Annotated in this window: 56 protein-coding genes and 2 rRNA genes (2 of these 58 cut by a window edge); 9 read left to right on the top strand and 49 right to left on the bottom strand. The window is 52.3% G+C overall.

All coding sequences use genetic code 11. The features are described 5' to 3' along the window. The 4 genes from MKZ15_RS11570 to bioB all read right to left on the bottom strand — a co-directional run. On the bottom strand, positions 1-673 hold the 5' portion of the coding sequence (locus MKZ15_RS11570) for an ABC transporter ATP-binding protein (RefSeq protein ID WP_155606022.1). 83 nt of this gene lie to the left of the window's left edge; 673 of the gene's 756 nt are visible here — the first part of the coding sequence; the start codon lies at positions 671-673; the stop codon falls past the left edge of the window. Between the two features lie 97 nt (positions 674-770). Next, on the bottom strand, positions 771-1,778 hold the full coding sequence (locus MKZ15_RS11565; RefSeq protein ID WP_339822178.1) for a sensor histidine kinase: 1,008 nt from the start codon (positions 1,776-1,778) through the stop codon (positions 771-773). Further along, positions 1,775-2,467, bottom strand: a complete 693-nt coding sequence (locus MKZ15_RS11560; protein ID WP_193418503.1) for a response regulator transcription factor — start codon at positions 2,465-2,467, stop codon at positions 1,775-1,777. The genes MKZ15_RS11565 and MKZ15_RS11560 overlap by 4 nt, the downstream gene beginning before the upstream one ends. Before the next feature lie 74 nt (positions 2,468-2,541). Beyond that, a complete protein-coding gene (gene bioB / locus MKZ15_RS11555) occupies positions 2,542-3,543 on the bottom strand; it encodes a biotin synthase BioB (protein WP_339822174.1) in 1,002 nt (333 codons plus the stop codon). A 206-nt stretch (positions 3,544-3,749) separates the two neighbouring features. Here bioB and MKZ15_RS11550 point away from each other — a divergent pair, with 206 nt between their 5' ends. After that, positions 3,750-4,940 (top strand): M14 family metallopeptidase, encoded by a 1,191-nt coding sequence (locus MKZ15_RS11550; RefSeq protein ID WP_339822171.1) that lies wholly within the window; start codon positions 3,750-3,752, stop codon positions 4,938-4,940. A 60-nt stretch (positions 4,941-5,000) separates the two neighbouring features. Here the strand turns inward: MKZ15_RS11550 and MKZ15_RS11545 are convergent, their stop codons facing one another. Continuing rightward, on the bottom strand, positions 5,001-5,267 hold the full coding sequence (locus MKZ15_RS11545; protein ID WP_155606027.1) for an FAD/FMN-containing dehydrogenase: 267 nt from the start codon (positions 5,265-5,267) through the stop codon (positions 5,001-5,003). A gap of 118 nt (positions 5,268-5,385) precedes the next feature. On the opposite strand from MKZ15_RS11545, the gene MKZ15_RS11540 reads away from it, so the two are divergent. Beyond that, the gene (locus tag MKZ15_RS11540; protein WP_339822168.1) at positions 5,386-6,288 is read left to right on the top strand and encodes an aldo/keto reductase; all 903 of its coding nucleotides are present in this window, start codon (positions 5,386-5,388) and stop codon (positions 6,286-6,288) included. Positions 6,289-6,347: 59 nt separating this feature from the next. On the opposite strand, the gene MKZ15_RS11535 is transcribed toward MKZ15_RS11540, so the two are convergent. Further along, positions 6,348-7,502 (bottom strand): hypothetical protein, encoded by a 1,155-nt coding sequence (locus MKZ15_RS11535; RefSeq protein ID WP_339822165.1) that lies wholly within the window; start codon positions 7,500-7,502, stop codon positions 6,348-6,350. A 150-nt stretch (positions 7,503-7,652) separates the two neighbouring features. Here MKZ15_RS11535 and MKZ15_RS11530 point away from each other — a divergent pair, with 150 nt between their 5' ends. Further along, complete coding sequence (locus MKZ15_RS11530; RefSeq protein ID WP_339822162.1) at positions 7,653-8,159, top strand: DUF3231 family protein; 507 nt, start codon at positions 7,653-7,655, stop codon at positions 8,157-8,159. A gap of 35 nt (positions 8,160-8,194) precedes the next feature. Here MKZ15_RS11530 and MKZ15_RS11525 read toward each other — a convergent pair whose 3' ends face one another. After that, positions 8,195-8,890, bottom strand: coding sequence for a 2-phosphosulfolactate phosphatase (locus MKZ15_RS11525; RefSeq protein ID WP_339822159.1), 696 nt, complete (start codon positions 8,888-8,890; stop codon positions 8,195-8,197). Between the two features lie 146 nt (positions 8,891-9,036). Here MKZ15_RS11525 and MKZ15_RS11520 point away from each other — a divergent pair, with 146 nt between their 5' ends. Both MKZ15_RS11520 and MKZ15_RS11515 read left to right on the top strand, forming a co-directional pair. After that, positions 9,037-10,347, top strand: a complete 1,311-nt coding sequence (locus tag MKZ15_RS11520; RefSeq protein ID WP_193418517.1) for an MFS transporter — start codon at positions 9,037-9,039, stop codon at positions 10,345-10,347. Positions 10,348-10,458: 111 nt separating this feature from the next. Then, entirely contained in the window at positions 10,459-11,322 is an 864-nt protein-coding gene (locus MKZ15_RS11515) for a phosphosulfolactate synthase (protein ID WP_193418519.1), read from the top strand. A 93-nt stretch (positions 11,323-11,415) separates the two neighbouring features. Here MKZ15_RS11515 and MKZ15_RS11510 read toward each other — a convergent pair whose 3' ends face one another. From MKZ15_RS11510 to MKZ15_RS11440, 15 genes are all read right to left on the bottom strand, one after another. After that, positions 11,416-11,829, bottom strand: a complete 414-nt coding sequence (locus tag MKZ15_RS11510) for a hemerythrin domain-containing protein (protein ID WP_213623997.1) — start codon at positions 11,827-11,829, stop codon at positions 11,416-11,418. Between the two features lie 38 nt (positions 11,830-11,867). Then, the gene (locus MKZ15_RS11505; RefSeq protein WP_155606035.1) at positions 11,868-13,370 is read right to left on the bottom strand and encodes an MFS transporter; all 1,503 of its coding nucleotides are present in this window, start codon (positions 13,368-13,370) and stop codon (positions 11,868-11,870) included. 192 nt (positions 13,371-13,562) lie between these two features. Next, the gene (locus MKZ15_RS11500; RefSeq protein WP_339822153.1) at positions 13,563-14,081 is read right to left on the bottom strand and encodes a hemerythrin domain-containing protein; all 519 of its coding nucleotides are present in this window, start codon (positions 14,079-14,081) and stop codon (positions 13,563-13,565) included. A gap of 14 nt (positions 14,082-14,095) precedes the next feature. Then, positions 14,096-14,743 carry a response regulator transcription factor gene (locus tag MKZ15_RS11495; RefSeq protein ID WP_193418527.1) on the bottom strand — a complete coding sequence of 216 codons (648 nt, stop codon included), beginning with the start codon at positions 14,741-14,743 and terminating at the stop codon, positions 14,096-14,098. 56 nt (positions 14,744-14,799) lie between these two features. Then, entirely contained in the window at positions 14,800-15,861 is a 1,062-nt protein-coding gene (locus tag MKZ15_RS11490; RefSeq protein WP_339822149.1) for an ATP-binding protein, read from the bottom strand. Next, positions 15,858-16,316, bottom strand: coding sequence for a GAF domain-containing protein (locus MKZ15_RS11485; RefSeq protein ID WP_339822146.1), 459 nt, complete (start codon positions 16,314-16,316; stop codon positions 15,858-15,860). The genes MKZ15_RS11490 and MKZ15_RS11485 overlap by 4 nt, the downstream gene beginning before the upstream one ends. 28 nt (positions 16,317-16,344) lie before the next feature. Continuing rightward, a complete protein-coding gene (gene narI, locus MKZ15_RS11480) occupies positions 16,345-17,043 on the bottom strand; it encodes a respiratory nitrate reductase subunit gamma (RefSeq protein WP_339822144.1) in 699 nt (232 codons plus the stop codon). Further along, positions 17,030-17,605 (bottom strand): nitrate reductase molybdenum cofactor assembly chaperone, encoded by a 576-nt coding sequence (narJ, locus tag MKZ15_RS11475; RefSeq protein WP_339822142.1) that lies wholly within the window; start codon positions 17,603-17,605, stop codon positions 17,030-17,032. Before narJ ends, narI begins: the two co-directional genes overlap by 14 nt. Further along, positions 17,598-19,145 (bottom strand): nitrate reductase subunit beta, encoded by a 1,548-nt coding sequence (gene narH, locus MKZ15_RS11470; RefSeq protein WP_339822138.1) that lies wholly within the window; start codon positions 19,143-19,145, stop codon positions 17,598-17,600. The genes narJ and narH overlap by 8 nt, the downstream gene beginning before the upstream one ends. After that, positions 19,135-22,812, bottom strand: a complete 3,678-nt coding sequence (locus MKZ15_RS11465; protein WP_339822136.1) for a nitrate reductase subunit alpha — start codon at positions 22,810-22,812, stop codon at positions 19,135-19,137. Before MKZ15_RS11465 ends, narH begins: the two co-directional genes overlap by 11 nt. 187 nt (positions 22,813-22,999) lie before the next feature. Further along, on the bottom strand, positions 23,000-23,476 hold the full coding sequence (locus tag MKZ15_RS11460; RefSeq protein ID WP_193418537.1) for a GNAT family N-acetyltransferase: 477 nt from the start codon (positions 23,474-23,476) through the stop codon (positions 23,000-23,002). Between the two features lie 18 nt (positions 23,477-23,494). Next, the gene (locus tag MKZ15_RS11455; RefSeq protein ID WP_155606043.1) at positions 23,495-23,896 is read right to left on the bottom strand and encodes an NUDIX domain-containing protein; all 402 of its coding nucleotides are present in this window, start codon (positions 23,894-23,896) and stop codon (positions 23,495-23,497) included. A gap of 20 nt (positions 23,897-23,916) precedes the next feature. Next, positions 23,917-24,408, bottom strand: a complete 492-nt coding sequence (locus MKZ15_RS11450; RefSeq protein WP_339822133.1) for a DMT family transporter — start codon at positions 24,406-24,408, stop codon at positions 23,917-23,919. Positions 24,409-24,420: 12 nt separating this feature from the next. Next, positions 24,421-25,119 (bottom strand): Crp/Fnr family transcriptional regulator, encoded by a 699-nt coding sequence (locus MKZ15_RS11445; RefSeq protein ID WP_213623992.1) that lies wholly within the window; start codon positions 25,117-25,119, stop codon positions 24,421-24,423. Between the two features lie 29 nt (positions 25,120-25,148). Continuing rightward, complete coding sequence (locus tag MKZ15_RS11440) at positions 25,149-25,574, bottom strand: DMT family transporter (RefSeq protein ID WP_155606045.1); 426 nt, start codon at positions 25,572-25,574, stop codon at positions 25,149-25,151. A 152-nt stretch (positions 25,575-25,726) separates the two neighbouring features. On the opposite strand from MKZ15_RS11440, the gene MKZ15_RS11435 reads away from it, so the two are divergent. Further along, the gene (locus tag MKZ15_RS11435) at positions 25,727-26,287 is read left to right on the top strand and encodes a GNAT family N-acetyltransferase (protein ID WP_339822129.1); all 561 of its coding nucleotides are present in this window, start codon (positions 25,727-25,729) and stop codon (positions 26,285-26,287) included. A gap of 24 nt (positions 26,288-26,311) precedes the next feature. Here MKZ15_RS11435 and MKZ15_RS11430 read toward each other — a convergent pair whose 3' ends face one another. Continuing rightward, a complete protein-coding gene (locus tag MKZ15_RS11430) occupies positions 26,312-26,740 on the bottom strand; it encodes a MarR family transcriptional regulator (RefSeq protein WP_155606047.1) in 429 nt (142 codons plus the stop codon). A gap of 151 nt (positions 26,741-26,891) precedes the next feature. On the opposite strand from MKZ15_RS11430, the gene MKZ15_RS11425 reads away from it, so the two are divergent. Beyond that, a complete protein-coding gene (locus MKZ15_RS11425; RefSeq protein WP_193418545.1) occupies positions 26,892-28,373 on the top strand; it encodes an MFS transporter in 1,482 nt (493 codons plus the stop codon). Positions 28,374-28,423: 50 nt separating this feature from the next. On the opposite strand, the gene MKZ15_RS11420 is transcribed toward MKZ15_RS11425, so the two are convergent. From MKZ15_RS11420 to pxpB, 16 genes are all read right to left on the bottom strand, one after another. Further along, positions 28,424-28,714, bottom strand: a complete 291-nt coding sequence (locus tag MKZ15_RS11420) for a hypothetical protein (protein WP_339822126.1) — start codon at positions 28,712-28,714, stop codon at positions 28,424-28,426. A 27-nt stretch (positions 28,715-28,741) separates the two neighbouring features. Next, positions 28,742-29,395 carry a nucleotidyltransferase family protein gene (locus tag MKZ15_RS11415; protein WP_339822123.1) on the bottom strand — a complete coding sequence of 218 codons (654 nt, stop codon included), beginning with the start codon at positions 29,393-29,395 and terminating at the stop codon, positions 28,742-28,744. Further along, the gene (locus tag MKZ15_RS11410; protein WP_339822121.1) at positions 29,388-30,605 is read right to left on the bottom strand and encodes an XdhC family protein; all 1,218 of its coding nucleotides are present in this window, start codon (positions 30,603-30,605) and stop codon (positions 29,388-29,390) included. The genes MKZ15_RS11415 and MKZ15_RS11410 overlap by 8 nt, the downstream gene beginning before the upstream one ends. Before the next feature lie 202 nt (positions 30,606-30,807). Next, positions 30,808-33,129: a xanthine dehydrogenase family protein molybdopterin-binding subunit gene (locus MKZ15_RS11405; RefSeq protein ID WP_339822118.1), complete on the bottom strand. Its 2,322-nt coding sequence runs from the start codon at positions 33,127-33,129 to the stop codon at positions 30,808-30,810. Next, positions 33,126-33,617: a (2Fe-2S)-binding protein gene (locus tag MKZ15_RS11400; RefSeq protein WP_339822116.1), complete on the bottom strand. Its 492-nt coding sequence runs from the start codon at positions 33,615-33,617 to the stop codon at positions 33,126-33,128. The genes MKZ15_RS11405 and MKZ15_RS11400 overlap by 4 nt, the downstream gene beginning before the upstream one ends. A gap of 29 nt (positions 33,618-33,646) precedes the next feature. Continuing rightward, entirely contained in the window at positions 33,647-34,615 is a 969-nt protein-coding gene (locus MKZ15_RS11395; protein WP_339822113.1) for a 4,5-dihydroxyphthalate decarboxylase, read from the bottom strand. Positions 34,616-34,632: 17 nt separating this feature from the next. Continuing rightward, on the bottom strand, positions 34,633-35,481 hold the full coding sequence (locus MKZ15_RS11390) for an FAD binding domain-containing protein (RefSeq protein WP_213623985.1): 849 nt from the start codon (positions 35,479-35,481) through the stop codon (positions 34,633-34,635). A 33-nt stretch (positions 35,482-35,514) separates the two neighbouring features. Further along, on the bottom strand, positions 35,515-35,826 hold the full coding sequence (locus MKZ15_RS11385; protein WP_193418553.1) for a 2Fe-2S iron-sulfur cluster-binding protein: 312 nt from the start codon (positions 35,824-35,826) through the stop codon (positions 35,515-35,517). An 81-nt stretch (positions 35,827-35,907) separates the two neighbouring features. Further along, complete coding sequence (locus MKZ15_RS11380; protein ID WP_339822107.1) at positions 35,908-37,608, bottom strand: FAD-binding protein; 1,701 nt, start codon at positions 37,606-37,608, stop codon at positions 35,908-35,910. 23 nt (positions 37,609-37,631) lie between these two features. After that, positions 37,632-38,414, bottom strand: coding sequence for a 5-oxoprolinase subunit PxpA (locus tag MKZ15_RS11375; protein WP_339822103.1), 783 nt, complete (start codon positions 38,412-38,414; stop codon positions 37,632-37,634). A gap of 131 nt (positions 38,415-38,545) precedes the next feature. Further along, positions 38,546-39,973 (bottom strand): UbiD family decarboxylase, encoded by a 1,428-nt coding sequence (locus MKZ15_RS11370; protein ID WP_155606059.1) that lies wholly within the window; start codon positions 39,971-39,973, stop codon positions 38,546-38,548. A gap of 93 nt (positions 39,974-40,066) precedes the next feature. Continuing rightward, complete coding sequence (locus MKZ15_RS11365) at positions 40,067-41,077, bottom strand: ABC transporter substrate-binding protein (RefSeq protein WP_339822099.1); 1,011 nt, start codon at positions 41,075-41,077, stop codon at positions 40,067-40,069. A gap of 92 nt (positions 41,078-41,169) precedes the next feature. Continuing rightward, a complete protein-coding gene (locus tag MKZ15_RS11360) occupies positions 41,170-41,976 on the bottom strand; it encodes an ABC transporter permease (RefSeq protein ID WP_155606061.1) in 807 nt (268 codons plus the stop codon). A gap of 18 nt (positions 41,977-41,994) precedes the next feature. Continuing rightward, positions 41,995-42,771, bottom strand: coding sequence for an ABC transporter ATP-binding protein (locus tag MKZ15_RS11355; RefSeq protein WP_155606062.1), 777 nt, complete (start codon positions 42,769-42,771; stop codon positions 41,995-41,997). 43 nt (positions 42,772-42,814) lie between these two features. After that, entirely contained in the window at positions 42,815-43,861 is a 1,047-nt protein-coding gene (locus MKZ15_RS11350) for a biotin-dependent carboxyltransferase family protein (RefSeq protein WP_339822095.1), read from the bottom strand. Next, a complete protein-coding gene (gene pxpB / locus MKZ15_RS11345; RefSeq protein WP_339822092.1) occupies positions 43,858-44,616 on the bottom strand; it encodes a 5-oxoprolinase subunit PxpB in 759 nt (252 codons plus the stop codon). The genes MKZ15_RS11350 and pxpB overlap by 4 nt, the downstream gene beginning before the upstream one ends. A 300-nt stretch (positions 44,617-44,916) precedes the next feature. Here pxpB and MKZ15_RS11340 point away from each other — a divergent pair, with 300 nt between their 5' ends. After that, positions 44,917-45,708, top strand: coding sequence for an IclR family transcriptional regulator (locus MKZ15_RS11340; RefSeq protein WP_244868564.1), 792 nt, complete (start codon positions 44,917-44,919; stop codon positions 45,706-45,708). Between the two features lie 58 nt (positions 45,709-45,766). On the opposite strand, the gene MKZ15_RS11335 is transcribed toward MKZ15_RS11340, so the two are convergent. From MKZ15_RS11335 to MKZ15_RS11300, 8 genes are all read right to left on the bottom strand, one after another. Beyond that, positions 45,767-46,819, bottom strand: coding sequence for an FAD-binding protein (locus tag MKZ15_RS11335; protein ID WP_339822089.1), 1,053 nt, complete (start codon positions 46,817-46,819; stop codon positions 45,767-45,769). A gap of 120 nt (positions 46,820-46,939) precedes the next feature. After that, on the bottom strand, positions 46,940-47,659 hold the full coding sequence (locus MKZ15_RS11330) for a YebC/PmpR family DNA-binding transcriptional regulator (protein ID WP_155606067.1): 720 nt from the start codon (positions 47,657-47,659) through the stop codon (positions 46,940-46,942). 347 nt (positions 47,660-48,006) lie between these two features. Then, positions 48,007-49,563: an ABC-F family ATP-binding cassette domain-containing protein gene (locus MKZ15_RS11325; protein ID WP_193418571.1), complete on the bottom strand. Its 1,557-nt coding sequence runs from the start codon at positions 49,561-49,563 to the stop codon at positions 48,007-48,009. 179 nt (positions 49,564-49,742) lie between these two features. Next, complete coding sequence (locus MKZ15_RS11320; protein WP_193418573.1) at positions 49,743-50,732, bottom strand: aldo/keto reductase; 990 nt, start codon at positions 50,730-50,732, stop codon at positions 49,743-49,745. Between the two features lie 99 nt (positions 50,733-50,831). Then, on the bottom strand, positions 50,832-51,668 hold the full coding sequence (locus MKZ15_RS11315; RefSeq protein ID WP_339822083.1) for an AraC family transcriptional regulator: 837 nt from the start codon (positions 51,666-51,668) through the stop codon (positions 50,832-50,834). Then, on the bottom strand, positions 51,661-52,086 hold the full coding sequence (gene arsC / locus MKZ15_RS11310) for an arsenate reductase (thioredoxin) (protein ID WP_155606071.1): 426 nt from the start codon (positions 52,084-52,086) through the stop codon (positions 51,661-51,663). The genes MKZ15_RS11315 and arsC overlap by 8 nt, the downstream gene beginning before the upstream one ends. 26 nt (positions 52,087-52,112) lie before the next feature. Further along, a complete protein-coding gene (arsB, locus tag MKZ15_RS11305) occupies positions 52,113-53,189 on the bottom strand; it encodes an ACR3 family arsenite efflux transporter (RefSeq protein WP_339822080.1) in 1,077 nt (358 codons plus the stop codon). Positions 53,190-53,207: 18 nt separating this feature from the next. Continuing rightward, the gene (locus MKZ15_RS11300) at positions 53,208-53,519 is read right to left on the bottom strand and encodes a metalloregulator ArsR/SmtB family transcription factor (RefSeq protein ID WP_239484065.1); all 312 of its coding nucleotides are present in this window, start codon (positions 53,517-53,519) and stop codon (positions 53,208-53,210) included. Positions 53,520-54,034: 515 nt separating this feature from the next. On the opposite strand from MKZ15_RS11300, the gene MKZ15_RS11295 reads away from it, so the two are divergent. Continuing rightward, on the top strand, positions 54,035-54,856 hold the full coding sequence (locus tag MKZ15_RS11295) for an arsenite methyltransferase (RefSeq protein ID WP_155606074.1): 822 nt from the start codon (positions 54,035-54,037) through the stop codon (positions 54,854-54,856). A 127-nt stretch (positions 54,857-54,983) separates the two neighbouring features. Here MKZ15_RS11295 and rrf read toward each other — a convergent pair. Together rrf and MKZ15_RS11285 are read right to left on the bottom strand one after the other, a co-directional pair. Then, positions 54,984-55,100: ribosomal RNA gene (gene rrf, locus MKZ15_RS11290) — 5S ribosomal RNA — on the bottom strand. Between the two features lie 211 nt (positions 55,101-55,311). Further along, positions 55,312-57,531: ribosomal RNA gene (locus MKZ15_RS11285) — 23S ribosomal RNA — on the bottom strand; it runs 836 nt beyond the window's last position.

Below are 57,531 nucleotides of genomic sequence, written 5' to 3'. Positions count from 1 at the left end.
GCTGCGAATAGATTTGTCCATCCTTAATGAAAACAACGCGGCTGGTATAGCTCGCCGCCACCGGATCGTGGGTCACCATAATGATCGTTGCCATGATCTTGCGGTTCAGCTCGCTGAGCTTGTTCAACAAATCCGAAGCGGACTTCGAATCCAGCGCGCCTGTCGGCTCATCGGCGAATATAATGCTCGGATCGTGGATGAACGCCCGTGCAGCCGAGGTCCGCTGTTTTTGCCCGCCCGAAATTTCGTTCGGGTATTTGTCCTTGATGTCGTAGATGCCAAGTTCCGTGGCTATCTCCTGAAACTTATGGTCTGCCTCTTTACGAGAGACGTTTTTGATCGAGAGCGGCAGCAGGACGTTTTCTTTGACCGTTAACGTATCCAGCAAATTGTACTCCTGAAAAATAAAGCCGAGATGGGTTTTGCGGAATTCAGCCAACTCTTTCTCCTTTAGTCCCGTAAACTCTTTGCCTTCGATTTTGATGCTGCCAAGGCTGACCTTATCGATGGAAGAAAGCACGTTTAGTAAAGTCGTCTTGCCGGAGCCGGACGCCCCCATGATACTGACGAATTCCCCCTTCTCCACACCCAGGTCAATCCCTTTCAGCACTTCCTGACGATTGAATTTGTTGCCATAGCTTTTATGAATTTTGCTGGCTTCGAGTATCGCCATGATTGATCACTCCTTTGTCCTACCCTAATCTTAACTTGCCCGGAATGGAGTTTCCTGCGTTTCACCGAACAAAGCAAACGAGCATGTGACATTGTTGTCACATGCCCAGGGTATGGACGTAAGTATTGCTCCTCGGAAAATACAACGTAAAGGTGGTTCCTACACCGGGCGTTGATTCAACGCTCATCCGAATCGACAGGGAGTCCGCGACCTTCTTTGCCAAATACAACCCCATTCCGGTGGCAGCGTGATCATCATGGTTCTTCGTAGAGGTAAATCCTTTCTCGAATATACGCGGCAGGTCCTTCACTTCAATCCCCCGACCGCTGTCGCGGACGCAAAGCCAGGCCTGTCCATCCGGCGATATTCCAGAACCCACGACGATATCAGAGGCCGAACTGTATTTCACCGCATTGGTCAACAGTTGCCGTACGATGAACGCCAACCATTTCGCATCCGTGAGCACTTCCTGGACAGGCAGGTTGACATCAAAACCGATGCCTTTTTGCAAACACCATGCTCGCAGCTCGCGAATCTCATTAATTAGCAAGGGCTCCAGCTTCACTTGCTCGATATATAGATCGTTTTCGATGAACGGAATGCGTTTCTGGTGCAACTGGCGATCCAGCAACAGGTGAATGCGCAACCACTCCAGCCGCAGTTGCTCCTTCAGCGGCTCGTCGCCCATCCGATCGATCATGAGTCGCATGGCGGTTAATGGGGTTTTCACCTCGTGAATCCAGGACATCAGCTCATCCTTCTCCTCTTCCAACTGGGCGACAAGCTGCGACGTTTCCTTGCGAAACTTGTCCGTTTGCTCGTTTAATCGATCCATCACGATAGATTGAAACGGACTTTCCGGCGCAGCGATCACGTTCAAATCGTACGTATCCTCCCAGGCGGCTAGGTTTTGATAGAACCGGGTTTCCTTCGAATAACGGATCAGCAAAAATGCCGCAAATAACAATAGCGATAAGAAAACAATATATAACATCGGAAGGAACGGAATCGTCCGATCGATCGCGGCGACGGAGAGGAGCAGGAGCTGCAGGGCGATCACGAGCAGGATCCAGCTTAGGCGCTCACGCAAATATTTTCCGATCATAACGTCTGAACCTCTTCGGTTGCCATATAACCTTGCCCGACCTTCGTCTCGATATAAGCGTCAAGCTCGAGGTCCTCCAGCTTTTTGCGCAACCGATTTACGTTTACCGTCAAGGTATTGTCGCTGACGAAATGCTCGTTGTCCCATAAGCTTCGGATCAGCTCCTCGCGGCTGACGATGCGATTTTTTTGCTCTACAAGCAGCTTGAGGATGAGCATTTCATTTTTCGTTAACTCAATGGTCCCTCGCTCTGCCGTGATGGCGTTGCGTCCATATTCGATCGTTGCTCCGCGCCACGTCCTCAGCTCAACGCGTTCGGTATTATAGTTGTATACCCGGCGAAGCGTCGCCTGGATTTTGGCAATGAGCACCTCGAAATGGAACGGCTTCTGTACAAAATCATCCGCGCCTAGCTGCATGGACATCACCATGTCGGTCGGATGGTCGCGCGAAGACAGGAAAATGATCGGCACATTGGAATGGGCGCGGATTTGTCGGCACCAATGAAACCCATCGAACTTGGGCAACTGGATATCGATCAGAACCAGATCCGGGCGAATGGCCGTAAATTCCTCCAAGACGTTGCCAAAATCCCGAACGCCATGTACCCCATAGGACCATTGCTGCAGCCGTTCGCGAATTTCCTGAAACAAGGACGGATCATCTTCGATTAACATGATTTGAAACAAGCGAATCACCACATTTTTAGGATTCTATACCTAATTCAGTTTAATGGATTACGAGGCGTTTCGCTATCCTTCCGTTAAATCGCCGTTTGTTCAATTTCAAAGCCCAGATCCTCGATCATCCGGTGATCTAAGGATACATCTTGCCCTTCTGTCGTCATGTAGTCGCCTACGAAGATCGAGTTCGCCGCATATAACGATAGCGGCTGTAGCGTCCGGAGGCTGACCTCCCGGCCGCCCGCCACACGGATTTCCTTCGTTGGACAGATGAAGCGGAACAAGGCCAACACTTTAAGCGCTTTTTGCGCCGGTACCCGTCCCGCCCGTTCCAGCGGTGTGCCCGGGATGGCGTTCAAGAAATTGATCGGAACCGAATCGGCATCCAGATCGCGGAGCGCTAAAGCCATCTCCACGATTTCTTCATCCGATTCGCCCATTCCGATGATCACGCCGGAGCAGGGAGACATCCCGTGCGCTCTTGCGGTCTCGACCGTCGCCACGCGTTGATCGTAAGTATGGGTCGTCGTAATCGACGGATAGTTGGTCCGGCTCGTGTTCAAATTGTGGTTATAGCGGTGAACCCCGGCTTCACTCAGTTTCTGCGCTTGCTCCTCCCTAAGAATGCCCAGGCAGGCGCAAATCTTCAGCGGCATCGTTGCGCGAATTTCGGCGACTGCCTCTACGACCTGCTCCAACTCCTTGTCGGTTGGCCCCTTGCCGGAGGCTACGATGCAATACGTTCCCGCCTTGCGCTGCAACGCCTCGCGAGCTCCAGCCACCAGCGTTTCCTTGTCGAGCAACGGGTATTTCGGGATCGAAGCTGTCGAGACCAAGGATTGCGAGCAGTACCCGCAATCTTCGGGACATAGTCCGCTTTTAGCATTGATGATCATGTTCAGCTTCACTTTGTTGCCATAGTAATACCGTCTGACCCGATACGCCGCCTCCATCAGCGGCAGCAATTGATCATTCTCGGCTTGTAATACGGAAAGCCCCTCCTCCCAAGTTAAAACCACTCCGTTTAGGGCTTTATCGGCTAGCGAATCCCAGCTCTGTCCTTCCGTCTTGCGTTGGTTCATCCATCATCCCAGCTTTCTATGCCTGATTAGCTCTACAGCAAATGAGCTCCTATTGTTAACCTTAATATAAATTTATGGTTAACAATTAACATTCTAGATTCTACCTGAAAGTTTGGATGTTGTGAAGGGTTCATTCCATTTGGCATGGAGCGCGCTTGCCCCTACATAGGTTGTTATAAGGCAAAAATGTGCAGGAGGGATTTGTTATGCGTATACAAGTACGTTCGGGGGATACGTTATGGTATTACAGCCAGATCTTTCAACTTCCGCTGCAATTGATCGTGGATTCCAACCCGGGTATTCAAGCGGAAAGTCTTAGCGCGGGCCAAACCATCCACATTCCCGGTTTTCTGTCCAGCGAATATCAGGTGAAAGCCGGGGATTCCGTTTGGAAGCTGTCCAGGGATCGCGGGGTTCCGATGGATGTGATCCTTTTGCTGAACCAATCGGTGAATCCCAATCAGCTTGCGGTTGGTCAGCGGCTGCAGCTTCCGCTGCGAGTCACCTGGTTCGTGGTCGACATCCGTAAACCGTACGATTCCGCCGCATTGCGGGAAGATTTGAACCGGTTGATGGACATCTACCCGTTTGTAGCCTACCAAAATATTGGAAATACGGTCATGAACAAACCCATCCCTGAACTACGCATCGGAAAAGGAAAGAAAAAGGTGCATGTCAACGGAGCTTTTCATGCGAATGAATGGATTACGACGCCGGTGTTAATCAAATTTCTGAATCAGTATCTGCTTGCGCTTACGAATAGCAGCTCGATTCGCGGTCTGCCGATGTGGCCATATTACGAAGAGGTTACTTTCTCGATGGTGCCCATGGTGAATCTGGACGGTGTAGACCTCGTTATCCATGGATTGCCGAATCAGGAGCCTTACCGCAGCAACGTGCTGTCTTACAACGGTGGCAACACCGACTTCCAAGGGTGGAAAGCCAACATCAATGGGGTTGACTTAAACGACCAATTCCCGGCTTTATGGGAACGTGAGGTTGCTAGGAATCCGGTGGAGCGCGGGCCTCGGGATTATCCGGGCACCGCCCCGCTGACCGAACCTGAAGCGATCGCCATGGCCATCTTGACCCGGCAGAGCGACTTTGATCATGTTCTCGCGTTCCATACCCAAGGCCAAGTCATCTATTGGGGCTTCGAGAACCGCGAGCCGGCTTATGCCGAAACGATCGCGAATGAATTCGCCCGGGTCAGCGGTTACGAGGCCATCCGTAACGTGGAGAGCTATGCCGGATATAAAGATTGGTTCATCTATGATTTCCGGCGTCCTGGATTTACGATCGAGCTGGGAACCGGCGTCAACCCGCTGCCGCTCTCTCAATTTGACGAGATTTATGAGGAAAGCTTAGGGATTTTACTGGCCAGCATGTACATGTAAGTGTAAACGCAAAAACAAGGCCCCCTGCTATTGCAGAGGGCCCTTTCTGTGTAAAGAGGCTTAAAAATTCATCATACCTCCGCGGAGGTTGGGGTTCATCATTCTGGACGTTCCCGTTCCGCTTTGACCGTGACAGTTGTTGATCCGATCCTGAATTTGCTCATCCGTCAGATTGGGATGCATCTGTTTCGCATAGGGTAGCATCCAATCCCAAACTCCATTCGGATCGTTCTCTGCACCGTTGCTCGCACCAGCCGCATAAACTCCAGCCGCACCAATCCCCATCACCAATACGAAGGCAGCGATTCCAAGGCCAAGCTTCTTCATGTTGTTCTCCTCCTTAGGCAAGCGATTGGCTTTCATTCTAGCAGGGGCGAATTGAACATGCTATGATGTCTTTTATAGTTCAAAGAAACTCATCCTTCTATCGAAAGGAGTTCTGCAGATGAAAATGAACCGTTTGGGCTCCTCCGACCTATTGGTTAGCGAAATCGGACTAGGCTGCATGTCGCTGGGAACGGATGAGTCGCATGCGATCGCCCTGATCCACGAGGCGCTGGACCGAGGGGTTAACTTTCTTGATACCGCCGATCTTTACGATGCCGGAACCAATGAGGAAATCGTCGGCAAAGCGATCAAGGGACGCCGGGATCAAGTCATTCTAGCGACCAAAGTCGGCAACCGACGGATTTCCGGTCAAGATGGCTGGAGCTGGGATCCGTCCAAAGCGCATATCCTGTCGGCGGTCAAAGACAGCCTGCGTCGGCTGGGCACGGATTATATTGATTTGTATCAACTTCATGGCGGAACGATCGAGGATCCGATCGATGACACGATCGAAGCGTTTGAACAATTGAAGAAAGAAGGCGTCATCCGGGAGTACGGAATTTCTTCCATTCGTCCGAACGTGATTCGCGAATACGTCTCTCATTCCTCAATCGTCAGCGTCATGAATCAATACAGTATCGTGGATCGGCGTGGTGAAGAGGCTGCCTTTCCGCTGCTTCAGGAGCACCGGATCAGCGTGATCGCCCGTGGGCCGCTAGCAAGCGGAGCGCTGGCAGCGAACCGAGTACCTTCCAAAGGCGTGTTGGATTACGAGCTGGGCGAGCTTCGTGAACTGCGCCGAAAGCTGCAGGAGCTGGAAACCCCGGAACGCAGCCTAACGCAGCTGGCCATCCGTTACTCGCTATCCCATCCGGCAGTGGCCGTGGCCATTCCCGGAGCCAGCTCTCGTGAACAGCTGTTGCAGAATCTGACCGCGGCCGACATCTCCGAGCTAAGCGCCCAGGAAGTTGAGTTGATTCGCAGCTTGAGTATAGCAAATCAATATACGGTGCACCGTTAATCTAAAATGAAGAGCAGGCCATTCCAAGTGAACGGCCTGCTTTTTTGTTGCGATTCAGGTTATTTGACGGGGATCCATTCAATCCCCCAGTCGGAAATCAGACGGTTTAAAGCATGGACATTGAGATATAACCGATCCCCCATGATCTTCGAGTTCGAACGGTCGACTTGAATGGACTGGGTTCCCGTGGAAACCGTATAACGGTAGGTTTTCATATCGCTACCTGCACTCCGCTCAACTTTCCACTTCAGACTTTCGGACACGGGTCGAAGAGGAACATATAGCTCTCGGTTAAGGCCAAAAAAAACGAACGGCAAAGCGATTTTCATATCGTTTACTGTCAAATTAGCCTCCCCCTCTTGAACGTATTCCAGCGTTTTGACCGGCAGCTGATTGGCTTCCAATTCGTCCGGGACTTCAGGTGCTTTTGTCGCGGCCGAGCCTTGTACTCGATCATAGAAAGCTTGAACCTCTTGATCGGTTACGCTCCGAACCTTCCGAGTATGCACATCGTATAGATGCGTTTTCCGGGTAGATTCGTTATAAGCCAGCAAGAGTTCTCCTCGCTGTTCGTCATACCCCAGCAAAGAAGCCAGCAATAAACGATGCGTTTCCTGTGTATCGGGATTCATGCGAACGATTTCGTTCTGCTTGGCCGTCTCGCTATGCCGCTCCATAAGCAAGGAGCCGTCCGGAAGCCAATAGGTCACAGGCCATTCTCCACTGTCGGAGACCTGACGGATGACTCCGTTCTGGTTGTTTTTCACGAAAAGGGCAACCTGCTTAGAACCCCCCTCGAAATGCATCACCTTACGAGTCCCGAATTTCCCGTTGGGTGAGTTCTGATATCCTGTTTTCCCCACCAACCGGTCTCCGGCCGTATCCAGATAGACTTCGCCGAAAGGTTGGGGAGTTAGGCCTTGCGTCATGACACGCACATAGGGACTCATTTCCTCTCCCCACAGCTCGCTGACGGTATCGGGCAACACATACCAATTTCCGTCCTCGGTCCGGGAGAGGACCTTCCGTTCAGATTTGCCGTCATCCGTTGTTAAATAGCCATTATAGTATGCTTCTTTGGTTTCCGGGTTCGTATAGGCATGGTAAAACGCCGCATCCGCGGCAGCTGCCGTACTTGCGATCATCGTCCAGGCCAAAGTTGTCGCTAGAACACCGTAAACCGCTGGTCGCAGCCGAATGTTGCCTAATTTCATTCTCGTTTCTCCTTTCACCTCAATCTATTTAGTATAGACGACGAATGGAGGAGAAAGTTACGACGTTTACAAACCGAATCATACAACCCATGAACGGGAGACATACTACGGACGAGCAAATCAATATCACGAAGCAAAGGAGATTCTTTCATGGGTGTGTTAGACGGTAATCCGAAGCATGAGCCGATGCATTACGGCGAAATATTCACCCTATGGGAAAGCTCGATGGCGGCCAAGATGATCTTGTCCTGCTACCAGCTGTTCACGTATCATGCCGGTGACAAAGATTTAAAAGAGATTTTAAAGGATCTGATGGATCAAGCCAAGCTGGAAATCAAAGAATTGGACAAGTTGTTAATGGACAATGGGATTACCCCCTCCCCGATGCTGCCGGAACGGCCGGAAGCAAAGCTGGAGGATATCCCGCCAGGCGCTAGATTTGCCGATGCGGAAATCGGGGCGAAGATTGCCATGGATACCGCCGCTTCATTAGCGGGCTGCAGCGGGGCGATGGGGTTGTCGATCCGTGAGGATATCGGCGCACTGTTCGCCAAATACCATGCAACCAAAACCGCGCTGGGACTAAGAATCTTGCGTATGAGCAAGGAAAAAGGCTGGCTGATTCCTCCCCCGCTGCAAGTCAAGAAACCCGAGTAATCACAAATGAAGGGAGAATCCTTTGCGACTCTCCCTTAATTTACATCCTCCCGTTCAATGATCGGGATTCCGTCGCGAATCGCTACTTTCATGACGAATTCCGCAGATCGCTCCTGTAAGCACAATTCCAAATCCTCGGGTAGAAACGCCGGCTGCTCCGGATCGAAAAACTTGGCCGCTGCCGACGAACCGCGTATGCGCTCCAAGGTTTGCGCCGCCGTTGGTCTACTGTCTCCGCTTAAGATCCCTGCGATGTATTCCGCGCAGGCTAGATCATCATCCCCCGTCGGATGCGAAGCGATCAAATGCAGCGACAGTTCGGGGCCCGAGCTCATGAGCCGGCTTTTGATCCATTCCGCCGTCGTGGCCGCATTAGAGAACCCCGTTACAAAAATGTGCTTGGCGTTCAAAGAGTTCAAAGTGGCCTCTACGCCATTCGTTGTTTTTTGAATCAACGTTTTTCCGGCTAGGTCAGCTAGCGCGATCCGAGCAGGCGAATTATCCAAATCAAAACCCGGAATAGGCAAGCCATTAATTTCTCCCGCCAGCAAGAAATCGGGATGGTCCCGTTTGAAATGAAACGCCTCTTCCAGCGAACCGGCCAATATAATCCTTTGAGCTCCCCGGATAAAAGCGTAATGGGCCACCGTAAAAGCCCGGATCACATCGATCACCACATGGACCTCCGCATCCGCCAGCCGGTGGTTATTTCCCTGTATGATTTGGATCATGGTTCCCCTACCCTTTCTGTTTTGAACATTACCAGCTTATGCCTGATGGGTGGGAAGCCGTGCTAATGGATGCATACCCGATTTCCGAATGACAAATAATGAACGTATTCATTGTGTTTCGAATTCAATCATGAGGAGCTAAACCCATGAATAACACCAAAACGCGGAAAAGGCTGCAAATCACATTCCAAAGCGACATTTCGTTTCCCGAGGAGGAGTCGACAGAGGGAGCCAAGGAGAAAGCGGAAGCCTCGGAGCAGAGCGGGTCCAAAGGGCGGATATGGGAGTTCATGGCCATCGCTACCATCCCGATCGTGCTTGTGTTCGGTAACTCGATGCTGGTGCCCGTCCTTCCGGAAATGCAACGGCAGTTGCAAATCAGTAAATTTCAAAGCAGCTTGATCATTTCGATTTTCTCTTTGGCGGCGGGCTTGTTCATCCCGGTAATTGGTTATCTATCCGACCGGTTTGGACGTAAGAAGATCATCATTCCCGCATTGATCGTTTACGGAGGTGCCGGGGTTTTGGCGGGATTCGGGGCGATATGGAACTCATATACCGTCATTATCACGGCGCGGGCCATTCAGGGCATGGCGGCTGCAGGTACAGCACCCATTGCCATGGCGTTAGTAGGCGATTTGTATAAAGGCGGAACGGAAAGTAAAGCTTTGGGATTGATTGAAGCATCTAACGGCGTTGGCAAAGTGCTTAGCCCAATTATCGGTTCGTTGCTGGTGCTGATCGTTTGGTATGCTTCTTTTTTCGCGTTCCCCGTATTCTGTGCCCTCTCGCTGTTCGCCGTGATGTTTCTGATCAAGGAACCTCAGTTGGGCGAGAAACAGCCATTAAAGTCCTACATCCATAAAATCGGTCAAATTTTCCGTAAAAAAGGGAGCTGGTTGATCACTTCCTTTTTCGCAGGTTCTTTAGGGCTGTTCATTTTGTTTGGCGTTTTGTTTTACTTATCCAATACCTTGGAAGAGGCTCCTTACCATATCGACGGAGTCCTAAAAGGCGCGGTTTTAGCCATCCCCCTGCTCGGCATGGTCATCACTTCCTATACGACGGGCAGCCTGATCAAGAAGAAAGGCCTGTTAATCCGCTGGCTGATGAACATCGGGCTGATTATGATGACGCTTGCGCTGGCGGCGACGATATTCTTCTTCAAGAACATTTATGTATTTATCGGCTTACTAACAGTCAGCAGTATCGGAACCGGCCTTCTCCTGCCGTGCTTAAATACGATGATTACCGGCGCGGTGCAAAAGAGCGAACGCGGCATGATCACGTCGCTGTACAATAGCCTGCGGTTTTTAGGCGTTGCCTTTGGTCCGCCCCTGTTCGGATGGATGATGGACATTTCCGACCGTGTCGTGTTTATCACCGTGTCTTGCTTATCCCTGGTCACCTTGGGGCTGGTGTTTTTCCTGATCAAACCTCCTCGTCAAATCAGCTGATCTTTCACCAATATTTGTTAATTCCATGGGCACCTGCTGCGATGAATTCGCATATGATGCCTATGTCATCGGTGAAACGATAAGTTAACAAGGAAACGAGGAGATTCCAGTATGAAGAGTACCTTACGTGCCGTCTGGCCTGCCGAGTTATTTGATCCGAGCGGACTACGTCAGACCATCGAGCCGGAAGGAAGTTTGCCCGAATTGCAGGTTACCGGTCCCGGCCTGACGATGGTGATCGATAAAGGGCTCGGGCGAACCGCCTTCACAGATTTCATTGAACTGGCTGCGGGTTACGTAAATTGCATCAAATTCGGCTTTGGTACAGCCCCGCTCTACAGCACGGAGTTATTGATGTACAAAATTAACCTTGCCAAGCAGCATGGGATTATGGTGATGCCTGGCGGGACGCTGTTAGAGACGGCGGTTCAGCAGGAAGTTGTCTCGGGCTTCTTCAATACCATTTGCCAGCTTGGCTTTAATGGCATCGAAGTGTCTGACGGCACGATTGAGCTCCCTCGTAAACGCCGTACCGAACTGATTCAGGAAGGTAAAAACCGGGGGCTTCGAGTCGTCACCGAATTTGGCAAGAAACTAACCGGTTCCCTTATCGATGCCACTCATCTGGCAGAGACCCAGGAAGCCGATCTCAAAGCCGGAGCCGAGCTGATGACTGTGGAAGCACGCGAATCGGGAATGGGCGTCGGCATTTTTGATGATCATGGCGAATGTCGCCAGGATATTTTGGACAATATCCTCAAATTCGTACCCGATTCAACCAGACTGATGTGGGAAGCCCCGCTAAAACATCAGCAAGTGCTGCTGCTTCGCAAATTCGGCGCGGGCGTGCATCTAGGCAACATCCAGCCGCCGGATATCCTGTCGCTCGAAACGATGCGGCGGGGACTCCGCCAAGACACTTTCGAATTTGGCCTCCGTCAAAAGCCGGCCGAAGAGTGTATCTATGTGATTTAGCAAAAAATAATCGGCCAGGTAGAGCCCACCTGGCCGATTATTTTCTTTGTTGGCTTTGCTTAGTTGCCCCATCCCTTTCCATTTCTCAAGGGGTTAGAACAACAACCGTTCCTCTTCCTGACTATGAATTTCATTAATCTCAAGCAAGGCGTACAGCTTAGGGAGAAGGACCTTACTGAATCCATTTGATTCACGCAGCTGATGGATGTTTTTTACCACAATTCTCATCAACTCATGATCCCGTTTCAATTGCAGTACCGTTTCTTGGAGCGTTGGATTCTTCTCGACGACTTCTTGGTAGAAACCGTCCTCTTCCGCATCCGCATGGCTTAGAATCCGTGACTCCCAGTAATCCAGCAATTCTACCATCGCCTGATCTGCCATCTCCAGGTTCCCATTTGTGTACAGACTTTCGACTTCCTCCGTTTTCGACCGAGCTCCAGCCAAACCTCCGGCGTGAATGGCTTGATGAGCGTGCCGTTGCCGTAATGATGGACCAACCGGCATAATTTCCCCTCCCCCTAATGTTAAATCTAAACCATTTCTTATTTCTCCGCTTTTCCTTCCGGAAGCTCAGAGAACGTCCCGACATAACGGATATCTTCCCCCGACTTGTCCTTCACGGCGCTGATATTTAACCATTGTAGATAAGTTTCGCCGTTTTTACGCTTGTTCCAGATTTCGCCCTGCCACATACCGGTTTCTTTGATGCTCTTCCACATCTGCGCATAGTAATCAGGGGATTGACGGTCTGCCCGCAGAATACTTGGCTTCTGCCCCACCGCCTCCTCTTCTTCAAACCCTGTCACCGAGGTGAACGCCGGGTTGACCGCCACAATGGTGCCTTTGGGATCCGTCACCAGAATGCCCTGTGCCGTATTATTGAATACTTCCGAGGACAAGCTCAGCTTGTCGGAATAGATCATCCAGAGCACGAGAATCAAGCTGGCTAAAGCTACCTGGGACAGTAGCATGAACCCGATGGAATACTGACCCGTTACCGAGTGGATATAGGACAACAACAGCGGCGGGAAAAACCCACCTAGTCCGCCCATCATCGAGACAATCCCGTTCACGATCCCGGCCTGCTTGTTGAAATACTGTGGAACCAGCTTGAAGATGACCCCATTCCCCGCCCCGGCAACCATCGCGATCACCAAACAGCCAACCGTGTACAACGTAAATGTCGGAGAAAAGGCCAGCACGATGGCCGCCAGCGTAAAGCCTGCAAATACGATGATCAATAACATCAAGGCATTAAACCGATCCGCCAACCAGCCACCGATCGGACGCATAAAGGTTGCAAGAGCAATAAATCCGGCCGTACGCATGCCCGCATCCACTTTGGTCAGTTCAAAATTCGTCACCAAAAAGTTCGGCAGATAAACGGTGAACGCCACAAACGACCCAAACGTGATAAAGTACAGCAGCGAGAACAACCAGAGCTTTTCATTCTTGTACACGCCCTTGATTTGTTCCATCATAGCGGTCTTCACCTTCGGCTCTTTACGGTCACCAAAGAAGAGATTCAACGCCGCAAAGACCAGCAGAAGGATCAAATACAGCTTGACGGTGGCCGACCAGCCGATTTGCGTTGCTATGACCGGGGCGGAGAACGAAGTGACCGCGGTCCCCAGGTTTCCGAGACCATACACGCCATTGACCAAACCGTGTCGCTCTTTCGGGTAATACTTTGGCAGTGAAGTAACGCCTACGGAGAACACAGCCCCGCCAATCCCGAGAAACAACCCGCCGATGATCAAATCAACGTACGTTTTGGCTTCACTAATGTAATACACGGGAAACAGCAGCAAGATGAAGCTGATCAAGAAGACGATCCGCGCCCCAAAGATGTTAGCATAATACCCTATCGGGATACGCAAAACAGAACCCAATACGACGGGAATTGCCGTAATGATCGCAACCTTGTCGGCGGGAACCTGGATATCGTCACCCATGAAAGAAAGGAGCGACGAAATGATCACCCATACCATAAAACCGACAATCAGATTTAACGTTTGCAGTGGCAATTGAACTTTTCTAATCAAATTAGATCACCTTTTTCAAATGACTTCGGAATGACCATCGATTTCCCCACCCGTATTTTAGCCGATTCCCTAATTGGGCCTGAATAGGGTTTTCCCCCATTTATTTCGGGAAACTCCCTACCGGTCCAATTTGGACACAAAAAAGCCCATAAGCACCGGTTGATGTTTATGGGCTGCTCATTGAATGGGAATCTATTCAACAATCAGGGTGTAAAGCTCCTTATTCAACTGCTCTCGTTCTGCCGGCTTCATGACCTGTCTGGTCATCGGGAACAACACCGTCTCTTCTTTGACGAAATGCACGGTCAAAATTTCAAATGCTTCCCCCGCGTCCCGAGACAGAGCCTTCATTTCCTCCAACGAAAACTCACCGTTAGCATAATGAAGGAAATGGCCGATATATGCGAAAATCTCCTCATGTTCCTGTTCGATCGAAACAATCGGACCTTGATCATATCCTATATGTTTCCCCAATCGCGGAAAAAAATAAGTCTCTTCTTTTTGAAAATGCTTGCGCAAAGGTGATTTGAATTCGCGGATCAATTCACACAAACGCGTGAACTGTAGTTTGGCCTGGTCCGAGGAATAGCGATCGTTCTGAAAATCCAGTACGATCGTATGCCATTCGTTCATTAAACTAGCCAAATACCGGTGTTCATTCTCTAAAATACGCATGGCGGGCAATTCGCTTTGCAGTGTTCTTTGTTCCATGTTACCAGCCTCCGTTAAAAATCCAGCAGCTTTTTCTTAATGGCATATTCCACCAGCTCGGGTCTTGATTTCAAATTTAGCTTTTCCATGATTTTGGCTTTATGGGCCTCAACGGTTTTCACGGAGATGTGCAGCATTTCGGCGATCTCCTTGTTTCCATACCCTTTGGCAACCAGGGGTAAGATCTCGATTTCACGGGTGGACAACAGTTGATACGGGTTACTCTCATCTGCCTGCTGATCGTGGTTTACAAATTCACGGACAAGGGAAGACGCGAGCTTCGGATGGATATAAACGCCACCTTGATGCACCATACGAATGGCCGAGACAAGCTGTTCGTCCGGGGAATTCTTCAGGACATATCCGCGTGCGCCTTTCTTAAGCACATGAAATAAATACTCCTCGTCATCGTGCATCGTCAAGATAATGATATGGGTCTCGGGAAAATCCTCGTGGATTTTGGCCGTTGCAATCAAGCCGCTTTCTCCCGGAGGCATGCTGAGATCCATCAGCAAAATGTCTGGGCGGTGTTTAGCCACCATTTTGTAGGCCTCAATCCCGTCGGCGGCCGTCGCCACCACTTCCATATCCTCTTGAAAATTGATGATCATCGTAAAACCGCTCCGGACGACAGCGTGATCATCCGCGATTACCACCTTCACAGAACCTTCCCCCTTGCCCTCGAAAGTTAACCCTACCTACTGGGCGCTATGGCCGCCTATAGAGAGAACGCTCCGAACGGAACTCGCAAATGGACCGTTGTGCCTTCCCCCCGTATAGAGGTAATGGAGATTTCGCCGCCAACGAGCTCGGCTCTCTCTTTCATCCCATAGATACCAAGTCCGGTTCCCTTTGGATCGTTCGTATTCACGTCGAATCCGTTCCCCTGATCGGAAACCATGAGCTCCAGCAAATGCGCCGAGGCAAACAGACGCACGTTAATCTCGTCAATATCGGCATATTTCAAGGCATTAAGTACCGATTCCTGGCATACCCGGTAAACGACCGTTTCCACTTCACTGTTAAATCGCTGACCGCCGAGCTCCGCAACAAATCGTACCAGCACGCCATAATTTTTCTCAATCCATTTAAAATGAGAACGGAAGGCCGCGTCTAGTCCGAGATCATCCAGCGAAGCCGGCCGAAGCTCCACCGATAGGTTGCGGATTTGCTCCAGCAACCGGGTGAGCGAGGCTTCGGTTTGCTGGATTTTTTGCAGAGCTTCTTCTTGTACGTTCAAATATTTGAGCACCCGCAGATCCACCAGCGAGCTAATCAACTCTTGCGCTACGCTGTCGTGCAGTTCGCGGGAAATCCGCTTACGTTCGTCTTCCTGGGCCTTAATGACGCTCTTCATCATCGTGTTCTGATTGAGCAACTGCTGCGTCATAAGTTGATTCGTCAAATCGCGCAAGGTAAGCACCCGGATGCCCGCCGCCGTATCTACGGTTTGAAAGCTGGCGGAGAACGGCACCACACCTTTGGTTTTCGTCTCCAAATAGAGCTGGAAGGAGCTGAAGTCCTTCTCCGTGTTGGACAGATAGCAATTTAAGCAAGACATCGGTTCTTCTTCACTGGTGTAGCCCCGGCAGGAGAAGCAAAACGAATTGCTGTCCGGTCCGGCTGGTTCCTCCAGCACTCGGCGATCCAGAAGACGTTCGGCCCGAGAATTCATCGCCATGACCCGATGTCCGGCATCAAAGAAAATAATAGCATCGGAGCTGTGTTCAAATTGTTTCTGAAGCAGCTCGATCGGTATATTCAAGGATGAAGGATTCATGGGTTCAGCTCCTTGATTTCAAAATCGCCAAACCTGCCTTGAAGCCATTCATACAACCGGCGTAACTCTTCGTGCGACATTCGATTCTCTTCCCGATAACCAGTTAAGAGCACACCCTCGACCCGATCCGTCAAATACAAGGGGATCGCCGCCAAGCTGGTTAACCGTTCCGAAATTAATATCGGATAATTGTACATCTCTTGGGGTTCGAGCCCGTCGGCGACATTTGCAACCAGCATGGGACTGCCGGTTTTGAATACGATGCCGGCAATCCCTTTACCCGACTGGAGAACGATGCGTTTATATCGATTGTTCAAGTTGCCCGAGGCATACTTCCAGGTAAGGACGAAATCGTTAACGGCCGACTCGGCAAACGCCAGTGACACGAAGTCATACCCCATCTGTTCTCTTAATTGATCGATAAGTACCTGGTAGCAACTGGAGGTTGGATTCATGTATTCGTCTCCCTAAACTTCAAAATCCTTAACGTCCCGCAGTATGCGAGCGATTCTTCCTATAAAGGATATAGCTTCTACGGGCATAATTCAAGGGCACGCTCCAGACATGGACGAGACGAGTAAACGGCCACAAGGCAAAGATCAGAAACCCCGCCAAAATGTGGATTTGAAACGAAATCGGCACCTCTGCCATATAAGAGGCCTCCGGCCGGAAGATAAGCAGGTTGCGGAACCAAATAGAGATCGTCTCCCGATAATCAAAATCCGGCTGCACATTATTCGTGACAAGCGTGGAGAACATCCCCATAAATACGATGAACAACAACAGTCCGTTCACGATCATATCCGAGGCAGAACTGAGGTGGCGTACGTTCTTTATGGTCAAACGGCGCATGGTCAGGATCAGCATCCCGGCAAACGTGATTACGCCGAACAGCCCTCCTCCATACATGGCGCCAAGGTGATACATATGCTCGTTGACGCCTAGAGCGGCCATCCACTCCTTAGGAATGCCTAATCCGGCGACATGTCCCATGATGACCGGAATGATCCCGATGTGAAACAACATACTGCCTACCATGAGTCGTTTCTTCTCCATAAATTCACTGGATTTCGCCGTCCAATTAAACTGGTCGTAACGGTAGCGGAATAGATGTCCTACCACGAACGTTGCCACGCATAAATACGGGAAGATGACCCATAGAAATTGCTCAAACAGACTCATGAACCTTCACCTCCTGTAACAAGCACAACTTAAACGTTTCCCGGAGGGCCTTGACGAGCTCATAATAAGGGTTTCCCTTTTGCTCCAGCGATTTCATCAACTGGTACGTGCCATCCTCCAGAATCGTTAACACCGTAAACATCCCTGTCTCGCTATGCGGATGTCCCAGCCAATTCGCTGCAGACAAGAATTCCAGCATCAGCGGCAGGAAATCCGGCAATTCCCGGTCGATCATTTCCATGCCGAACATTTCGTAAACCGCTTTAAGTGACGTAAGCAATTGACCGCGATCTTTGGAATCCTCGTATTTAAAAAAAGTCATATACAGCGTAGACGACTTTTCAAAATCAAACGTGTCCACGTAAAGCTCCTCGATCTCTTCCATGCTGAGCGCAAGCATCTGTTCCCGATATTTCGTTACCGGCTCCATCACCGTCGATGGCAGAACCTCCTCCCCGCTTTCGCGGATCGATGCGAACATCTCTTTATCAGGGTAGACGAGCTGCCCGGCAAAGAAGCCGAACAACTCGCGGTTTTCATCCAGTTTCTCCAGATCAATCACGCCAGATCCCCCCGTAGAAGTTTTGATCGTACAGATCCCGGCCACTTTTGCCGTGATTAGCCGGAATTGGAGTTGCTGGGCCGCATCCGTCGCAATCCATACCGAAACCTTCGGTGCCTTGGGCCCGGTACGGATCCATGTATCCTTCCTTATGCGAAGTTGGGATCACAAAGCGATCCTCGTATTTCGCAATGGCCAGCAAACGATACATTTCTTCGATCTGCTGAGCGTTCAGTCCGACGCGGGCCAAACGGCTTTCGTCGAACGGCTTTTTGGAGAATTGCGCACGTTGGTATTGGCGCATCATCGCCATCCGTTGCAGGGCAATTTTGACGGTGGAAGTATCCCCTGCGGTCAGGAGATTGGCCAGATATTGAACCGGCGTTCTCATTTCTTCAATCGCAGGGAAGATCAGGTCCGGATTTTGAATCGAATCCTTGCCTTCAAAATGGCTCATAATCGGGCTAAGCGGCGGTACATACCACACCATCGGCAGCGTGCGGTATTCCGGATGGAGCGGGAACGCCAGCTTATATTCGATCGCCAGCTTATAAACCGGCGAATTTTGGGCCGCTTCGATCCATTCCTCGGACAAGCCGTCTTTGCGGGCTTGCTCGATCACTTTCGGATCATGCGGATCGAGGAACAAGCCGAGCTGCGCTTCGTACAAATCCTTCTCGTCCGGCGTGGAAGCCGCCTCTTGCACCCGATCAGCGTCATACAACAATACGCCAAGGTAGCGAATGCGACCCGTACACGTCTCGGAGCACACCGTTGGAAGTCCCGCTTCAATTCTCGGGAAGCAGAACGTACATTTTTCCGCTTTATTCGTTTTCCAGTTGAAGTAGACCTTCTTGTAAGGGCAACCCGTCATACAGTAACGCCAGCCGCGGCAAGCTTCTTGGTCGACAAGGACAATCCCGTCCTCATCACGCTTGTAGATCGCGCCCGATGGGCAAGACGCCACGCAGCTTGGATTCAGGCAGTGCTCACACAATCGGGGCAAGTACATCATAAACGATTGCTCGAAGTTGAATTTAATTTCCTCTTCGATCTTCTCGATGTTCGGATCCTTAGGTCCGGTGATATGGCCGCCGGCTAGATCGTCTTCCCAGTTCGGCCCCCACTCCAGGTCCATCTTATCGCCGGTCACGGCGGATTTCGGCCGGGCGACGGGTTGGTGCTTCTTCTCTCCCGAATTCGTCAGCTTCTCGTAGTCATAAGTCCAAGGTTCGTAGTAATCTTTCATTTCCGGCATATCCGGGTTATAGAAAATTTTACCGAGGGCGATCTTCGACAGCTTGCTGCCGGATTTCAGCTCCAGCTTGCCGTTACGCATCGTCCAGCCGCCTTTGTAATGCTCTTGATCCTCCCACCGTTTCGGATAACCGATCCCCGGCTTCGTTTCGACATTGTTAAACCACATATATTCGGCGCCTTCCCGGTTCGTCCAAGTGCTCTTGCAGGTCACGCTGCAAGTGTGGCAGCCGATGCATTTGTCCAGGTTCAGCACCATGGCGATTTGCGCTTTAATCTTCAAGCCAGTCGACCTCCTTCAGTTTGCGCACGGCAACGTAGACATCACGCTGGTTGCCGATCGGTCCGTAGTAGTTGAAGCCGTAGCTGAGCTGGGCATAACCCCCGACGAGCTGCGTCGGCTTCAAGTGAATTCGCGTCGGAGCATTATGGCTGCCGCCTCGCTCTCCCGTGATTTCCGAACCCGGTACGTTGATGTGTTTATCTTGAGCGTGATACATAAACATCGTGCCCTTCGGCATCCGGTGGCTGACCACCGCTCTGGCCGTTACGACGCCGTTGCGGTTATAGACCTCCAGCCAATCGTTATCGTTAATCTGGTGCGCTTCCGCATCCTCGTTGCTGATCCACACGGTTGGACCGCCCCGGAACAAGGTCAACATGTGCAGATTATCCTGATACGTGCTGTGGATGTTCCATTTGCCGTGCGGCGTCAGGTAACGCAATACCAATGCATCTTTGCCACCCTCAACCTGCTTGTCTCGCGGACCAAACACCATCGGCGGCAACGTCGGCTTGTAGACCGGCAACGCCTCCCCGAACTGCAGGAAGATTTGGTGATCCAGATAAAAATGCTGGCGTCCGGTTAACGTCCGGAATGGCACTAACCGTTCGATATTAGTCGTAAACGGCGAATACCGGCGTCCTGATTTGTTCGAGCCGCTAAATACCGGCGTTGGAATGACCTCCCGCGGTTGAGCGGTGATATTCGCGAACGTGATCCGTTCGGCTGCGCGGTCGGCGGAAATATCCTTTAATTCTACGCCCGTATCCTGTTCCGCGGATTCCCAGGCGCGTTGAGATACCTTCCCGTTCGTAGCCGAAGACAAATGCAGTACTGCATTGGCCGCTTGTCTCGCCGTACGCAGCTTCGGTCGACCGTTTTTGATCGTATCATCGATATAAGAGCCGTTGATCTTCTTCAAATCCTCATACTCTTCCTTGACGGAGAACGAGACTCCATGTGCGCCAACTTTGCCGGTTTCCAGGTTCGGACCCAGCGTGATGTACTTGTCATAAATCTTCGTATAATCGCGCTCGACCACGGTAAAGCCAGGCATCGTTTTGCCGAGGATCGGCTGGATCTCCCCACGTTTCCAATCCTTCACTTCCCCATAAGGTTGGGCGATTTCAGCCATCGAATCATGTCCAAGCGGCGAAGAAACCAGGTCTTTGTATACGCCTGGCATATGCTCCTTGGCCATTTCGGACAAGACGCTGGCGAGCGTCCGGTAAATATCCCAGTCGGTGCGCGACTCCCAGAGCGGATCGATCGCCGGGTTAAACGGATGCACGAACGGGTGCATGTCGGTCGAGGAGAGATCCACCTTCTCATACCAGGTTGCCGCCGGGAGAACGATGTCGGCATACATCGGTGTCGCCGTCATCCGGAAGTCAAGCGCTACAAGCAGATCCAACTTGCCTTCCACCTCATCGCGCCAAACGATTTCTTCCGGCTTCTCCTCATCGTTCGGGTTGGATAACAATCCGTTATGCGTCCCAAGCAAATGCTTCATAAAGAACTCTTGACCTTTCGCAGAGCTGGAGATCAGGTTCGAGCGCCAAACGAACAGCGAACGCGGGAAGTTCTCCGGCGCATCCGGGTCCTCCACAGCGAACTTCGTTTCACCGGATACCACTTGCTCGTATGCGTGTTGGATGATCTCAGCGTTGTCCGTCTTGCCCTGAGCCGCCGCTTCTTCGGCGAAGGCCAAGCTGCTCTTGTTAAACTGCGGATACGAGGGCAACCAGCCCAGCCGAGCTGCCAACACATTGTAATCCGCCGGATGACGGTACGGGATATCACCGCCGGTTGGCGATTTCAACGATTCCGCGCTCATCTCCTCGTACTTCCATTGGTCGGTGGCAAAATAGAAGAACGAAGTCGCGTTTTGCAGCCGTGCCGGCGCTTGCCAGTCGCGAGCAAATGCGATCGTCGACCAGCCTTCAATCGGCCGGCATTTCTCCTGCCCTACATAGTGAGCCCAGCCGCCGCCGTTAACCCCCTGCGAAGCCGTCAGCATCACCAAGTTCAGAATCGAGCGGTAGATCGTATCGCTGTTGAACCAGTGGTTGATCCCGGCGCCCATAATGATCATTGAACGCCCGCCCGTGTCCAGTGCGTTCTGCGCAAACTCGCGAGCGATTTGTACCACGAGCGACGCTTTGACGCCAGTGATCCGCTCTTGCCAAGCAGGAGTGTAATGCGACTCTGCGTCATCATATCCTTTGGCTGTATGGGTACTGCCCGGACGGGTTACTCCGTATTGACTAAGCATCAAATCATGAACCGTTGCGGCCAGACGGGTTGATCCATCAGCCAGAGTAACTGTTTTGGCCGGAATCGACCGGGTAAACGTACCGTTGCCGTCAGCGTCAAAGTAAGGGAATACGATCTCTGTCCATTCTCCGCCGTGCGACTCGACCGACAAAGCCGGCTCAATCCGGCTTCCGTCTTCCTGGTCGAGGATCAGGTTCCACTTGACGTCCTTCTCCCAGCGTTGGCCCATCGTTCCGTTCGGTACGACCAGTTCTCCCGCCGCTTCGTCATAAATAACCGGCTTCCATTCGGCATGCTCCGATGCCTGCCCCAAATCGCTTGCCCGCAAGAACCGGCCGGCTTTGTAGCTGCCTTCGTGCGGATCCAGCAAAATCAAGAACGGCATGTCCGTGTATTGTTTGGCGTAGTTCAAGAACATCGGTTCTTGGCGCTGTACATAAAATTCGTCCAGGATGACATGCGTCATCGCTTGAGCCACCGCTGCGTCCGTTCCCGGATGCGGAGCCAGCCAATTGTCGGCAAATTTCACGTTCTCCGCATGGTCCGGCGCTACGGACACCACCTTCGTCCCTTTGTAGCGAACCTCGGTCATGAAATGAGCATCCGGCGTCCGTGTCAGCGGAACGTTGGAGCCCCACATGATCAGGTATCCGGCGTTGTACCAATCGGACGACTCCGGCACATCGGTTTGTTCGCCCCAAATTTGCGGCGAAGCCGGCGGCAGGTCGGCATACCAGTCGTAGAAGCTGAGCATCTCGCCGCCCAGCAAGGAGATGAACCGTGCGCCCGAAGCGTAACTGATCATCGACATGGCCGGAATCGGTGTAAACCCGGCAATCCGGTCTGGTCCATATTTCTTAATGGTGTAAAGTAACTGCGCCGAGATCAGTTGGGTGGCTTCTTCCCAGGTCACGCGCACATGGCCGCCTTTACCGCGCGCCTGTTTATAGGATTGGGAAGCTTCGGGATTCTCGACGATGCTGGCCCAGGCCTCCAGGGGGTTCCCGTGATGCCTGGTCATCGCCTCTCGCCATAGACGCAGAAGACGACCGCGCATATAAGGGTATTTCACGCGCAGCGGGCTGTATTCATACCACGAGAACGATGCCCCCCGCGGGCAGCCGCGTGGTTCGAACTCGGGCATGTCCGGTCCGCAGGACGGATAATCAATCTGCTGGTTCTCCCAGGTGATAATGCCGTTCTTCACAAATACTTTCCAACTGCAAGAACCGGTGCAGTTCACGCCATGCGTCGTCCGCACCACTTTATCGTGCGACCAGCGGCCGCGGTACATATTTTCCCATTCCCGGCTTTTCTCTTCGATTTTCGTCCAATTTCCTGAAATCGTCTCCGGTTTCTTAAAAAAGCTAAGTCCTGATCTTCGTTTCACGGAAGTGTTCACTCCTTCATCGCTCAAATGAATGCCTTTGACGGGGAATCAATGGTATTCGAGCTTCTGATTCCATTATGAAACTCTTCGCTCCCGCTTCCCATCAGGGAATTCCCTTAGCCTGCCGGAGAATGCCCTATAACGACAAAAAAACGCCGGATGGCGTTTTTGGGTTCAAATCGATCATTTATTGTCGTAAATCCCTGATATACCAGGCATCGCAGGCGAAATGCTCCGACCCCTCCAGCGGCGCTTTCAACGGCTGAAAGCCGTGTTTGAGGTAAAAGCGGTTCGCCGCCTGCATCGACTGCAGCGTTTCCAGATAACATCTCTCGTAGTGACGTTTCGCGAAATCCAAGCATGTCTCCAGAAGACGAGCCGCGATGCCTGTACCGCGGATATCGCCTCGCAGGTACATTTTTTGCAATTCGCACACCTCGGAGGAATCGGCAAACGGGGCAATTCCCGCCCCGCCAACGACCCGCCCGTCCTGCTCCACAACCCAGTAGGCTCTTCCCTCAACCTCATAATACCGCGACAGAGCACTAAGGCTGTCATCCTGCCAGGCTAAGCCTTCCCGGTTGCCGCCGAACTCGATCAGGCAATCGCGAATCACGGCTTCAATCGCAGCGTTATCATCCGCTTGCAAAGATCTAATCATCATCGGGTGTCCTTCCTTCCGTCACAGCAAATTCATCTCATGCAACCGGTCGAAAATCATGCGGCTAATCAGCGACGTACGCTCGCGTTCCGCGTAGCTGAGCCACGCCATTTCCTCGATCTCGGAAGCCGGCTGGAGTTCTCCCTCAGCCTCTGCATAATAACAGGTCATTCGAACAAGCACACCCTCCGGTTTGCCGTCGGCTTGGGCTTCGAACGTCGCAAAAAACGCAATCGTCTCCGGCTTGACGGCAACGGACAACTCTTCCTGAATTTCCCGCTGCAGCGTTTCACGGTCAGTCTCGCCGGGATCTCGCTTGCCGCCCGGAACATAAAACAGCTCCTTCCCCTTGGAGCGTACGTTTAACATCCGTCCCTCCCGTAAGGAGATCCAGGCGATTTTATCGATATTTTTCCCGTCCATACCTAACGCCTCCCCTCTCTTTATCCCTCATTCAAAGCTTCGCTATTTCGAACGGGACTGTTCTCGCTCTCGCGGCCCCCTCCTAATTTAAACACGAAGATTCCGCCGACAATAATCAGCACGCCGATCAGTTGATGAAGCGTAAACGGCATCTTTTGCAAACCTAGCCAGCCTAGAGAATCAAATAACAAAGCGAATCCCAGCTCCGAAGTCATCACAATGGCTACAGCGTAGGTTGGTCCTAGAATTTTCACCCCTTGTACCATGCTGGTGACGACGCCAACGCCAATCAAGCCGCTGAACCAAAACCAGGTTTGCATGCCGGGTAACGACGTAAACATTCCCTTGCCTTCGACAATCAAGCCGATCCCAAAGGAAGCCGCGAACCCCAAACCTAGCACCAGGGTCGTCGTCGTCCAATTACCCGTCTGTTCATTGACTTTGGTATTAAACACGTTTTGCATCCCAACCAGTGCGCCTGCGGTTAACGCAAACAATATTCCCAACAGCACCTAGATTGCCCCCTATTCGTAAATATTCCGGCTGACCAGATTACGAAGGCCTTCTCGGTCCGTCACCGTAATCCCCTGCCGGCTTCGCTCAATCAAGCCTAGCTCCGCAAATTTCTGGAGCACCCGGTTTAAATGCCGATAGCTGGTGCCAATCAAGTTGGCCGCATCGGCCAGATCGGACGTCCCAAGCTTCCCCAGGAACAGAGCATCCGCTTCGTCATAAGAAACAGACAAGAGATAGCTCGCCAGGCGAATCTCAACCGGATACAGCAAATTAAAGCTCATCGAACTGGATTTCATATAGAATTTCTTCGTGATGATATCCAGCAAAAAATGCAGCAGCGGCGAATGATCCGCACTGTATTTATGCAACCAGCGATATTCCACCCCGATCATATGGACCGGGGACACCGCTTCAACCGTATTAATGATGTCTCCATTCCGGATGAATTCGACATCCCCTACGACTTCTAGCGGATTTTTGAAGGAGATGACCAATGTGCGGCCTTCCGGAGACGTATTAAAAATTTTGATTTTCCCTCGGACCAGTACGTACAACGAATGTGAGGGTTCCCCCTGCGTGCAGATCAGTTCACTTTGATCATATCCATAAAGCGTCAAGTAAGGCAGCAGCGCTTCGGGAAACACACTACGGAGTTTGTACATGTCCATATAATCGGCCAATAAAGCCGGATCCGCAATTTCTTTCATGACCGTTCTCTCCCCGAGGCCCGAATCTACTAAAACTTAAGAATGACGACGCCTGCAATCATCATGCCGATACCAATAAATTGCGGCAGACGCATTTTTTGCTTTGGCACGCCAAACCATCCCATGCTATCGATGAAGAAGGTCATGCACAGCTGAGCGATCAATACCGCGGAAATGGTCAAGGTCACCCCAACTTGCTGAATCGCCGTAACGTTAGTAAAAATAATGATCGCCGCCAAGGCACCGCCGCTGACATACAGCGGACGAACTCGCCGCAAATCTGTAAACCCTCCATCGCGGACGAACAGCCAAATCAGCAGCGCCGCCACAAAGCCGGTAAACTGGGTCAGCGCCGCCGCCGGCCAAGTGCCGATGTCCGCACTGATTCGGGTATTGGCCACCCCCTGTAGGGTGATGAACGCCCCGGCCAAAAACGCAAATAACAATCCCCTCATTCTCTCTCTCCTCTTAATGGATCTTCCGATCCTTTATGTCAATACCTTATTAAAGGATATCTTCTGCCGTTTGAAAAGGACATATGTCCTGAAAGATGAAAAAGCGGTTAAAATAGAAATAAATCGACGGAATCACATATGGAGGACACGGCATGCCATGGACATTCAACACCTTAACAGAATGGGATGAGGTTTGGTGGGACAAGCTTAGACCGATTTATCGAGAGGCATTTCCGCACGGGGCCAAGCCGGAGAAAGTGCTGCGGAGCATGCTGGATCGGGGGATCGCGAGCTTGCATGCGGGACTTCAAGAAGGCGAAGCGGTTGCGATGGCTGTCACCGGCTTCTGCGGCGGGAAAGGCCGCAAACGCATGATCCTTGATTACATGGCGGTCCGTCAAGATCAAAGGGGGCAAGGACTCGGTCGCCTCTTTTTCTCACAGATCCGCGACTATGCAGAGCGGGAACACCAAGCCGAGGCCATCGTGATCGAGACCGAAGCGGAGGACACGGAGATGAACCGGGAGCGACTGCGATTTTGGATTCGTTGCGGATTTATCGCCACATCCTATGTCCATCAATATATCTGGGTTCCCGAACCTTACCGGGCTTTATATCTCCCTTTAAGTGACCATTTCACTTTGAGAGACGACGGTAAATCGCTCTTTCGGGATATCACTTCATTTCATCATCAATCGTTTCGTGGACAATAGATTCTCTTAAAGGGCCTATTGTCCCTAATGTCCTTTTTGCTTGCTTGCGTAAATTTTCGTAAGCAATGCCTCAAGCTGATGTTTCTCCGCTTCGCTTAACTCAGCCGTCAACCGACGGTTAAAATCCGCCAAGATTTGCCGAAGCGTGGGCTCGAAATCCCGGCCCTTTTCCGTAGGATATAACAGGATCGACCTGCGATCATGCTCGTCTACCCGGCGTTCAATGAACCCGGCCTCCTCCAATTGCTTGACGCAGCGGGTCGTGGTCGCCTTGTCAAATTTCATCTGACTCGTTAGTTGGTCTTGGTTTAAACCGGGAGTCGTTAATATGGCCAACAAGTAGCTGTGATTCCCACCGCCGCCGATTTCGTACGGCTTCAATAACGTGGCCAGCTCTTTTTGATTGATCCGCTGAAGATACGCGATCAATTTGCCAACGGAAGGGTTGTTCATTCCCCTGCACCTCTTTGCGATGATCTGGTTTACGCAAATTTTACCCGATATCAGTTGCGCTCGCAACTAAATTGGAGTAAACTGATGATGCTCAAATTAGTTGCGGTCGCAACAAAGTGATTCGGATCTAGATAAAGTGAGGTGTAGTGCCATGTCTTCCAAGAGTTCTGACCTTCGGATGACTTCATATCAGGAAGACCCGGACATCCAGCGGAAACGTTGGCTGATCCTGATCGTGCTGAATTTATTTACCTTTATGTCGACTCTCGACGGCAGTATCGTTAACATTGCCTTGCCCGTGATCTCCAAGGAGATGAAGCTGAGCGTGGCCCAGGCGGAATGGGTCGTTACGGCGTATTTAATGATGATTTGCGCTGCCATTCTCTTCTTTGGGAAGCTGGGAGATATCGTTGGGAAAATCAAGGTGTTCAAATGGGGAATGGTGATCTTTACCGTAGGTTCACTGCTATGCGGCTTTAGCTTCAGCTTGCCGCTTCTCGTCGGATCACGTCTTCTGCAGGCGCTTGGAGCATCGATGACGATGGCCAACAGCCAAGGGATTGTGACCGATATCTTCCCGGCCAATGAGCGGGGGAAAGCGCTTGGGCTTATCGGCACCTTCGTCTCCCTTGGCAGTATCGCCGGTCCGAGCCTGGGAGGCGTCATTGTATCGAGTTTAGGCTGGGAATATATCTTTTGGGTGAACCTTCCTGTCGGTCTCATTGCTATTGGCATCGGCTGGAGAATGCTCCCTGCGGATCGTACCAAATTGAAGGTGAATATCGATAAAGCCGGCAGCCTGCTGTTTCCGGTCTTTATCCTCGCTCTGTTCTCCGGACTGCTGCTGGGTCAGCAGATCGGATACCAGGATATTCGGATCATCGGCGCGCTCGCTCTGGCCGCCATCGTGTTCATCGTGTTTCTCTGGGTCGAGAAACGCAGTGAAGCCCCGATGCTCCAGCTTACCTTATTCCGCAATCCGTTGTTCAGCTTAAGTATCCTGACCGGATTCTTAGTATTTGTAGCCAATTTCTGCTTTAACATCATTGCGCCGTTTTATACGCAAAGCATTTTAAACCTCTCGCCTTCCCATGCCGGATTCTTGATGATGTTATTCCCGATCGTTATGGTCATCGTGGCACCGCTCAGCGGCGCGTTATCCGACAAGATCGGCTCCGAGTTGCTGACGTTCGCTGGGCTGATCGTGATGGTCATCGCGCAGATCGGGTTAGCCCGGCTCCATGACAGCAGTCCCATCGCGCTAGTCGGCGTATGGATCGCCATGCTGGGTCTCGGCAGTGGCTTGTTTCAATCGCCGAACAACTCGCTCGTGATGTCGAAGATTCCGAAAACCCAGCTGGGCATCGCCGGCAGCATCAACTCGCTCGTCCGCAACATCGGGATGGTCGTTGGCATTACGGTCGCAACCACTACGCTGTTCAGCGTCATGAGCAGCCGGGCAGGCCGCCGGGTGACCGGATTGGTGCCGGATCGCCCCGATTTATTTCTAACCGGAATGCATGTCGTATTTATGACTTCCGCTTCCATCTGTCTTGTAGCCGCGCTCCTGACGGGCTGGCGGTTTTGGTCCGCACGACGGGCGGTGCGACGCGAGCAGGTCCGATCCACGTAATCCATAAAAAATCCGTACAGGTGTAAGATGACACCCGTACGGATTATTTTTTATTCCGTCCACTCAAGCCCTTCCAGGATTCGATATTTCAATAACGCAAGCAGGAAATCCTCGTAATAATCTTTGCGTACGATGATCTTATATTGACGCTCCTGATCCTGGTTCAAGTATAACAAGACATCGGTATAGACATCGTTATCTTCGAACCTTTTCTGCACTTCCCGCATGTTAGATAATAGCGGTTCCTCTTGAAGAAATGTCAATTCGAACTCCACGTCCACATCGTTTGCCGTCTCACGGATCTGGACTCGTTCCGAATCGATACGGTATTTTAGCGGCATGTCCCGTCCCCCTCACGCTTGGATGGCCTAAGGATACCGTGTCTCTTCCTCAAAGTCAACTTTGGAAAATACGGTTAACCGGTACCGCTCGTACTCTTCGGGGGTATCGATATCGCGAGGCGCTTTACCTGGAATTCTCACACTGTAAAGGTGATCTTGATATAGGTGCAGCAGCTCCTTGGCACCGGCGTCACCGTCCAAAGCCATCAATTTGGGGAACAACTGGGCGGCAAACAATACGGGATGGGCCGGACGATCGTCATAACGCGATTGAACGATCCCGGCGCCGGTATGGATGAACGCTTCAGCCACCTGTCGTATGGCCTCCGGCGAAATTTCCGGCTGATCTCCCAGCAGGATCAAGACTGCCGACGGCGAATGGCACTCTTCCAGCTGCCGGATTCCCGCCGCTAGTGAGGCACCTAGCCCCCGGTCGGCACGCGTCGTTGTCAACCATTCAACGGGCAAACCATCGACGTGCTCGCGTCGAAGCGGTCCGTCCTTGGGGGCTATGACGGCCACCCGAACATTCGCGGCCGCCAGCGCCTGATGCACCGTTTGCTTAAGCAGATTTCCGTGCGGTGCTGGCAGCAACAGCTTAGGTTGTCCCATCCGCCAAGAAGCGCCGCCGGCCAGAATCAGCGCCCAAATGTCCCTTTTATCTGCTGCGCGTTCACACACGACAAGACTCCGGGAAGATCGGCTCGTCAAGGAACGAAGACTGTGAAGGGGTGGCGGTTGGGGTGCGAGCTCCGCTTCCTGCTGCTTTACGATCGCGTAGAAATCCCCCGCTGCGGCCGTTTTTGACGGCGGTCATTTCCGCCAGGATGCTCATCGCGATCTCCTCGGGCGTTTCCGCGCCGATGTCCAGGCCCACTGGGGAATACAACTTCGCCAGCAACTGGGGGTCTATGCTGCCGTCCGACCCGCCTCCGTTCGAATTCGGCTCCAGGATCTTCTCCAACCGGTAACGAGAACCGACTAGTCCGAGATAGGCGACCTCCGGCGTTAACATCCGGTGGACCGCCTCCCGGTCCAGATCAAGATTATGGGACATGACGACGACGTATTTCCCTTTCACGTCGACTTGTTCGAACGCATAACGTGGGATCACCCGCAGATCGTCCGCTGCGGGGAACCGCTCCCGCGTCGCCTTGTCCGTCGCATGATACGCGACGGTCACGCGCCACTGCAGCCGGCGAGCCAGGCTGCAGAGCAAGCGCGCATCGTCGCCGACGCCGACGATGACCAGCTCCGGGCGCGGTGCGACCCGCTCCAGCAGCAGCTCCAGCTGCGTGCTGCCCTCGGGGAGTCGCACCAGCCCGGCCCGCCGGCCCGCGCCCAGCAGGCCGGCTTCCTCCGCCGCGGCGACGAGCGTGCGGCGCGCGCCCGGCGGCACGGCGGCGGGATCGGAGGAACCGATCACCGTCGCCGCCACGTACGGCTCGCGCGTCTCTACGCGCCGCCGCAAATCGCCGAGGATCCGGTCCGCCGCGTCCGGCGAACGGACCGGATCAAACGGCTCGAGCCACACCGTGATCGCCCCGTTGCACCCGAGGCCGATTCCCCATACCTCGTCTTCCCCGATGCGGAAGTCGTAGAACAGCTTGCGCGGCTCGAGCGTCCGAAGTACCTCTTGCGCATGCTCGCGCAGGTCTTCTTCGATGCACCCGCCGCTTAAGATGCCCGTTACCTCACCATCGACATGGATGAGGCAGCGCGCTCCTTCTCGGCGATAAGCCGAACCGTCCACATCGACGATAGTGGCGACGACGCAAGCCCGGCTCTCCGATAGGCACGCTTCCAGCTCACGGCTTAGCTCCTCCATGTTCTCGTCATCTCCTGTCTTCGTTCTTGTCCGTTGTTCCCCTTCAGAACCGGCCTTCTTCATAGAGGCTATAAAGTTGCATAAAGGTCAACATTTTCGATGGGTGAAGTAACCCCCGGGCGCAAATGCTGACTAAAGTGCAACAAATTCCGTGATTTTCGAGAAACAAGCTCAAATTTGTTGCAGTTTCTGCAGCATTATTCCCTCTGCACGGGTTTCTCGCCTAAAAATGTTGTACTTATTACAACATTTCCTCCAGCAAACTCTAACCTTGCGATTGCAGCGACATCCACACCCGCTCCGCCGACAGCGGCAGCACCTGGCCGCGCCGCCCCGTCGCATGGGCGATCGCGTTGGCGATCGCGCCCGGAACCGGGTCCAGTGCCACCTCACCTAACGACTTGGCGCCGAACGGGCCATGGGGATCCGCTTCCTGTACGAAATGTACCTGCACATCGGGCATATCCTTAGCTCCCGGCATCCGATAATCCATCATCGATGGATTCATCACTTTACCTTCCTGTACGATCAGGTCCTCCATCGTGACCCAACCGATACCTTGAGCTACAGCGCCGAGCACCTGGCTTTTGGCCATCGTCTCGTGTAGGATGGTCCCTGAGTCATGCACGGCCCAGTAACCGACCACTTTCGTTCGACCGGTGTCTGGATCCACCTCAACCTCGGCCACATGAGCGGCAAACGGATAGTTGGGCGAGGGGTGCCCAAAATAAGTGGCATCCGGCAGCTCCGTATCCGGTACGTAAGTCTCCTTGACGGTCAGCTCCTCGCCGGCATGGCGGGCACGGAACCAATCGACGACATCGCCAAGCGCAAATGTCTTCCCATCGTGCTTCACGACACCTTCCTCAAACACCGCTCCTTCGCCAAGCGCCTGAACCGCCAACTGCTGAATTTCACGCAGCAAGGATTCCGCCGCTTTTTGCACCGCATTCCCGCCCATCACCGTACTTCGAGACGCTAGCGTCCCGATGCCAAACGGATACCGTCCCGTATCGCCGGATTTCACCAGGATCTCGTCTTCGGGGATCCCCAGCACACGGCTGGCGATTCGAGCGTAGGTCAATGTCATCCCTTGGCCAAGCTCAATTTCGCCGGTTTCCACCTCCACAAATCCGCCCGGTTTGACGCGAATCACCGCCGTCGAGCCGTCAAAGCGCGGATCGATCGCGCGAAAGCCCGAGACGTGATTGGCCACCGCAAGGCCGAGCCCCCGGTAAGGTGGCAACTCCTTCCGCCGATTCCAGCCGGACAACTCCTTGACCTTTTCGATGCACTCCTCCAAATTGCAGGTGTCCAGACGATAACCGTGCAGCGTCGTATCCCCGGAGTGGACGATGTTCTTAAGACGCAGCTCGGCTGGGTCCATCCCCAGCTCCAGCGCGATTTCATCAATGACGCTCTCCACTGCGAATAACATCTCCGCATTACCGAATCCGCGCATGCACGTAGTTGGACTATTGTTCGTGTATACCAGATAACCCGTCGACTTCACGTTGTGGAAATGATAGATGTTGTCAGCCCGAGTGCAGGCCGTTGCGATTACGTTTGGACTCCAATAAACCCGAGCCCCCGCATCCGCGTACACCGTCAAGTCTTTGTATACGAAGTTCCCTTCCGCATCCGCGCCGATTTCAATATCGAAGGTCAGCGGTACGCGGGGATGGGCGGTAATCATATCTTCATAGCGGTCCAAAATGATCTTCACATGCCGTCCCGTCACCATCGCCAGCGCCGCGGCAATCACATGAACCTTCAGGACGTATTTCGCGCCAAAAGACCCCCCAATCGGCGGTACGATAATCCGCACCTTATCCTCCGGCAAACCAAACCCGGCGGCATAGGCTTCCCGTGCCCGGTACGGAATATGAGAAGGCGCCCAAATGGTGATGCCCTCCTCCTCCGACCAAAACGCGATCGCTCCGACCGGCTCCAAATGCCCTTGATAGATCCGGTTGGACACGTAACGTCCGCCTTTGACGATCGCCGCTTTCTTCTTGCCTTCCTCCAGGTCGCCGCGCGCAACATCCACTTTCATCGGCCGGTTGAGCTCCACCTCCTCGTGGATCTGCGGAGCTCCTGAAACCATCGCAGCCTCCGGATCAAAGACCCCCTCCAGCGGCTCTAACTCGACCTCAATCAGCGCCAGCGCCTGCTCGGCGGCTTCTTTCGTTTCCGCAGCAACCGCGGCAATTTCATCGCCGATGAACAGCACGCGATCCTTGGCAAGGATGTTCCAGTCCTTGAATTTGGTTGGTCCATACTTGTGGTTCGGCACATCGTCCGCGGTAATGACGGCATGTACGCCTTCCACATGGCGCGCTTTCTCCACGTTTATCCGTTTGATCCGCGCATGCGCGTAAGGGCTGCGATAAATCGCCCCGATCAACTGGCCGGGAAAATTCAAGTCGTGAAGGTAACGGGTTTGCCCTTCCAGCTTCGACTTCAGATCCAGCGGCTTTGGCTTCAGCGCCGGATTGACCTGCTTGCTCGACAGATTCGGGTCGGCTGGATTCATGACCTTGGCGTCCGTCGATTTGCTTGGCTGCTGCATGCGGTTCATCGTCATCGCACGGCTCCTTTCGAGGCCAGAACGTGCTCCGCCGCTTCAATGATGCCGCGGTAACCGGTACACCGGCACAGATTGTTCTTCAGCGCCGCTCCAATGTCGCCGCCGAATAAAGCGGGATTTTGCAGCCAGGCCCAGGTCGTCATCATGACCCCCGGGGTACAGAAGCCGCATTGCACGCCGCCGTACTCCTGCATCGCCTGTTCCAACTCCCGAAATTCGGCATGCCGAGCCAAGCCCTCGATCGTTTCGATCGTTTGCCCTTGCGCCGAAGCGGCCGGAACCAAGCAGGAGACGACCGGTTGACCGTCAAGCAGCACCGTACAGGCTCCGCATTCGCCGGTCCGACAGCCGATTTTCGTCCCCGTCAGGCCTTGCCCTTCACGGATGACGTCCGCCAGGCTAGCTGTCGCATCGCCTCTCCAGGTCACGTCCTCGCCATTGATTGTTAACGTCATGCTAGGGTTATGGTTAAGTCCGCCGTTCATCTGGCAGCACCTTCTTTCCTTGCTTATGCTTATGTGTTTTGTACGGAGGAATGGAAGACCTCTTGCGGCTTCGGCGTGAAGCTGCGATCAAGCAGGCCGTCTTCCTGCAGATAAGTAATAAACGTTTCGATTTGCGCCCAGTTGGCGCTAACGCCGTAAGGCCACATATCCCCGTTCATCAGCTTGGCTGATTGCTCGGCGGATTCCCAAACGAACGGATTGGAGGTTGCATTGCGAATCGTCTCCAACAACCCGGCGATGCCTTCGTCCTTGATTTCCCGCATAAGCTCGTACAGCTGCTTTGGCAGCTCGGGGAATTGCTCGACCGTTTCCGCCTTCAGAGAAACCAAGTGCATAATCGGAAAAATCCCCGTGCGCCCGTAATACTCCCGCTCCACGTTCCAGACATCGGGGAACAACCGGCGTAATACGCCGCCTTCGCCCGAAGCAGGGAACAGCTTGGCCGGAGGCCGACGAGCCGTCATGATCGCATCCACCTTGCCTTCGGCCAATGCCTCAAAAATATCGCCTTCCGTCAAGGTCGCCGGAATGTCCACAGGTACGCGCTCCGGGCGGAACGTGAACCATTCCATCTCCCCATTGGCAATGCCCCATTCGTGCCGGAACATACCCCGTACCCATACGGCTGCCGTCATTTGAAACTCCGGAAAGCCAAACCGTTTTCCCTTCAGTTCGGAGGGATGCGTGTATGGACTGTCCGAGCGCACATAAATCGCGTTGTGCCGGAACGACCGTGACAGAAATGCCGGAATCGCCGTTAACCGCGTATCTCCGCCGCCTTTGGCGATCAGGTAGGAGGCGAGTGAAAGCTCGGATACATCATAGGAGGCCTGTGAAATTTGCTTTACAAAAATCTCTTCGATCGACTCCTGCTGAACGTCCAGTTCAAAACCAGTCAGTGGTTTAACACCGTTTAGTAGTCTTAAGGTGCGGTCGCTTTCCGACATCGCCACCGTCAATTTAGTTCCCGTCATCATTGATACCCTCCCCCTCGTTACAGGCCGTTTGCGAGCAGAGCGTTCGCGGCCCGTTTAATATAGGTTCCAACTAATGCGCGGCGGTAATCCGCACTGGCGCGCACGTCGGTGATCGGTGAGCTGCGCCGGGTGTACAAATCGCTGAGCTCATCCAACTTGGCGGAGGTGAGTTCGCCGCTCCACCGCTGCTCGTCCTCCGCGCCCAGCACGAAGGGCTTGGGCGCCGCTGCGCCCACCGCGGCGGTCCCCCACTCGATCTCGCTCCCTTTGCCTTGCAGCAGCAAGGCGACGGAGACGATCGAGATGTCGGTTGCCGCGCGCTGATCATGCCGCAGAAACACCTGCGGCACCTCCAGCATCCGGGCCGGGATGAACAGCGACGCGATAAGCTCGCGTTCGCGAAGCTGGGTCGTCTTCGGCCCGGAAATGAAGTCCGCGATCGGCACGCTGCGGATGCCGTCCGCCCCGGCCAGCCGGACTTCCGCTCGGTAAGCCACGAGCGGAACGACCATATCGGCTGCCGGGGAGGCGTTCGCCACGTTGCCGCCCAGCGATGCGCGGTTTTGGATCTGCCAGCCGCCGACGATGCGGGCGGCCTGTTGCAGTGCGGGCACGACGCTGAACACGTCGCTGCCCCAAATTTCGGCCGCCGTCACCGCGGCGCCGATCTCAAGACCCGCCTCGGTCCGGCGGGTCAAATGCAGCTCCGGCACGCGCCGGATGTCGAGCCAGTCGGTATGCTCCGACTCGTACGATTTGCGCTGCGCGTTCACGAACAAATCGGTTCCCCCGCACACGATGCGGGGACTGCGCTCCCGAAGCTGCTCAAGCGCTTCGTCTAAACTGCGGGGCTGTAGCCAGGCCATAATTGCCCCTCCTTCATGTGAATATAGTTGTCTCTACTCCAGCGCCGTCGCCAAATCCTTGATCCACGGACGGCCGGTCAGCGGCTCGATCTTGACTTCGCTGTCCGGGACGGCGCGAATGCTGCACAAGTATCCGGGTTTACCGTCAACAAACGCCGAGCATTCTTTGCAGGCGTTCGCGGACCGGCAGGAATAACGCACCGAGAAGGACGGGTCCTTATGTTCCCGAATCCAAAAAATCGCATCCAGCAAGCTCATGCCATCTCGGAACGGAACCTCAAATTTCTCCAGGGAAGCGCCGCTTTCGGCATCGCCGCGAACTACGTTTAATGTAACAACTGCCATGTGAACTGTCTCCCTTCTTTCGTTACCGACTTACCAGACTTACTCAACTTACCCAACTCGCTTAAGGCTCGTCCGCTCCACTTACACGCCAACCGGCAGCTGAATTTCAGAAACGACCCATTCCCCCGCCTCATTCAAGACATAACTGTAGCTGAACGGCTGAGTAAGCGTATCGTCATAGTCCAGCCGCACATGTGCGCCGCGGGTTTCCTTCCGCTCCAGCGCGCCGAGCACAATCGCCTCGCTGACCTTCAGCATGTTGGCGGCCTCCAGCTTCTCGAACAGAGACAAAACAAATTTGTCCTGTTTCGCTAATGAAATGCTGTTAAGCTCCTCACGCAGCGCACGAAGATCCTCCAGCGCTTCCTGCAGGCCACTCTCGGTACGCAGCGGGCCGGCGCCTTTCCACATGATCTGTTGCAGCTTACGCTTAAACGTTTGAAGCGAAGCGGTATCCCGATCCACCGGTACGGGGTGCCAAAATTGGGTCAATCGCTCCATCTCCCGGTCAAACGCCCGCCGTACTGCCGCCTCATCCAGCTCGTTGCGTTTTTCCCGTGCAGCCGTTTCGCCCGCGATGCGTCCCGTTACCAGCGCTTCCGTGATCGCATTCCCGGATAAGCGATTAGCGCCATGCATCCCGTAGATCAGCTCGCCCGACGCCAGCAATCCCGGTACCCGCGTGTGCATCGCTTCATCCACACGTACACCGCCCAGCATGAAGTGGGCCATTGGGGCGACTTCCACCATATCTTTGGTCAAATCGACGCCCTGGTTCCGCAAAATATCGATGACCGGGCCAAACGCTTCCTTCAGTTTTTCCTCGGGCACCATCGTGAAGTCGAGGTAAGCCCCGCCATGCGGCGTCCCGCGCCCGGCTTCCACCTCGCGGAAGATCGCCAGCGTCGTTTGATCGCGCGCCGCCGTATACTTGCCTGCGACTTCCCCGTTGTACTTGTCCATGAATTCTTCCATCTGCCCGTTCAGCAGACGCCCGCCCAACTTGTAGCGGAACGGATCCCACATAATCGGATCGATGCCGACAAGCGGCGGAAACAGATGGGCGATCGGGAAGAACTGAACCATCTCCATGTCACGCACCTCGGCTCCCGCCTCAGCCGCCAGCACAAATCCGTCACCGGTCATGTTCGCGGACGCGCTATTCCGTTCATAGACCTCCGTCAATCCGCCCGTAGCCAAAATAACCGACGAAGCAGCAATACTGATCGGACGATACGCCTCCATCTCGAAGCCGATCGCGCCAACCGCCCGGCCTTCCTCGACTACGACTTTCGTGATCATCACGTTTTTGAGGCGCTGGATCTTCTCGTCCTTCCAGATCGCCTTCTTTAAGCCAGCTGCCGTTGCGCCACCCGTATTCAAAATATCAACATACACGCAGCGGGCCTTAGAATGCCCCGGAGCAAAAGCCTGTGAACGTTTGCCATCCGGCGTCCGGGCCCACTTCACGCCATAACCTTCCGCTTCAAGGATCACTTCCGGCCCCCGTTCCACAACGGCGCGGACGATGTTCGGATCCGCCAATCCCCGGCTCCCTTTCATCGTGTCCTCGAAGTGGACCTCCGGGTTATCCTCTTCTGCTTCGCCTAATGCAACAGCCACGGTCATCTGGGCTAAAATCGTGGCCCCGCCCCGGCTAATCAAGCTCTTATCGGTCAAAATCACACGTGCGCCTTCATCAGCCGCCGCTCTTGCTGCCATCAATCCGGCGGCGCCGGAACCGACAACGAGCACATCGGTTTGCAAATGCAATGGTCCCATCCTGCTGTCTCCTCCTTTTGCGCTTATGCTTGTTGCCCCAGCGTGATCCCTGCCGATTGCACCGTAATCCCTGCAGCAGATAAGGAGCTGCGGATCTTACCGGCAAACTCCAACGCATGGATGCCGTCGCCGTGAATGCAAATCGTATCGGCTTGAATGGCCACATCGACGTTTTGCTGCGACAATACTTTACCTTCAGCGACCATACGGATCACCTGCTTCACCGATTGTTCTTCATCTGTGATTAAGGCATCCGGTGAACGACGCGAGGTAAGCGAACCGTCAGATTGGTAGGTACGGTCGGAGAACACTTCGCTGGCTGTACGTAAACTTGCTTTCTTCCCGGCTTGGATCAACTCACTGCCCGCAAGGCCAAACAAAATCAACTCCGGATCTACTTTGTAGACCGCTTCAGCAATAGCCTCAGCCAAACCGGCGTTCCGAGCCGCCATATTATAAAGGGAACCATGCGCTTTCACGTGCTGCAGCTTCGCCCCTTGCGCGCGTACGAATCCCCATAGCGCACCGATCTGATAAACCACGATGTCGTAAGCCTCCTGTGGGGACAGGTCCATATCGCGACGCCCGAAGCCAACTAAATCCTGCAAGCCGGGATGCGCTCCCAGAGCGACCCCGTGATCCAAGGCCAACTTGACGGTTTGGCGCATCGTCGCTGGGTCACCCGCATGAAACCCGCAAGCGATGTTTGCCGAAGTCACGAATTTCAGAACCTCGATGTCTCTGCCCAGCTTATAAGCGCCAAAGCTTTCCCCCATATCACAGTTCAAATCCACTACGTTATTCATGTTGATGCTCCTCTCACAAATAGTTCATGGCATAAATCATCATGGAAATGAAGAAACAAGCCAGCCTCAAGCGGCCCGTGGAAATTTTAAGATCCTTAGATCCGTCCCCGGCCGGTTGAGGCTAACATGCATTAAATTTGCCAATTGTTTTTCTCGTCCGAATTCAGCTCGCGGAGCGAAGCCAGATCGGCCAGTTCTACCTTATCCTTAGGAACGACGGCACGCTTTGGAAAGACGACCGGCGGCGCCGGTTTCGTGGCATCGACAATCACGGCGCTGGACATGCGCGGCGTATTTTTGCCTTCCGCATTGTACTCCCAGTTGGTCGGCAGCAATCCGCCCGGACCGTTCCAGCGCGGGATGACCAGCAAATCGCGTTCCGCATCGAACCGCGTACCAATCGCCCACGCCACCTCTTCTCCGTTAAAGACGTCGATGTCCTCATCCACGACCACGATATGACGCAAATTCTCCGGTTCGGTATTGAGTGCCGCAAAAGCCGCTTTTTTCACATCCGCATCCTTTTCCTTCTGAATCGAGAGATAACAGTTCATTCGGCTGTAAAAAGGAACGTTAACCGTTTTGAGACCCGGCACGATTTTCTTCACCGTTTGATAAATACTGCCCGACCGCGGAACCCCGCCCACAACTAAATGCTCCCGTCCGGAGGCGACAATATCCTGAAAGATGGCGTGATTCCGATAGGTAATGCGTTTGATGCGAATGGTCGGCACCGATCCTCCGCCGAGATAATGGCCTGGCCATTCCCCGAACGGCCCCTCGCTATGGTCGTTATCCGGCAAAATTTCGCCTTCGAGGATGATCTCGGCATGTGCCGGCACGAGCAAATCGGAGGTATCCGCCTGCACGAGCTCCAGCGGTTCACCCATCAACGCGCCAGCCGCTTCATATTCGCCCCCGATGCCTTGAACCCGGGATACGGCGCCCATAATAAAGCCGGGATGATGTCCAAGAGCAATCGCAATGGGAGCCGGTTTACCTTGCTTTTTGTACTTCTTATAGATCAGTCCGCCATGGTGTGCGCCAAGGAACCAAACGCCCATATCACGCTCATTGAAGATTTGGTGACGATAAATTCCGGCATTAATCGACCCGGATTCGGGGTCGCGGATGATCATCACACCGGCCGATAAATACGGCCCGCCGTCCATCTCGTTGTGCACCGGGATCGGCAGTTTGGCCAGATCGACGTCCGCTTCTTCGATGACGTTCTCTTTGACTCTGGCAGCGGCGCGGTCCACGACCACCGGTTCAATTGGCTGCTGCAATTTCTCGCCGTATACCCGCGGAATGTCCTGTACCTCACATCCCAGATATAGAGCGATACGTTCGTAGGAGGTCAACAGATTGGAAACGCACGCCATCTGAGCTCCCTTCACCTTATTGAACAGCAAAGCGGGGTAATCGCCTTTCTCCGCCAGTGCCGCTGCATATGCGGTGATACCAAACCGCGGATCCACCTCCGTGTCGACGAGCTTGATACTATTTGAATCGAATTGGTTCAATTGCCCGAGATAGGTTCTTAAATCTTTAGCCATGTGCGGATCGCCTTCTTTCCGTAGTATCGTCGGTCGTGAAATAAATCGGGCGAACCGAAAATCCACGCGATTCACCCGATCTATAGATCTAGCTTAAGGAAGTAATGAGAGGTCTACCGTATCGGCAAACGGAATTTCTTTTTCAAGGACGCCCGCTTCGATTTGGGTATTCGTTACGTTTTTCGCGCCCTCTTCGGATACCTTGAGTCCTGCCGGTACTTTAGCCAGTTGGTTTTTCACCGCGGTCTCCATGACATCGGCCGGAATTTGGTCAAACTCTTTCAGCATGGCTTCTACTGCGGAGGCCGGATCCTTCTGCACACGCTCGTTCACTTCATTGCTGACCTGAAGGAACCGCTTCATGGCATCCTGATTTTTGTCGACCCAATCCGTTTTTGCCATGACGGTAATCCCGGCAAAATCATACGGCGGATCGTACAGCACCCGATAATTTCCGGTCGCCACCATCTGGGAAATCGTCGGTTCGGAAACCATGCCGCCGGCAGCTTTGCCGCTTTCGATCGCTGCCAACATGGTAGCGCCGCTGCCGCCGTTGATGATTTGCACTTCTTTGTCCGCATCGATATTGGCGGTTTTCAAGCCTTCGCGCAGCCCGGTGTCGGACAAGCTGCCCACCTTGGTAACGGCCAACGTCGTTCCCTTCAAATCTTCAAGCGATTGGAACGGGGCATCCTTCTTCACAACCAGCGAATAGCCGACTCCATTGTAAATTTCGCCGTAGGCTTTAACGCCAAGACCGTTCTTTTGCTGTCTTAACACATGCTCGTAAGAACCCAATACGATGTCCAAGCTGCCGCCGACCAAGGCTTGCACCATATCGGCACCCGACGTAAAGCTTTGTTTTTCGATTGTTATTCCGGCTTTCTCATAGGAACCATCGTTAATGCCGATTTGTGCAATAATCGGAGTCATGCCGCCGCCGACCAGACCTACGCGGATCTTGACGTTTTCCGGCTGATTGGCGTTGCCGGCAGCACCACCATTATTTTCCGTTGGTGCGGCCGCATTGTTGTTTCCGCAAGCGCTGAGCAAAGCGATCGTCAGGACCAATAGCGAAGCCAGTATTGTTTTTGTTCTTTTCATAAGATTCCCCTCCTTGAATGGTTAGCTATCTTTCTAGCTTTATGGCTTCTCCGAATTTACTTCATCTCATTAAATAAATTGGAGTTCATCCCTTAACGGTATTTCAGCAATCGCCGTTCGACTTGCACGATGATCTGTTCCAACACGACAGCGATGATCATGATGAGGACCAAGCCTGTAAAAATCCCCGTCGTATCCAGCATGTTGGACGAATACGTGATGTAATAGCCAAGCCCCCGGTTGGAACCAACCAACTCGGCGATAACGGACCCGATTAGAGCCATGCCGATGTTCAGACGCAAGCTCGTCAGAATCCATACGGTAATCGATGGCAGCACCACCCAGCGGAGCTTATGCGTCCATTTGGCTTTAAAGGTGCTCATCATATCCATCAAGTCTTTGTCGATGTTGCGCACGCCTTCATAAGCATTGTAGAAAGCGACAAAGATGACCATCGCCACGACCATCAGAATTTTCGAGGTCATTCCGATCCCAAACCAGACGATAAACAAAGGAGCCAGCGATACCCGAGGCAAGCTGTACAAGGCCATAATGTAAGGGTAGACCCACTTTTGAAAAATCCCGCTAAACGCGAGCAGAATCCCCAGCAACGTCCCTCCGAGCATCCCGATAATGAGACCGACGATGGATTCCTGAAGCGTGATGCTCATATGGAACCATAGATCCCCACTTGCGGTCATCTCAATGATTCGCTTCATGATCAAGGACGGCTTGCTCAGCCAAAAAGAATTAAACGCCGTGCCCGAGAGCAACTCCCATAATCCGATAAGAACGATAAATACGACCAATCTGCCGATCCACACGGCCGCGCTGCGATTCCCCCGCCCTGCCTTAGAGGAAGGAGAGCTGGCCGATGATGTCGTTGTTTTTGGTGCCATGATGATATCCTCCTCTCTCTATTCCCCGTCTGACATTTGGGCCCAAATCTCTTTCTGCAGCTCCTTAAACTGAGGATCGAAGCGGATGTCGTAAAAAGGACGCGGCCGCTCCAGATTCACTTTAAACTCTGCTTTGATCCGTCCCGGCCGGGAGGTCATCACGATGACCCGGTCGGAAAGCGCAATCGCCTCTTCGATATCGTGAGTGATGAACAGCACGCTTTTCCCGACATTTTCCCACAATTGCAAAAACTCTTCCCCGATCTTCACCCGGGTCTGGGCATCCAGCGGTCCAAATGGCTCGTCCATTAAATAAATCTCAGGGTCGTAAGCGAAGGTTCGCGCCAATGCGACCCGCTTGCGCATCCCGCCGGACAATTCTTTCGGATGGTAAGCGCCGAAACCTTCGAGTCCGACCATTTTCAGCAGCCGATTGGCTTCGGATAATTGCTCGTCTTTGGAAAGTGCCTTGATCTCCAGCGGGAGGCGGACATTGTCGATAACGCTTTTCCATGGGAGCAGCGCATCGTTTTGAAATACCATTCCGACTTGGCTCGGCACGCCTTGGATTGCCTGACCATCCAGATAAGCACTCCCGGCGGCCGGCTTGAGCAGCCCGGAAACAACCTTCAGCAAGGTCGATTTGCCGCAACCGCTTGGGCCAACAACGGACACGAATTCGCCGTCCTCCACCTTGAGCTGGACATCCTCCAAAGCGACGGTGCGCTGACCCTTGGACTCATATTCCACACGCAAATCCCGAATCTCGAGTTTTGGATGGCTTTTGTTCTCCATAGTTAACTTCCTCCATACTGAATTTTCCAATCCTGCTGTCTGTTTATGCATGCCAGTCCAAGTCGCCCGATCCGAATTTGCGTACGGAAGTCTCCAACTGATCCAGACCTTTCCGCAGCGTTTGAATCGCGTTTTCCCGGTTAATCAATTGCCGTTGCGCTTCTTGCAGGGTGACCTCCCGAAATCGAACCCGTGCACCTAAGTTGGTTTGGGCTAACAGCGGTAAATCCACGCTTGCGACTTGCGCAATTTTAGGATATCCTCCGGTTGTTTGGCGATCAGCCATCAAAATGATCGGGTTCCCATCAGGGGGTACCTGCACAGTTCCCATCGTCACTGCCGAGGAAATCATCTCTTTCGAATGATTCAACTGCAATGCTCGGCCTTTGAAACGGTAACCCATCCGGTCGGACTGCGGTAAAACCGCAAATTCCTCATGCCATAAATCGTGGTGGCTTTGTTCTTGAAACAACTCGTATTCCTCCCCAGGAATCAGCTGTACGATGGGATTCGCCGCATATTTGGGAAGCATCTCCGGAAATACGGCCCAACGGCTAACGGCGCCGGTTTCGTTGCTCGCCTCCCTGGCGAGTGAGCCAAACAAATGGGAGCCGCGCAAAGTCATTTCCCCCAACGTCAACCGATCGCCTGCAGTAAGTGCGCGACCCTCATAACCTCCGATGCCCGCCCTTAGATAAGTAGAACGGCTGTTCATACGAGCCGGAACATCGATCCCACCTCCTACTGCCAGGTAAGCGCGGCAGCCAAGTTTCATCGGACCAAATGTCAGCGAGCTGCCCTTAGGCACCAGCACCGTTCTCCACAACGGAATAGGCACCCCATTCAACTTGGGCGACAGATCGCCGCCGCAGAGCGAGATCAGTGCCGTTTGCTCGAAACGGATCACCGGACCCAGCAACGTGATTTCAAGTCCGGCCTCCCCTTCCTCATTGCCGACCAACAAATTCGCAATACGTAATGCGAAGGCATCCATTGCTCCACTCACAATCACGCCGAATTTCTGGACGCCAAACCTTCCTAGATCCTGAACCGTGGTTAACAAGCCGGGTTTTTCGATCAAGAGGCTCATCGCACTTTCTCCTCCCATGCCTCAAATTGTTCACGGCTGATCGGATAGAAGCGGACAATATCTCCAGCTTGCAGTAAGGTTGGCGGCATTTGCTGCGGCTTGAATAACTCGATCGGAGTTTTGCCGATTAACTGCCAGCCTCCCGGGGTATCAATCGGATAAACGCCGGTCTGATCTCCGGCAATTCCGACGGTTCCGGCCGGAATAGACAAGCGGGGCGTTTCCCGCCGCGGGGTTGCGATCCGCTCGGACATCCCTCCTAAGTAAGCAAAACCGGGAGCAAACCCAAGCATATAAACCAGATAGTCCGCTGAACGATGAATCTCGACCACCTCTTGAGGCGTGAGTCCGTTGCTGGAGGCAACCGTTTCTAAATCCGGCCCGAAGTCCCCGCCATAACAGACGGGAATTTCAACGATTCTGGCTGGTGATGCATTAACGTCACGCAGTGTGAGAAGCAACTCAGACACGCTCGCCGCGGCCAGCTGGAACGGATTCACGATACGAACGTGATCCTCTTGTTCCACGGTTTCTGCAAGCAACTTCATCACGTCATAGTAAATCGTCACCGACGTAAATGTCGGAACCACCTCGACCATCCAAGAAAAAGGATGCTGATCCAGATGTTCTGCCAACTGTCTGACCTTGAGATGAGTGTCTTTAAGAATCGAATCACCGAACTTCACGATCAACGCCGAATCTCCGAGTGGAGTGATGGGAATTTCTGCGGGTGACTGCGAGTAAGTCATGTTCATCCTCCCATCCGAATTTCGGACTTTAAATCCCGAATTGCGAAACTTTTACTTAAAATCATTGTTAGGTAGAATTCCATAAAAATCAAGATTTTTTCATTTAAAAATTGAATCGATTTTCGTTGAGGTTCCGTATTTCGGAACGCAGTTACCGAATTTCGAATGCCCATATATACGATCATTATAGTAGGAATTAGACAAAAATCAAGCATAAATTTCCGTAACCGTTTGCTGGTTTTCAACTTTCTTCCATTCGTTGTATACTAATACAGAATGAACTAGAGGCCATGCAGGAGGCATAACGTGCAAACCACCAATAAACACAAGAACAAAACCGTGGTCAGGTCAATGGATCTACTCCAATTATTCCTGACCTATCCTAAGCTGAATATCAGCGAGATGGCCAAGTTATCGGGAATTCCTAAAACCTCGGTTCTACGTATGATCGGCTCCTTGGAAGAGATGGGGTTCTTAAAAAAAGATACGGAAGGCTCTTACTCCCTAGGATTACTCTTTCTTCAATACGGCAATCTGGTCGCGGAACGTTTGGACATCCGACATGTCGCATTGCCGGTCATGCAGCAGTTACGGGACGAGATCCAGGAGGCCATCCATTTGGTGCTGCGCGACGGCGACGAATGTATTTATATTGAAAAACTGGATACGGATCACCCCGTGCGACTGTTTACCAAAATCGGCCGAAAAGCCCCACTATACGCCGGAGCGTCATCACGTATTATTTTAGCTTTTATGCCTGAGGCAGAGCGCGAGGAGTACCTGGATGCCACCGAGTTGCAACTCATCGCCACCGGCACGATCACTGACAAAACCAAGCTGCGCAAGATCCTGGAACGTTCTCGGCAGGATGGTTACTGCTTCAGTCGGTCCGAATTGGAGAACTACACTGCCGAGTTAAGTGCACCGATCTTCGATCATACCGGGCAAATCATTGCAGCACTCAGCGCTGCCGGGTTAGAGGTTCAGTTCGAGGAAGGGCGCATCGCCGAGCTCGTGAAGGACGTGCAGCAAGCAGCCAACGAAATCTCCCGGAGATTAGGTTATACTAATCAAATCCCGGTAGCGGTAACCTTATAAATCCCAATAAGCTTAAACAAGCCCGTCCCGGCAACTGCCGGAGACGGGCTTTGAAGTTTTAACGCCGGTACGAAGAAGACTTCCCTTCGATGACGACAACTTCCGGCTCAGGAACAAAACCATAATGTCGATCAAAGGCATCCTGTACGTGATGAATTAACTCGATCACGTCCGCTGCTTTCGCCCCTCCTATATTTTGAATCACATTGCCGTGAACGGGCGAAATTCGGGCATTGCCCCGTTGAACACCTCTCAAATGAAGTCGGTCTGCCAGTTTGCCGATCGGCTCGCCAACGGTATAATCGTTTTTGAACACCGACCCGCAGGAAGGATAAGTAAAATGCATTTTCCCTACACGATCCTGTACGACCTTTCGCAACGGGGCTAATGCCGAGTCTTCTCCCTTTTCCCCTTCTTTATCTTCCAACCAACCGATGAAGTGCGAAGCAAATTCAGGTAACCGAGTGGGTGGCAGCTTCCCTTCCCGAAGAGCAATCCATTCCGGTAACGCCAACAACGACACGGCTTCTCGGCTAGTCGAGCTCAACTTAAACTCCGCTCCGACGATCAACCAGTTGCTGGAGTTGTCTTGAAATACGGATTGTTTATACCCAAATCCGCAGGCTTCCCGCCCTAGGGTTTGGATCCCGCTCGGCCTCTGTAAGTCAACATAATGAACGTTGACCAACGTATCGCTGATATGGCGGTCAAAGTACTTGGCATTCATGTAAACTCCGCCGCCAACCGTTCCCGGCAGCAAAAAGGCAAAATCAAAATCGGAAATCCCCAGTCCATATCCAATCACGGCCAACATCGACATCGGCATTCCCGACGAAACAACCAATCGGTCCCCCTCGAGCTTGAAATCTACCATCTCCCGAGTCGTTAGAAATAAAGCATCGGGGTCAGGCCGATCGGGAAACAGCATATTTGAACCCCCGCCAAAAAAAGTCGGCTCTATACCGCGGCGATACGCCTGCTCCAGCAGCTCCCGTAATTGTTCTTGCGATCGAGGCGTTCCAACAAAGCGGGCCTCTCCCCCGATTTCATAGGTCGAGTAACGGGACAAGGCTTGCTCCGTCCGCAGTCCGGTTAAATTCCAGCTTGTCATAATAAGCCCCTTCCTAACTACTTCCTATCCTTCAATGTATATTATGTTGTTGAGCGCAAAAAAGGGCTGATAGAAGAGTTCTTCTTATCAGCCCGTTTCCAAATCGCCTCAACAGAGGGATTACTCAGCAAATTCCACGTTATGATACACTTGCTGCACGTCTTCTAAGTCCTCCAGCGCATCAATCAGTTTCTCAAATTGCGCTTCGGCATCCGCCGGTAAAGTAACGTAGTTTTGCGCCAGCATGGTCAATTCCGCAACCGTAAACTCCGTGATTCCGGCGTTTTTGAGCGCTTCCTGAACGGAATGGAATTGATCCGGCTCGGCATAGACGATGACCGCCTCGTCCTCCTCGACGATATCACGCACCTCGAGATCGGCTTCCATCAGGATTTCAAACACTTCATCGATGGTCTTGCCTTCCATCCCGATGACCGCTGTCGCGTCAAACATATAAGAAACCGATCCGCTTACGCCCATGTTCCCGCCATTCTTGTTGAAAGCGGAACGTACTTCCGGTGCGGTACGGTTCACGTTATTCGTCAATGTATCTACAATCACCATGGAGCCGTTAGGCCCAAAGCCTTCGTAACGCAACTCCTGGTATACTTCGTCCGAACTGCCCTTGGCCTTATCGAGGGCGCGGTCAATGATCGCCTTAGGTACATTGTACGTTTTTGCCCGTTCCAGAACGACCTTCAAAGCGCGGTTCGATTCCGGATCCGGTTCGCCTTTCTTGGCGGCAACATAAATTTCGACGCCGAATTTCGCGTAGATCCGGCTGGTATTGGCGTCTTTCGAAGCTTTCTTCTCTTTAATATTGTTCCATTTGCGGCCCATACTGTTCCCACTTTCTTAATAATCTACCTAACTATTATAACCAACAACTGATTTCGCGGCAATGAATGACAGAGTCCCTTTCCCAGTTACCCTTTGAGCGCCTTTTCACTCTTATCCCGTTCACTCAGCATGTAGTGAAAATCAAATCTAGTATTCATCTTCTTGATTTGGGAATAGATATACCTTTGTTCAAATGTGGAAGTATTGCTCTGTCTGCTCCTGATTAAACGGGATAATCATGCAAAGAGGCCATAAAGCTAAATTAGATCGGCCGCCCACAACAAAAATGCCCTATGAATTAACACAGGACATTTTTATTACTAGTTTGCATCCATATTCAAAATCTCCTACAGCATTTTCGTAGTCCACGATTCGCAGTTCCACGTCTCTGTGACGACATCGCGATAGAATTCCGGTTCGTGAGAAATCAACAGAATACTGCCCTTGTAGGCTTGCAGGGCACGTTTCAGCTCATCCTTTGCATCAACGTCCAAATGGTTCGTAGGTTCGTCGAGCACCAGCAGATTGGTTTCCCGGTTAATCAGTTTGCATAACCGAACTTTTGCTTTCTCGCCGCCACTCAGCACGGCAACCTTGCTCTCGATATGTTTGGTTGTCAGACCGCATTTGGCTAGGGCGGCACGTACCTCAAACTGCGTATATGAAGGGAACTCGTTCCAGATCTCCTCAATACACGTATTGTAGTTAGCTTCCTTCATTTCCTGCTCGAAGTAGCCGATCTCCAGTAAATCGCCGAGGCGTGCCGAGCCGGAGATCGCCGGGATTTGACCCAGGATGCTGCGCAGGAGCGTCGTTTTACCGATCCCGTTTGCACCGACAAGGGCGATTTTTTGCCCGCGTTCCATCCGCAGATTGAGCGGTCTCGATAACGGTGAATCGTACCCGATCACCAGATCCGTTGTCTCAAAGATCAGCTTGCCGGATGTCCGGGCATCTTTGAAGTTAAATTGTGGTTTCGGCTTCTCCTTTGCCAGCTCGATGATATCCATCTTGTCGAGCTTCTTCTGCCGCGACATCGCCATGTTGCGTGTCGCCACGCTGGCTTTGTTGCGCGCCACAAAGTCCTTAAGGTCAGCGATCTCTTGCTGCTGGCGTTTGTAGGCGGACTCCAACTGTAGCTTTTTCGCCTCGTACACCTGCAGAAAATTATCATAGTCGCCAACGTAGCGGTTCAGCTCTTGATTTTCCATATGGTAAATCAAGTTAATGACGCTATTCAGGAACGGGATGTCGTGCGAAATCAGGATAAATGCGTTCTCATATTCCTGTAAATATCGCTTTAACCATTCGATATGTTGTTCATCCAAATAGTTGGTTGGCTCGTCAAGCAACAGAATGTCAGGCTTCTCAAGCAGAAGCTTGGCCAGCAGCACTTTGGTCCGCTGCCCCCCGCTGAGGTCATTGACATCCTTATCGAGCCCGATATCGGTTAATCCCAAGCCACGGGCCGTTTCATCGATCTTCGCATCGATCAGGTAAAAGTCCTGATTCGTGAGCGTATCCTGTATCGTGCCCACGTCTTCGAGCAACTGCTCCAGTTCTTCCGGCGACACCTCGCCCATTTTGCCATACATATCGTTCATTTCCTGTTCCAAGTCAAACAGGTATTGGAAGGCTCCGCGCAGCACGTCGCGGATTGTCATCCCTTTCTCCAACACCGCATGTTGGTCCAGATAACCGACACGCGTGCGTCTAGCCCATTCGACTTTGCCTTCGTCTGGCTGCAGCTTCCCCGTAATAATGTTCATGAACGTCGATTTGCCCTCGCCATTGGCTCCGACTAGTCCGATATGCTCACCTTTCAACAGGCGGAAGGACACGTCATTAAAGATGGCCCGATCCCCAAAACCGTGACTTAACCGTTCTACGTTTAAAATACTCATTGAATTTTAACACCTTTTCTATAGGAAATATGGTTGGTAACTCTCGATTTAAGCAAAAAGGGTACACTCGACATATTATACTGGTTAATCGGGGCAAAGCTCAATACGGCGGGGAAATTTAGTAGAAAAAAAGCGCCGTCCCGAATCTTCTTCGGGCGACGCTTGTGTGCTGAAATTTCTTAAAACCCTAAAATCTCGTCAATTCGACGAAGCTCCTCCGACGTAAACGTCGGATTGGTCAAAGCGCCAACCGCATCTTCGATTTGGCTCACCTTGCTGGCGCCAATCAGTGCGGAGGTCACTCTACCTCCACGCAACACCCAACTCAAGGCCATCTGCGATAGCTTCTGTCCTCTTGTGGCTGCCAATTCATTCAACTGCTTGATTTTCGTGATCCGTTCCTCATTCAAGTCCTCCGGACGAAGGAATACACTAGGTCCGGCAGCACGGGAGTCCGGTGCAATTCCGTTCAAATAACGGTCGGTCAAAATACCTTTCTCGAGTGGGGAGAACACGATCGAGCCGATGCCTTCTTCCTCCAGTACATCCTGCAGCCCCTCCTCAATCCAGCGGTTCATCATCGAATAGTTTGGCTGATGGATGACGGCTGGTGTACCCAATTGTTTCAGGATCCGTGACGCCTCCCGCGTCTCTTCCGGACGATAGTTGGACAGTCCCACATATAGCGCTTTCCCTTGGCGTACGATGAGGTCGAGTGCGGCCATCGTTTCTTCCAGCGGCGTGTTTGGATCCGGACGATGATGGTAGAAAATATCAACATATTCCAGTCCCATCCGCTTCAAGCTTTGATCCAGGCTTGAGACCAGATATTTTTTCGAACCCCATTCTCCATAGGGTCCTGGCCACATGTAATAACCCGCTTTGGTAGAAATGATCATCTCGTCGCGATAGGGACGAAGATCCTCGCGAAGCACCCGTCCAAACGTTTCCTCGGCAGAGCCTGCCGGCGGTCCATAATTGTTGGCGAGATCGAAATGCGTGATCCCTAAATCGAATGCTCGGTGCAGCATGGCACGCCCATTCTCGAGCACATCGATCCCGCCGAAATTATGCCATAGGCCGAGTGAGACGGCTGGTAACTTCAATCCGCTCCGTCCCGAACGGTTATATGTCATCGTTTCGTATCTGTTGTCAGCTGCTTGATACATGAATGTTTGTCCTCCTTTAGTGTTTTATATGTTCAATATAATACACCGGGAGCGGCACACCTATATCAACACGGATGATTCCTATGGCATAATGTCTGATTATTGGGATTTCCCACGATAATCGGTAGGTGAGACACCCCTCTTTTTCTTGAACATTTTGGAGAATAGCAAAGCATCTTGATATCCGACCGAGCGCGCAACTTCGGCGATTGAATAGTGGGCCTTCTCCAGCAAAAAGCAGGCCTTCTCCATCCGGTAATTCAACAGATATTGCTGCGGCGGCATTCCTGTAACCTGCTTAAACAGTGACGATAAATATTTCCGGTCTAGCCCTACGATCGCGGCTAACTGGCCAACGGTAATCTCTTCGCTATAATGACTATGCAGGAAATCAAGGCAGTGATGGATATACGCATCTTTTGCTTGTGTGCTTGCAGCGTTAGAACTTCCGGATGCAGGGACAAGCTCCACTAACAACGTTAAAAATTCGTGCAGCAACGCTTGAAGGCGTAAATCGCGGGTGGCGGCTGTATCCTCCGCATCCCCCAGCAAATCGTATAATTGAGGCATCAATCGTGTGTCCATTGGAAACACGGGGAATGCCGGACTTAACCGGGTTCGGTCTAAAACTTCCGTCACTTGATCTCCACGGAAGCCGATCCAGGAATACGTCCAGGGGTCACTTTCATCGGCTTGATAGAATATAACCCGCTCGGGATACGCGATAAACGCCTGTCCTCCGGTCAACTCGTAGGTTTCACCCTCAACCTTTACAATCCCCCGTCCCGAATGGATAAAGTGGATTTTATAGATGTCACGGACACCTGGACCAAAGGAATGAAGTGGAGCGCACTTTTCTTTTCCCCAATAACACAAATATAAATCCGGCGATTCGCGAAACGGCCGGTCTGGATTATAATGAAATATCCTATTCATTCGCTTCTTCAGCTGCAAAACGCTGAATCCGCTCGCCAATTTGATCACGGACGCGCTGGAATACCGCCCACTTCTCTTCATCTGTTCCCGTGGCTTTTGCCGGATCGTCAAATCCCCAGTGCTCGCGGCGAACCTGAGGCGGTGTCATCGGACAGCGGTCCGCAGCGTCTCCACACAGCGTGACGACCATATCCGCATGGTTCAAGCGTTCCATATCTATTAGATCCGAAGTTTGCTCCGAGATATCAATTCCAACCTCGGTCATAGCCTTAACCGCATTCGGATTCAAACCATGCGCCTCGATCCCGGCGCTATAAACCTCCCAACCTTCCGGTAAATAATTCTTCGCCCAACCTTCGGCCATTTGACTTCGACAGGAATTACCGGTACACAAGAAATAAATCGTTTTTTTCTCCATTGGATCAGAACATCTCCTTTAGCATCTTAATTAGGTTTAGCCGAGAACGAATCGAAATACTTCCGTTTGAAACGCAAAGCAACATTCACTAGCGCTATCAATACAGGCACTTCCACAAGCGGCCCGATGACCGCTGCAAATGCAACACCGGAATCAATACCGAAAACGCCGATGGCCACGGCAATGGCTAGTTCGAAATTGTTGCTCGCCGCCGTGAAAGACAACGAAGTGGCAACGGGGTAAGTCGTACCCGCTTTTTTGGACAGAAAGAACGACAAAAGGAACATGACCACGAAATAAATGATCATTGGGATGGCAATGCGAACCACGTCTAAAGGCAGTTTCATCATCAGATCGGCCTTCAATGAGAACATCAGCACAATCGTGAATAATAAGGCAATGAGGGCTAACGGGCTGATTCTGGGCACAAACTCCTGTTCATATTTCTCCTTTCCTTTCCAGCGAATCCCTATAACCCGAGACAACAGCCCGGCCGCAAACGGAATTCCTAGATAAATCAATACGCTGCGAGCAATCTCTCCCATTGACACATCCACTCGGGCGCCTTGAATACCAAACCATTCGGGGAGAACCGTGATAAATACGTAAGAGAATACCGAGTAAAACAAAATTTGAAAAATCGAGTTAAACGCGACCAATCCAGCGGTATATTCCGGGTCACCTTTAGCTAAATCGCTCCATACTAGTACCATCGCGATACATCTAGCCAGGCCAATCATGATTAAGCCCACCATATACTCTGGCATGTCACTAAGCAGCAGAATCGCCAAGAGGAACATCAGGATTGGTCCGATAACCCAGTTTTGCAGTAAGGAAAGGAGTAATACCTTCCCATCCTTAAAGACGCGGCCCAATTTCTCGTATTTCACCTTAGCCAATGGAGGATACATCATGACGATCAGCCCGATGGCGATCGGGATCGAGGTTGTTCCCACTTGCAAGCGAGAAAGATACTCAGAAAAACTCGGTACAAACCTTCCAAGTAGAAGCCCCATGGCCATTGAAGCAAAAATCCATATCGTCAAGTATCGATCAAGAAAAGATAATCTTCGTGTTTGTTTGCCTGACAAACTTCTCACCATCCTTGTATCATTGGTAAACTAATCATCGCAAGAGGATGCCGATTCACAATCCAATAACTGCTTCACCTTCGATGCCTGGGATGGCAGGTGCTTAAGCAGTTCTTCGACGTACGGCTTCTCCGTTAATCTTAGGGAGTAGTAGGTCCACTTTCCGCGGCGAACTTCCGTGACCAATCCTCCTGCCTTCATTTTTCGCAAATGTTGGCTGACGCTGGGCTGCGACATTTGAATTAAATCAACTATATTACAGACGCAAAGCTCACGTTCTTTCAGAAATGCCATTATCGTTAGTCTAGTTTTATCGCCAAGCAACTTAAATGTCTCAGCCATATCATCGATCGTTTGATCCGCATCCACTAGAATGCACCTCCTCTTATTCATGTTAATGATCCTTATTCAATCTTAATCGAATATAATTATATAATCAATTGCTTATTTGTTAAGTATCACAAAATTTTATTTGCATTTTGCAAGTTAACGGAGTATAACTATAACAAGGCAGGAATTGGATAAACAAAGCGACAATGTCTTAACAAAGGTGTGAATGTCGTTATTGTTTGATCAACCTCCCCATCCATACGGATAGTCATGTAAACTTTTACTTGCAAATATCAAATTAGAAGTGAGGGATGACCGTGTTGAGTGAAGTGTATACCGCTGAAGTGTTAATGAAATTACAAGCGTCAGAGCTCCAAAAAATTAATCGTGAAGCCTGGATGTGGATTGTACCAAAACCACCGAAAAAACGCTGGCTCACTCGAATTTCCGAGTCGTTTCGTATTCGTCAGGTAAGAAGCGATTCTTGCTGTACCGTTTGCTGCTAGTTAACCTAAGGAGGAATAACAATGACCAAATTAACCCATGACGAAATCCGTCAAAACGTCCGCCAGCGTTATCGGCAAGTTGCGGTTCAGCAAGTATCCGAGCCCAGCACCACTGAATCGAGCTGCTGTTCTCCGAATACCGCCGGTTGTTGTAGTACCCCTACCGATTTCAAAGATATCTCGGCCAGTTTGGGTTATTCCGGCGAGGAATTAAACGCCGTACCCGATGGCGCCAATTTAGGTCTTGGTTGCGGAAATCCGCAAGCGATCGCTCAACTAACTCCGGGAGAGGTCGTCCTTGATTTGGGGAGCGGCGGTGGTTTCGATTGTTTTCTCGCCTCGCGGCAAGTCGGAGAGTCGGGAAAGGTCATCGGTGTGGATATGACACCGGAAATGGTAAGCCGTGCCCGCCAAAACGCGCTTAAAGGCGGGTTTGCGAATGTGGACTTCCGGTTAGGCGAAATTGAAAACTTACCGGTTGCCGATCAAACCGTCAATGTGATCATCTCCAACTGCGTCATTAACCTCTCCCCCGACAAAGAACAGGTCTTCCGGGAAGCCTATCGGGTGCTGCTCCCTGGCGGGCGTCTCGCCATCTCGGATGTCGTTACGACAGCGGAACTACCTCCCGAGATCAAGAATGATCTTGAAGATCTGTATGCCGGGTGTATATCCGGCGCTTCCTCAATCCCGGAACTGGAGAAGATGCTAGTCCAATGCGGCTTCACCAACATCAGCATCCAACCAAAGGACGATTCAAAAACCTTCATCAAAAAATGGGTGCCTGGGGTGAAACTTGAGGATTATCTCATCTCCGCGGTCATTCAAGCGGTGAAAGCCTAAGGATGAAGGGGTCAAAGTTGACATAATATTTCTTACGTAAATATCCCTCGTTTTAATTGCTTCAGTGCGTTTATTTACAAATCCAAAAAGAGCACTACCGAATGAACGGTAGTGCTCTTTTTGGATTGCTTGGCGGCGTCCTACTCTCCCAGGACCCTTCGGTCCAAGTACCATCGGCGCTGGAGGGCTTAACGGTCGTGTTCGGGATGGGTACGCGTGGAACCCCTCCGCCATCGCCACCAAACGGGTAAAAATATGTAACAGGAAACAGCATCGCCAAATGCCGTGAGCCTACTTCACTGAAGTAACTACTTGAGTCACTTCAGATCCATGCTTGCTCCCTGAAAACTGGATACGAAACGTATTTGCGTGTTAGCCCTTACTTGGTTTATCGGGGTCCCCGAAAAGTAATCGGAATTACCTTCGAAGCCTCGCTTCACTTTTTGGGGTATTTTTTGGATAAGCCCTCGACCGATTAGTACCTGTCAGCTCCATACATTGCTGCACTTCCACCTCAGGCCTATCAACCTCGTCGTCTTCAAGGGGTCTTACTAATTGGGAAATCTCATCTTGAGGGGGGCTTCACGCTTAGATGCTTTCAGCGCTTATCCCGTCCGCACTTAGCTACCCAGCTATGCTCCTGGCGGAACAACTGGTGCACCAGCGGTGCGTCCATCCCGGTCCTCTCGTACTAAGGACAGCTCCTCTCAAATTTCCTGCGCCCACGACAGATAGGGACCGAACTGTCTCACGACGTTCTGAACCCAGCTCGCGTACCGCTTTAATGGGCGAACAGCCCAACCCTTGGGACCTACTTCAGCCCCAGGATGCGATGAGCCGACATCGAGGTGCCAAACCTCCCCGTCGATGTGGACTCTTGGGGGAGATAAGCCTGTTATCCCCAGGGTAGCTTTTATCCGTTGAGCGATGGCCCTTCCATGCGGTACCACCGGATCACTAAGCCCGACTTTCGTCCCTGCTCGACTTGTCAGTCTCGCAGTCAAGCTCCCTTTTGCCTTTGCACTCTTCGAATGATTTCCAACCATTCTGAGGGAACCTTGGGGCGCCTCCGTTACTCTTTAGGAGGCGACCGCCCCAGTCAAACTGCCCACCTGACACTGTCCCCGTACCGGATCACGGTACCAGGTTAGAACTCCGATACGATCAGGGTGGTATCCCAACGGCGCCTCCACCGAAGCTGGCGCTCCGGCTTCCTAGGCTCCCACCTATCCTGTACAAATCGTATCAAAGTCCAATATCAAGCTGCAGTAAAGCTCCATGGGGTCTTTCCGTCTTGTCGCGGGTAACCTGCATCTTCACAGGTATTAAAATTTCACCGGATCTCTCGTTGAGACAGCGCCCAAGTCGTTACGCCATTCGTGCGGGTCAGAATTTACCTGACAAGGAATTTCGCTACCTTAGGACCGTTATAGTTACGGCCGCCGTTTACTGGGGCTTCGGTTCATAGCTTCGGGTTTAACCCCTAACCACTCCCCTTAACCTTCCAGCACCGGGCAGGCGTCAGCCCGTATACTTCGCCTTGCGGCTTCGCACAGACCTGTGTTTTTGCTAAACAGTCGCTTGGGCCTTTTCACTGCGGCCCCCTCGAGCTATTCACTCTACCGGGGCACCCCTTCTCCCGAAGTTACGGGGTCATTTTGCCGAGTTCCTTAACGAGAGTTCTTCCGCGCGCCTTAGAATTCTCTTCTCGCCTACCTGTGTCGGTTTGCGGTACGGGCACCTTCTCCTGACTAGAGGCTTTTCTTGGCAGTGTGAGATCATGACCTTCGGTACTATAATTTTCCCTCCCCATCACAGCCCAGCCTTACGGTGTGCGGATTTGCCTACACACCAGCCTCACTGCTTGGACGAGCATCCATCAGCTCGCGTCACTACCCTACTGCGTCACCCCATCGCTCATAACGGATTACGGTGGTACAGGAATTTCAACCTGTTGTCCTTCGACTACGCCTTTCGGCCTCGCCTTAGGTCCCGACTTACCCTGAGCGGACGAACCTTCCTCAGGAACCCTTAGGCTTTCGGCGGATCAGATTCTCACTGATCTTTTCGTTACTCATACCGGCATTCTCACTTGTATGCTGTCCAGCGCTCCTTACGGTACACCTTCAACCTACATACAACGCTCCCCTACCCCTGAATCGACTTCACTCCTGCTTCGAAGTCCTGTGTTTAACCCCTGGTGCATTTGGCCGAAACCTTTGAACAATTTCAAAAGTCGCTTTCGGCATAAATGTACCGGTGAAACACCGCCTCAAAGAAGCAGTGAAGTCGATTCAAGCCATAGCTTCGGTGGTGTGTTTAGCCCCGTTACATTTTCGGCGCAGAGTCACTCGACCAGTGAGCTATTACGCACTCTTTAAATGGTGGCTGCTTCTAAGCCAACATCCTGGTTGTCTGTGCAACTCCACATCCTTTCCCACTTAACACACACTTGGGGACCTTAGCTGATGGTCTGGGCTGTTTCCCTTTTGACAATGGATCTTAGCACTCACTGTCTGACTCCCGGTTAATCAGTCTGTGGCATTCGGAGTTTGACTGAGCTTGGTAACCCTTGGCGGGCCCCGCACCCAATCAGTGCTCTACCTCCACGACTATCCCACCGAGGCTAGCCCTAAAGCTATTTCGGGGAGAACCAGCTATCTCCGAGTTCGATT

The sequence above is a fragment of the Paenibacillus sp. FSL R7-0216 genome, assembly GCF_037969915.1.
Lineage (GTDB): Bacteria > Bacillota > Bacilli > Paenibacillales > Paenibacillaceae > Fontibacillus > Fontibacillus rhizolycopersici.
The sequence above is the reverse complement of the archived record's forward strand: the minus strand, read 5'-3'. Positions and strand labels throughout refer to the sequence as shown.

Excerpts from the sequence above, each read along its gene's own strand:
- MKZ15_RS11540 (WP_339822168.1), top strand. The coding sequence starts at position 5,386 with ATGAAAATGAACCGTTTGGGCTCCTCCGACCTATTGGTTAGCGAAATC.
- MKZ15_RS11445 (WP_213623992.1), bottom strand. The coding sequence starts at position 25,119 with ATGAAAGAAATTGCGGATCCGGCTTTATTGGCCGATTATATGGACATG.
- MKZ15_RS11390 (WP_213623985.1), bottom strand. The coding sequence starts at position 35,481 with ATGGCCTGGCTACAGCCCCGCAGTTTAGACGAAGCGCTTGAGCAGCTT.
- MKZ15_RS11525 (WP_339822159.1), bottom strand. The coding sequence starts at position 8,890 with ATGATCCAAATCATACAGGGAAATAACCACCGGCTGGCGGATGCGGAG.
- MKZ15_RS11375 (WP_339822103.1), bottom strand. The coding sequence starts at position 38,414 with ATGAATAACGTAGTGGATTTGAACTGTGATATGGGGGAAAGCTTTGGC.
- MKZ15_RS11535 (WP_339822165.1), bottom strand. The coding sequence starts at position 7,502 with ATGAAATTAGGCAACATTCGGCTGCGACCAGCGGTTTACGGTGTTCTA.
- MKZ15_RS11435 (WP_339822129.1), top strand. The coding sequence starts at position 25,727 with ATGCCATGGACATTCAACACCTTAACAGAATGGGATGAGGTTTGGTGG.
- arsB (WP_339822080.1), bottom strand. The coding sequence starts at position 53,189 with ATGGTGAGAAGTTTGTCAGGCAAACAAACACGAAGATTATCTTTTCTT.
- MKZ15_RS11365 (WP_339822099.1), bottom strand. The coding sequence starts at position 41,077 with ATGAAAAGAACAAAAACAATACTGGCTTCGCTATTGGTCCTGACGATC.
- MKZ15_RS11500 (WP_339822153.1), bottom strand. The coding sequence starts at position 14,081 with ATGGAACAAAGAACACTGCAAAGCGAATTGCCCGCCATGCGTATTTTA.
- MKZ15_RS11315 (WP_339822083.1), bottom strand. The coding sequence starts at position 51,668 with ATGAATAGGATATTTCATTATAATCCAGACCGGCCGTTTCGCGAATCG.
- MKZ15_RS11295 (WP_155606074.1), top strand. The coding sequence starts at position 54,035 with ATGACCAAATTAACCCATGACGAAATCCGTCAAAACGTCCGCCAGCGT.
- MKZ15_RS11335 (WP_339822089.1), bottom strand. The coding sequence starts at position 46,819 with ATGACAAGCTGGAATTTAACCGGACTGCGGACGGAGCAAGCCTTGTCC.
- MKZ15_RS11380 (WP_339822107.1), bottom strand. The coding sequence starts at position 37,608 with ATGGGACCATTGCATTTGCAAACCGATGTGCTCGTTGTCGGTTCCGGC.
- MKZ15_RS11410 (WP_339822121.1), bottom strand. The coding sequence starts at position 30,605 with ATGAAGAAGGCCGGTTCTGAAGGGGAACAACGGACAAGAACGAAGACA.
- MKZ15_RS11520 (WP_193418517.1), top strand. The coding sequence starts at position 9,037 with ATGAATAACACCAAAACGCGGAAAAGGCTGCAAATCACATTCCAAAGC.
- MKZ15_RS11550 (WP_339822171.1), top strand. The coding sequence starts at position 3,750 with ATGCGTATACAAGTACGTTCGGGGGATACGTTATGGTATTACAGCCAG.
- MKZ15_RS11515 (WP_193418519.1), top strand. The coding sequence starts at position 10,459 with ATGAAGAGTACCTTACGTGCCGTCTGGCCTGCCGAGTTATTTGATCCG.
- MKZ15_RS11430 (WP_155606047.1), bottom strand. The coding sequence starts at position 26,740 with ATGAACAACCCTTCCGTTGGCAAATTGATCGCGTATCTTCAGCGGATC.
- MKZ15_RS11565 (WP_339822178.1), bottom strand. The coding sequence starts at position 1,778 with ATGATCGGAAAATATTTGCGTGAGCGCCTAAGCTGGATCCTGCTCGTG.
- MKZ15_RS11530 (WP_339822162.1), top strand. The coding sequence starts at position 7,653 with ATGGGTGTGTTAGACGGTAATCCGAAGCATGAGCCGATGCATTACGGC.
- MKZ15_RS11400 (WP_339822116.1), bottom strand. The coding sequence starts at position 33,617 with ATGAACGGCGGACTTAACCATAACCCTAGCATGACGTTAACAATCAAT.
- MKZ15_RS11420 (WP_339822126.1), bottom strand. The coding sequence starts at position 28,714 with ATGCCGCTAAAATACCGTATCGATTCGGAACGAGTCCAGATCCGTGAG.
- arsC (WP_155606071.1), bottom strand. The coding sequence starts at position 52,086 with ATGGAGAAAAAAACGATTTATTTCTTGTGTACCGGTAATTCCTGTCGA.
- MKZ15_RS11545 (WP_155606027.1), bottom strand. The coding sequence starts at position 5,267 with ATGAAGAAGCTTGGCCTTGGAATCGCTGCCTTCGTATTGGTGATGGGG.
- MKZ15_RS11360 (WP_155606061.1), bottom strand. The coding sequence starts at position 41,976 with ATGGCACCAAAAACAACGACATCATCGGCCAGCTCTCCTTCCTCTAAG.
- MKZ15_RS11395 (WP_339822113.1), bottom strand. The coding sequence starts at position 34,615 with ATGATGACGGGAACTAAATTGACGGTGGCGATGTCGGAAAGCGACCGC.
- MKZ15_RS11405 (WP_339822118.1), bottom strand. The coding sequence starts at position 33,129 with ATGACGATGAACCGCATGCAGCAGCCAAGCAAATCGACGGACGCCAAG.
- MKZ15_RS11490 (WP_339822149.1), bottom strand. The coding sequence starts at position 15,861 with ATGAATCCTTCATCCTTGAATATACCGATCGAGCTGCTTCAGAAACAA.
- MKZ15_RS11320 (WP_193418573.1), bottom strand. The coding sequence starts at position 50,732 with ATGTATCAAGCAGCTGACAACAGATACGAAACGATGACATATAACCGT.
- MKZ15_RS11485 (WP_339822146.1), bottom strand. The coding sequence starts at position 16,316 with ATGAATCCAACCTCCAGTTGCTACCAGGTACTTATCGATCAATTAAGA.
- narI (WP_339822144.1), bottom strand. The coding sequence starts at position 17,043 with ATGAGTCTGTTTGAGCAATTTCTATGGGTCATCTTCCCGTATTTATGC.
- MKZ15_RS11300 (WP_239484065.1), bottom strand. The coding sequence starts at position 53,519 with ATGGCTGAGACATTTAAGTTGCTTGGCGATAAAACTAGACTAACGATA.
- MKZ15_RS11370 (WP_155606059.1), bottom strand. The coding sequence starts at position 39,973 with ATGGCTAAAGATTTAAGAACCTATCTCGGGCAATTGAACCAATTCGAT.
- MKZ15_RS11330 (WP_155606067.1), bottom strand. The coding sequence starts at position 47,659 with ATGGGCCGCAAATGGAACAATATTAAAGAGAAGAAAGCTTCGAAAGAC.
- bioB (WP_339822174.1), bottom strand. The coding sequence starts at position 3,543 with ATGAACCAACGCAAGACGGAAGGACAGAGCTGGGATTCGCTAGCCGAT.
- MKZ15_RS11425 (WP_193418545.1), top strand. The coding sequence starts at position 26,892 with ATGTCTTCCAAGAGTTCTGACCTTCGGATGACTTCATATCAGGAAGAC.
- pxpB (WP_339822092.1), bottom strand. The coding sequence starts at position 44,616 with ATGAACATGACTTACTCGCAGTCACCCGCAGAAATTCCCATCACTCCA.
- MKZ15_RS11350 (WP_339822095.1), bottom strand. The coding sequence starts at position 43,861 with ATGAGCCTCTTGATCGAAAAACCCGGCTTGTTAACCACGGTTCAGGAT.
- MKZ15_RS11440 (WP_155606045.1), bottom strand. The coding sequence starts at position 25,574 with ATGAGGGGATTGTTATTTGCGTTTTTGGCCGGGGCGTTCATCACCCTA.
- MKZ15_RS11355 (WP_155606062.1), bottom strand. The coding sequence starts at position 42,771 with ATGGAGAACAAAAGCCATCCAAAACTCGAGATTCGGGATTTGCGTGTG.
- MKZ15_RS11325 (WP_193418571.1), bottom strand. The coding sequence starts at position 49,563 with ATGAGTATTTTAAACGTAGAACGGTTAAGTCACGGTTTTGGGGATCGG.
- MKZ15_RS11510 (WP_213623997.1), bottom strand. The coding sequence starts at position 11,829 with ATGCCGGTTGGTCCATCATTACGGCAACGGCACGCTCATCAAGCCATT.
- MKZ15_RS11460 (WP_193418537.1), bottom strand. The coding sequence starts at position 23,476 with ATGATGATTAGATCTTTGCAAGCGGATGATAACGCTGCGATTGAAGCC.
- MKZ15_RS11455 (WP_155606043.1), bottom strand. The coding sequence starts at position 23,896 with ATGGACGGGAAAAATATCGATAAAATCGCCTGGATCTCCTTACGGGAG.
- MKZ15_RS11385 (WP_193418553.1), bottom strand. The coding sequence starts at position 35,826 with ATGGCAGTTGTTACATTAAACGTAGTTCGCGGCGATGCCGAAAGCGGC.